Annotated in this window: 47 protein-coding genes (2 of these 47 running past the window's edge); 39 read left to right on the forward strand and 8 right to left on the reverse strand. The window is 56.8% G+C overall.

Translation table 11 applies throughout. The features are described from left to right. The 8 genes from BLV11_RS06170 to BLV11_RS06205 form a co-directional block, all read left to right on the forward strand. A protein-coding gene (locus BLV11_RS06170) for a tol-pal system YbgF family protein (RefSeq protein WP_091812092.1) crosses the window boundary here: on the forward strand, positions 1 to 1,138 show its 3' portion. Its footprint begins 554 nt before the window's first position; the window shows 1,138 of its 1,692 coding nt (coding positions 555-1,692); its start codon lies off the left edge, out of view; it ends in the stop codon at positions 1,136 to 1,138. Beyond that, positions 1,135 to 4,011 (forward strand): outer membrane protein assembly factor BamD, encoded by a 2,877-nt coding sequence (locus BLV11_RS06175; RefSeq protein WP_091812093.1) that lies wholly within the window; start codon positions 1,135 to 1,137, stop codon positions 4,009 to 4,011. Before BLV11_RS06170 ends, BLV11_RS06175 begins: the two co-directional genes overlap by 4 nt. A gap of 142 nt (positions 4,012 to 4,153) precedes the next feature. After that, positions 4,154 to 4,660: a tetratricopeptide repeat protein gene (locus BLV11_RS06180; protein ID WP_175528295.1), complete on the forward strand. Its 507-nt coding sequence runs from the start codon at positions 4,154 to 4,156 to the stop codon at positions 4,658 to 4,660. Between the two features lie 26 nt (positions 4,661 to 4,686). After that, positions 4,687 to 5,037 carry a hypothetical protein gene (locus BLV11_RS06185; RefSeq protein WP_091812095.1) on the forward strand — a complete coding sequence of 117 codons (351 nt, stop codon included), beginning with the start codon at positions 4,687 to 4,689 and terminating at the stop codon, positions 5,035 to 5,037. A gap of 17 nt (positions 5,038 to 5,054) precedes the next feature. Next, complete coding sequence (locus BLV11_RS06190; protein WP_091812096.1) at positions 5,055 to 5,699, forward strand: MotA/TolQ/ExbB proton channel family protein; 645 nt, start codon at positions 5,055 to 5,057, stop codon at positions 5,697 to 5,699. 14 nt (positions 5,700 to 5,713) lie between these two features. Beyond that, positions 5,714 to 6,235, forward strand: a complete 522-nt coding sequence (locus BLV11_RS06195; protein WP_091812097.1) for an ExbD/TolR family protein — start codon at positions 5,714 to 5,716, stop codon at positions 6,233 to 6,235. Then, on the forward strand, positions 6,232 to 6,729 hold the full coding sequence (locus tag BLV11_RS06200; protein WP_091812098.1) for an ExbD/TolR family protein: 498 nt from the start codon (positions 6,232 to 6,234) through the stop codon (positions 6,727 to 6,729). Before BLV11_RS06195 ends, BLV11_RS06200 begins: the two co-directional genes overlap by 4 nt. Beyond that, positions 6,722 to 7,687: an AgmX/PglI C-terminal domain-containing protein gene (locus tag BLV11_RS06205; protein ID WP_245725934.1), complete on the forward strand. Its 966-nt coding sequence runs from the start codon at positions 6,722 to 6,724 to the stop codon at positions 7,685 to 7,687. Before BLV11_RS06200 ends, BLV11_RS06205 begins: the two co-directional genes overlap by 8 nt. A gap of 19 nt (positions 7,688 to 7,706) precedes the next feature. Here BLV11_RS06205 and BLV11_RS06210 read toward each other — a convergent pair whose 3' ends face one another. Beyond that, complete coding sequence (locus BLV11_RS06210) at positions 7,707 to 8,192, reverse strand: MaoC/PaaZ C-terminal domain-containing protein (protein WP_091812099.1); 486 nt, start codon at positions 8,190 to 8,192, stop codon at positions 7,707 to 7,709. A 299-nt stretch (positions 8,193 to 8,491) separates the two neighbouring features. On the opposite strand from BLV11_RS06210, the gene BLV11_RS06215 reads away from it, so the two are divergent. The 3 genes from BLV11_RS06215 to BLV11_RS06225 all read left to right on the forward strand — a co-directional run bounded on the left by BLV11_RS06215 (position 8,492) and on the right by BLV11_RS06225 (position 15,489). After that, the gene (locus BLV11_RS06215; protein WP_091812100.1) at positions 8,492 to 10,165 is read left to right on the forward strand and encodes an AMP-binding protein; all 1,674 of its coding nucleotides are present in this window, start codon (positions 8,492 to 8,494) and stop codon (positions 10,163 to 10,165) included. Positions 10,166 to 10,311: 146 nt separating this feature from the next. Continuing rightward, positions 10,312 to 14,223 carry an ATP-dependent RNA helicase HrpA gene (hrpA, locus tag BLV11_RS06220; protein WP_175528296.1) on the forward strand — a complete coding sequence of 1,304 codons (3,912 nt, stop codon included), beginning with the start codon at positions 10,312 to 10,314 and terminating at the stop codon, positions 14,221 to 14,223. Between the two features lie 144 nt (positions 14,224 to 14,367). After that, positions 14,368 to 15,489, forward strand: coding sequence for a beta-ketoacyl-ACP synthase III (locus BLV11_RS06225; protein ID WP_091812101.1), 1,122 nt, complete (start codon positions 14,368 to 14,370; stop codon positions 15,487 to 15,489). 8 nt (positions 15,490 to 15,497) lie between these two features. Here BLV11_RS06225 and BLV11_RS06230 read toward each other — a convergent pair whose 3' ends face one another. Beyond that, entirely contained in the window at positions 15,498 to 15,905 is a 408-nt protein-coding gene (locus tag BLV11_RS06230; RefSeq protein WP_091812102.1) for an acyl-CoA thioesterase, read from the reverse strand. A 96-nt stretch (positions 15,906 to 16,001) separates the two neighbouring features. Between BLV11_RS06230 and BLV11_RS06235 the strand changes: the two genes are divergently transcribed. The 5 genes from BLV11_RS06235 (at position 16,002) to dinG (ending at position 23,027) form a co-directional block, all read left to right on the forward strand. Next, positions 16,002 to 16,769 carry an MlaA family lipoprotein gene (locus tag BLV11_RS06235; protein WP_091812103.1) on the forward strand — a complete coding sequence of 256 codons (768 nt, stop codon included), beginning with the start codon at positions 16,002 to 16,004 and terminating at the stop codon, positions 16,767 to 16,769. Between the two features lie 40 nt (positions 16,770 to 16,809). Beyond that, on the forward strand, positions 16,810 to 18,297 hold the full coding sequence (locus BLV11_RS06240; protein ID WP_091812104.1) for a DUF3336 domain-containing protein: 1,488 nt from the start codon (positions 16,810 to 16,812) through the stop codon (positions 18,295 to 18,297). Between the two features lie 125 nt (positions 18,298 to 18,422). Then, positions 18,423 to 20,099, forward strand: coding sequence for an ExeA family protein (locus BLV11_RS06245; protein ID WP_091812105.1), 1,677 nt, complete (start codon positions 18,423 to 18,425; stop codon positions 20,097 to 20,099). 1 nt (position 20,100) lies between these two features. Further along, complete coding sequence (locus BLV11_RS06250) at positions 20,101 to 20,877, forward strand: general secretion pathway protein GspB (protein ID WP_091812106.1); 777 nt, start codon at positions 20,101 to 20,103, stop codon at positions 20,875 to 20,877. Further along, the gene (gene dinG / locus BLV11_RS06255) at positions 20,877 to 23,027 is read left to right on the forward strand and encodes an ATP-dependent DNA helicase DinG (protein ID WP_091812107.1); all 2,151 of its coding nucleotides are present in this window, start codon (positions 20,877 to 20,879) and stop codon (positions 23,025 to 23,027) included. The genes BLV11_RS06250 and dinG overlap by 1 nt, the downstream gene beginning before the upstream one ends. 231 nt (positions 23,028 to 23,258) lie before the next feature. On the opposite strand, the gene BLV11_RS06260 is transcribed toward dinG, so the two are convergent. Continuing rightward, positions 23,259 to 25,946, reverse strand: coding sequence for a winged helix-turn-helix domain-containing protein (locus tag BLV11_RS06260; protein ID WP_091812108.1), 2,688 nt, complete (start codon positions 25,944 to 25,946; stop codon positions 23,259 to 23,261). Positions 25,947 to 26,198: 252 nt separating this feature from the next. Here BLV11_RS06260 and cysB point away from each other — a divergent pair, with 252 nt between their 5' ends. Continuing rightward, complete coding sequence (gene cysB / locus BLV11_RS06265; RefSeq protein ID WP_091812109.1) at positions 26,199 to 27,176, forward strand: HTH-type transcriptional regulator CysB; 978 nt, start codon at positions 26,199 to 26,201, stop codon at positions 27,174 to 27,176. A 72-nt stretch (positions 27,177 to 27,248) separates the two neighbouring features. On the opposite strand, the gene BLV11_RS06270 is transcribed toward cysB, so the two are convergent. Further along, on the reverse strand, positions 27,249 to 27,971 hold the full coding sequence (locus BLV11_RS06270) for a phosphoadenylyl-sulfate reductase (protein WP_091812110.1): 723 nt from the start codon (positions 27,969 to 27,971) through the stop codon (positions 27,249 to 27,251). A 182-nt stretch (positions 27,972 to 28,153) separates the two neighbouring features. On the opposite strand from BLV11_RS06270, the gene thrH reads away from it, so the two are divergent. Further along, complete coding sequence (thrH, locus tag BLV11_RS06275) at positions 28,154 to 28,762, forward strand: bifunctional phosphoserine phosphatase/homoserine phosphotransferase ThrH (protein ID WP_091812111.1); 609 nt, start codon at positions 28,154 to 28,156, stop codon at positions 28,760 to 28,762. Positions 28,763 to 28,854: 92 nt separating this feature from the next. Here thrH and pabB read toward each other — a convergent pair whose 3' ends face one another. Further along, entirely contained in the window at positions 28,855 to 30,183 is a 1,329-nt protein-coding gene (gene pabB, locus BLV11_RS06280; RefSeq protein ID WP_091812112.1) for an aminodeoxychorismate synthase component I, read from the reverse strand. 146 nt (positions 30,184 to 30,329) lie between these two features. Between pabB and BLV11_RS06285 the strand changes: the two genes are divergently transcribed. Further along, positions 30,330 to 30,890 (forward strand): hypothetical protein, encoded by a 561-nt coding sequence (locus BLV11_RS06285; RefSeq protein ID WP_139173213.1) that lies wholly within the window; start codon positions 30,330 to 30,332, stop codon positions 30,888 to 30,890. A gap of 193 nt (positions 30,891 to 31,083) precedes the next feature. After that, complete coding sequence (locus tag BLV11_RS18295) at positions 31,084 to 32,022, forward strand: DUF6160 family protein (protein WP_175528297.1); 939 nt, start codon at positions 31,084 to 31,086, stop codon at positions 32,020 to 32,022. Between the two features lie 160 nt (positions 32,023 to 32,182). Here BLV11_RS18295 and BLV11_RS06295 read toward each other — a convergent pair whose 3' ends face one another. Beyond that, positions 32,183 to 32,800: a hypothetical protein gene (locus tag BLV11_RS06295; protein ID WP_091812114.1), complete on the reverse strand. Its 618-nt coding sequence runs from the start codon at positions 32,798 to 32,800 to the stop codon at positions 32,183 to 32,185. A 171-nt stretch (positions 32,801 to 32,971) separates the two neighbouring features. Between BLV11_RS06295 and BLV11_RS06300 the strand changes: the two genes are divergently transcribed. The 10 genes from BLV11_RS06300 to BLV11_RS06345 all read left to right on the forward strand — a co-directional run bounded on the left by BLV11_RS06300 (position 32,972) and on the right by BLV11_RS06345 (position 43,915). After that, positions 32,972 to 33,973 carry a DUF58 domain-containing protein gene (locus BLV11_RS06300; RefSeq protein WP_091812115.1) on the forward strand — a complete coding sequence of 334 codons (1,002 nt, stop codon included), beginning with the start codon at positions 32,972 to 32,974 and terminating at the stop codon, positions 33,971 to 33,973. Beyond that, positions 33,970 to 36,033, forward strand: coding sequence for a transglutaminase TgpA family protein (locus BLV11_RS06305; protein WP_091812116.1), 2,064 nt, complete (start codon positions 33,970 to 33,972; stop codon positions 36,031 to 36,033). The genes BLV11_RS06300 and BLV11_RS06305 overlap by 4 nt, the downstream gene beginning before the upstream one ends. A 28-nt stretch (positions 36,034 to 36,061) precedes the next feature. Next, entirely contained in the window at positions 36,062 to 37,114 is a 1,053-nt protein-coding gene (locus BLV11_RS06310) for a DNA polymerase III subunit delta' (protein WP_245725935.1), read from the forward strand. Positions 37,115 to 37,247: 133 nt separating this feature from the next. Continuing rightward, on the forward strand, positions 37,248 to 37,598 hold the full coding sequence (locus BLV11_RS06315; RefSeq protein WP_091812117.1) for a PilZ domain-containing protein: 351 nt from the start codon (positions 37,248 to 37,250) through the stop codon (positions 37,596 to 37,598). Between the two features lie 56 nt (positions 37,599 to 37,654). After that, positions 37,655 to 38,566: an alpha/beta fold hydrolase gene (locus tag BLV11_RS06320; RefSeq protein ID WP_091812118.1), complete on the forward strand. Its 912-nt coding sequence runs from the start codon at positions 37,655 to 37,657 to the stop codon at positions 38,564 to 38,566. Between the two features lies 1 nt (position 38,567). Beyond that, entirely contained in the window at positions 38,568 to 39,458 is an 891-nt protein-coding gene (locus tag BLV11_RS06325) for a DUF4892 domain-containing protein (RefSeq protein WP_245725936.1), read from the forward strand. 74 nt (positions 39,459 to 39,532) lie between these two features. Continuing rightward, positions 39,533 to 40,624: a patatin-like phospholipase family protein gene (locus tag BLV11_RS06330; protein WP_245725937.1), complete on the forward strand. Its 1,092-nt coding sequence runs from the start codon at positions 39,533 to 39,535 to the stop codon at positions 40,622 to 40,624. 80 nt (positions 40,625 to 40,704) lie between these two features. After that, positions 40,705 to 41,613 carry a 50S ribosomal protein L3 N(5)-glutamine methyltransferase gene (prmB, locus tag BLV11_RS06335; RefSeq protein WP_091812120.1) on the forward strand — a complete coding sequence of 303 codons (909 nt, stop codon included), beginning with the start codon at positions 40,705 to 40,707 and terminating at the stop codon, positions 41,611 to 41,613. Positions 41,614 to 41,646: 33 nt separating this feature from the next. Continuing rightward, positions 41,647 to 42,741: a chorismate synthase gene (gene aroC, locus BLV11_RS06340; RefSeq protein WP_091812121.1), complete on the forward strand. Its 1,095-nt coding sequence runs from the start codon at positions 41,647 to 41,649 to the stop codon at positions 42,739 to 42,741. Next, entirely contained in the window at positions 42,707 to 43,915 is a 1,209-nt protein-coding gene (locus BLV11_RS06345; protein WP_245725938.1) for an MFS transporter, read from the forward strand. The genes aroC and BLV11_RS06345 overlap by 35 nt, the downstream gene beginning before the upstream one ends. Here the strand turns inward: BLV11_RS06345 and BLV11_RS06350 are convergent. Together BLV11_RS06350 and BLV11_RS06355 are read right to left on the reverse strand one after the other, a co-directional pair. Next, positions 43,912 to 45,078: a PilT/PilU family type 4a pilus ATPase gene (locus BLV11_RS06350; RefSeq protein ID WP_091812123.1), complete on the reverse strand. Its 1,167-nt coding sequence runs from the start codon at positions 45,076 to 45,078 to the stop codon at positions 43,912 to 43,914. The two genes, BLV11_RS06345 and BLV11_RS06350, sit on opposite strands and share 4 nt — an antisense overlap. 17 nt (positions 45,079 to 45,095) lie before the next feature. Beyond that, positions 45,096 to 45,998 (reverse strand): LysR family transcriptional regulator, encoded by a 903-nt coding sequence (locus BLV11_RS06355; protein ID WP_091812124.1) that lies wholly within the window; start codon positions 45,996 to 45,998, stop codon positions 45,096 to 45,098. A 167-nt stretch (positions 45,999 to 46,165) separates the two neighbouring features. On the opposite strand from BLV11_RS06355, the gene leuC reads away from it, so the two are divergent. The 9 genes from leuC to trpA all read left to right on the forward strand — a co-directional run. Then, positions 46,166 to 47,584 (forward strand): 3-isopropylmalate dehydratase large subunit, encoded by a 1,419-nt coding sequence (gene leuC / locus BLV11_RS06360; RefSeq protein WP_091812125.1) that lies wholly within the window; start codon positions 46,166 to 46,168, stop codon positions 47,582 to 47,584. A 19-nt stretch (positions 47,585 to 47,603) separates the two neighbouring features. After that, on the forward strand, positions 47,604 to 48,251 hold the full coding sequence (gene leuD, locus BLV11_RS06365; RefSeq protein ID WP_091812126.1) for a 3-isopropylmalate dehydratase small subunit: 648 nt from the start codon (positions 47,604 to 47,606) through the stop codon (positions 48,249 to 48,251). Between the two features lie 14 nt (positions 48,252 to 48,265). After that, on the forward strand, positions 48,266 to 49,339 hold the full coding sequence (gene leuB / locus BLV11_RS06370; RefSeq protein ID WP_091812127.1) for a 3-isopropylmalate dehydrogenase: 1,074 nt from the start codon (positions 48,266 to 48,268) through the stop codon (positions 49,337 to 49,339). Positions 49,340 to 49,466: 127 nt separating this feature from the next. Next, complete coding sequence (asd, locus tag BLV11_RS06375) at positions 49,467 to 50,582, forward strand: aspartate-semialdehyde dehydrogenase (RefSeq protein WP_091812128.1); 1,116 nt, start codon at positions 49,467 to 49,469, stop codon at positions 50,580 to 50,582. Positions 50,583 to 50,983: 401 nt separating this feature from the next. Beyond that, entirely contained in the window at positions 50,984 to 54,271 is a 3,288-nt protein-coding gene (locus BLV11_RS06380) for a FimV/HubP family polar landmark protein (protein WP_091812129.1), read from the forward strand. A gap of 95 nt (positions 54,272 to 54,366) precedes the next feature. Continuing rightward, positions 54,367 to 55,272 carry a tRNA pseudouridine(38-40) synthase TruA gene (truA, locus tag BLV11_RS06385; protein ID WP_091812130.1) on the forward strand — a complete coding sequence of 302 codons (906 nt, stop codon included), beginning with the start codon at positions 54,367 to 54,369 and terminating at the stop codon, positions 55,270 to 55,272. Next, a complete protein-coding gene (locus tag BLV11_RS06390; RefSeq protein ID WP_091812131.1) occupies positions 55,269 to 55,898 on the forward strand; it encodes a phosphoribosylanthranilate isomerase in 630 nt (209 codons plus the stop codon). Before truA ends, BLV11_RS06390 begins: the two co-directional genes overlap by 4 nt. Next, positions 55,879 to 57,099, forward strand: a complete 1,221-nt coding sequence (gene trpB, locus BLV11_RS06395; RefSeq protein ID WP_091812132.1) for a tryptophan synthase subunit beta — start codon at positions 55,879 to 55,881, stop codon at positions 57,097 to 57,099. Before BLV11_RS06390 ends, trpB begins: the two co-directional genes overlap by 20 nt. Positions 57,100 to 57,165: 66 nt before the next feature. Then, positions 57,166 to 57,671 carry the 5' portion of a tryptophan synthase subunit alpha gene (gene trpA, locus BLV11_RS06400; protein WP_091812133.1) on the forward strand. The gene runs 307 nt beyond the window's last position, so 506 of the gene's 813 nt are visible here — the first part of the coding sequence; its start codon is at positions 57,166 to 57,168; the stop codon falls past the right edge of the window.

The raw sequence follows: 57,671 nt of genomic DNA on the forward strand, positions 1-57,671 counted from the left end.
GGATTACGCCCGTATTGACCGTTCTCCGGCACGATCGTTAGTTGCTCTTCGCGTCGCTCTGGCGCTTGCCAGTGAAGATGCCCATGTTGCCAGGGGCGCGTCGCTGAAGTCTGAATTGCTCCTGCAGGCGGGTTATCTGGCCTTGCAGGCAGAAGACTTCTCCAAAGCTGAAGGCTTCCTGAAAGATATAGCTCTCGACAGTTACGTGACTCCCGAAGCGCTGTTTTTCCATGGTCAGGCGCTTGCGGGCCGACAGAATGTCCGTGAAGCGATGCAGTCCTGGCACCGGGCCAAAAAGTTTCCCCTGGCGTTTCCGGGTGCCGTGGAGGCCTGGCTCGGGATGGGGCAGGGTTACGACGAACTTGGGTATCTTGGTCAGGCAGGCGAAGCTTTCCTGGCTGCAAATGCGGCCTTTGACAGCGAGCAGGTTACCCTCAGGTCCCTGGCCGAAGAGGTTCGCCAGCGAGGTGCCTGGAGAGCCATGGTCGAAGCTTCCCGGGCCACCGATCTTGAATGGTTTTTGGCTGATAATCGTGCGTTGGCCCAACCCCGACAAGCGTACCTGTTGCGATTTGCGGAGAGCGCGGATGGGCAGTCTGCGATTGCGCGGGTCGCGACGTTGGCCGAGCTTTTCCGGCAACTGCAATCCCGGAAGAGTGATCTCGAGATTTTTCGGCAGGCCATTGCTTACCGACAGGCTTCCATACCCTCCGTGGGTGAACTCGAAACCAGGCTGGGCCGGGTTGATGGTCGGATTGGCGAACTCGCTGACCGGCTCCGTCGCACCGCGGCCCATGCAGGTACAGGGCAGAGTGAGCAGGTGGATAGTCTCGTGCAAACCCTGATCGACCTCAGAACGGTTTATCACCGCCTCCCGGGAGATCGGCCTGCCGTTGCTCGCAGTCTGAACCAGCACCTGGACCAACTGGCACTGCTCGAGCATCGTTTGGATGGCCTTGTTGAGCGCTTGGTCCGTGCCCGAGAAGAGGCAGAGGCGATGCTGGATAGACAGATGTTGAGCTTTCTCTCGAACGAGGAAGAACGGATCCGTTTTGCCCAGGACAGAGCCGAACAGCAGGTCGTCTATCTCTACGAACACCTGGCTCTGCGTAAGCTTGAGCAGGAGGCACAACCATGATCCGGGCGGGGCGGGGGTGCGGCAAGGGTGTTTGGCGCCTGGTACTGACGGTCAGCGTGTTGCTGGTATCTCCGGTAATGCAGGCTCAGGAGGCGTTTCAGGTCACCCTAAATCAGGATGGCGAGACCATTGCTGACATGCGCCCGGTGTACCTGCAATTCCGGGCGCAGGCGTTACCCGATATCTCACCTCGGGAAGTCGCCCGGCGTTACCAGCGCCTCTTTGAGCAATCCGATGAGCCTGAGGTTCGTATCGACGCGTTGAACCGGCTCTCGAACCTGCAGTCTCTCGCCGAGGAAGACCTCCATTTCTCACCGGATCAGGAGCAGGCGGTCTACCACGAAGCGCTCGGCAGCTATGACGAAATCCTCGCTCGCGGCGCGTTTCAGGGGCGTCTTGACGAGCTGCTTTACCAGATGGCCAAGGCTCATGCGTTCGTGGGACAGGGGCAGCAGTCCACAGCCCGCCTGAAGCAATTGATAGGGCTATATCCGGATTCCCCGCTGATTCCCGAGGCCCGTTTCCGCGTTGCGGAAGCCGCTTTTACCGCGGGACAATTCCACGAGGCCGAGGTGCTGTATCGTGAAGTCCTGAACGAAGCCGTTGTTTCGGCACCCCGTGCTGAACAGACCCTTAATGACAAGGCCCGCTACATGCTGGGGTGGGCACAGTATAAACAGGGGGCCTATCGCCGCGCCGGCGAGAGCTTCCTGTCGGTACTGGATCGTCAGGCACAACAGACCCTGGGCTTTACGGCCATTCCGGCCACGTCCCTTGAAATGATTGACGATACCTTCCGGATCATTGCCATCATGGCGGCGAAGGGAGGTGGGATCCGGATCGTCGATGAATGGCTGGCAGAAGGGGGTGGACGAAGCTATGTGGACCTTCTCTACGATCGGCTTGCTGATTACTACGCAAGCACTGGACATTACCTTGATGCGGTCGCGGTAGCCGGTGGATTTATTGAACGATATCCCAGCCACCCCGGCGTGCCTTCATTTCTCGCCCAGATTGTCGACGTGCACTTGCTGGCGGGCGATGAATTGCGGGCCTTGCAGGCAAGAGAGCACTATGTAACCGCCTATGGGGCTGATCATCTCTACCAGAGGTTGTCTGAGTCTGATCAGCAGCGTTGGCAGGGATTCAGCCGCATGGTCGCTGATCACTACTATAGCGATGCAAGCCGACAGAGCCAGGCCAGCGGGCGTCAGACTGCACCTCAGGTACAACGAGACTATCGCAAAGCGGCGGGCTACTACGCGGCACTTGCCGAGCGGATCGATGCGCCAGGCGAAGTTCTTAGGCTTGCGGGCGATGCGGCGTTGCAAGGCGATGATCGTCCCTCGGCCAACGCCTATTACCAACGTGCAGCTTACCAGTCCGGGCCCTATCAGGCGGCTGCGGATGCTGGCTGGGCGTCATTAACTCTTCAGCGCGAGGGACTGGAAAGCAAAAATGAGGACCGGACTGTCGGGGCCGGAGGTCGTCTGTTTATTACCGACTTGTCAGGGTATGCCGATAGCACTGAAAAATTTGCAGCCGCTTTTCCGCAAGACGAGCGTCTGGCCAAATTGCACGCCGATGTTGCCAACCGGCTGTTCCAGGCCGGGGACTACGGCGAGGCTGACCGGTTCGCTCAGGCGGCGATTGCCCTTGGGCAGGCCGACGTCACTACCCGATACGGTAGTTGGCTGGTTTCGGCTGACGCCCAGTTGGCGTTGCGCCATTATTCAGCCGCGGAGAATGGCTGGCGCCAGGCCCTGACATTGGCCGGGCAGGTCGTGCCTGCGGTTGCTCCCGAAGAACAGCAACGTCTGGTACGGCAACTGGCCGTAAGCATCTACCGGCAGGGCGAAGCGGCGGAGTCTGCTGGTGCTATTGATCAGGCGATAGCCCATTATCAGCGGATAGAGTCGGTGGCTCCGGGATCAGACATCGCGATCAAAGGGCGTTTTGATGCGGCCAATACTCTGTTGCAGAGCCAGCGCTGGCAGAGTGCGATCAATGAACTTCACCGTTTCCGCAACGATTATCCAAACAATACGTTAACGGCCCAGGTCAGCGAAAAGCTGGTCTATGCCTATCAGTCATCGGGGCAGCCTGTTCGGGCTGCAGACGAACTGGTGGGCCGTGCGTCCCTGAACAATCACGTGCGATTACGGGCGGCTGAGCTCTACCATGCCGGTGGCGCTATTGCCCGGCGTAATACTCTTTACCACGCCGTCCTATCAACCTCAGGTCAGGCGTCCACAGCTGCAGACCATATTCAGCAACAACGTATTCGCCATCGTTTACTCCAAAGCGAGGAGGCGAGCGAAACGCTGCGGGCGGATCTGGTGTTGCGCGAGCTCGGCAGTGACTGGCACAGCGCCGAAACACTGGCCTGGGCGGCGGAATCGGCAATGAGTCTGGGCATTGGTGAGGCCGAAAGATTTGAAGCGATCCGGCTAACCCATCCCCTCGCGCGAAGCTTGGCCGAGAAGCAGCACGCCATGGACGCTGCCAAACAATATTTCAATCAAGTGGCGGAACTTACGGATGGTGAGCTTTACTCAGAATCCCTTTTTCGCCGGGCAGAACTCTATCGGGTCATGGCGGCTGACCTGATGGCCTCCAGTCGCCCCGATGGGCTCAGTGACCTTGAGGCCATGCAATACGACATGCTCCTTGAGGAACAGGCGTTTCCGTTTGAGGAGCTGGCCATCGAGCTGCATGAACAAAACCACCGGCAGCTTGAGAGGCAATACTTTGATCGCTGGGTTCAGCGCAGTCTCGATACCCTCGCAGACCTGCACCCCGGGCGATACGCCCGTGATCTTCAGTGGATGAGCTGGGGCCCTGATGATGGGAAGGGAGAAGATGATGCCTGAATTCCGACCATCCTTACTGTCCGCTTCGGTGCGATTGCTATGGCTTTTTTCCGCGGTGGTGATGTTGTTGAGCGGGTGTGCCAGCCAGGTCACCGGTACAGGAGGTCAGGCGACCACCGGGATAGGACCTGAAACTGATGACATGGCGCCGCAAGTTGTGACGCCGGTTCCGCCCCTGACTCCGGAGCAGCAGCAAATGCTTTCCCTGGCCGAAGCGGCCGCTGAGCGTCAGGAATGGGCGATGGCAGCGGATACGCTGAATACATTACTGCAACTGCGCCCGGATCATCCCCGGGCACTGGCCCGCCTTGCCTGGGTCAGGCAACAGCAGGGCGACATACGGGAAGCGGAGGCCTTATACCGTCAGGCCTTGATGCAGGATCCAGCGGATGCCCTGACGGTGAATAATCTTGCGTTGTTGGTTCAGGCAGATGGGTATTTTCAGCAGGCCCAGGCGCTGTTGACCAAGGGGCTTGAATACACCCCGGATGCGCCCGCGCTGCATTTTAATTTGGCGGTAGTGTCCGAACTCTACCTACTGGATCTGCAAACAGCCCTGGCTCATTACCGTCGATATCAGCAGTTGGCGGAAGGGGACAATCCCCAGGTCGCTGGATGGATTGCTGATCTTGAGCGGCGACTAAGGTGACTGAGGTGGATCATGAGGAACGGACGATGAGGCCCGCAAACCTGAAGCGACAGGGAGGGTGGCTGTTCGTGTTGGGCGTGCTTGTCGCGAGTTACGGTGTTGCGGCGTCAGCCGACGCTACCGGTCCGGTACCCGGCGTTGAATCGCTGACAGCGCTGACGGTGGAGGGGCTGTCGTCCGAGCCCGGGGATGATGATCCCCGAATTCTCTACATACTGCCGTGGCAGCCGCCATCCATTCCCCGTCGGCTTCACTCTCACGTCGACAATGAGCGCCCGGATCTGGTGGCACCGATTGACCCGCTGGTGCTTGAGCGCCACCGGAATTTCCGAAAGACCCTGAATCCGGATCTGGATTCGCCCTTCACCCTGAACTGAAAGATTGGAGTTTGAGCATGTTGGAGACAGTTGTACGTTTTTTCCAGGAAGGCGGGCCGTTTATGTATCCGATTGCGTTGGTGCTTTTATTGGGCCTGGCCATCGCCATAGAGCGTTTTATTTACTTGAGTGGGGTCCGTCGCCGTAACCGTGTCGCCTTTGAAAAAGGCATCTTGCCAGCGCTGCAGAAAAAGGATTATCAGCGCGCCATGAAGGCTGCCAACGCTTCCGACAGCGCCATTGCGTCAATTATGGGCGCTGGCATTGGCCGTTTGCTGAATAACCGTCGCCGGGAAGACATCGAATATGCGATGGAAGAGGGATTGATGGAAGTGCTTCCCCGTCTGGAAAAGCGAACCCAATACCTGGCCACCCTGGCTAACGTTTCTACGTTACTGGGGCTGCTGGGAACGATCATCGGACTTATCGCAGCGTTTACAGCGGTGGCAAACGCGGACCCGTCCCAGAAAGCAACCCTGCTGTCAGAAAGTATTTCCGTTGCCATGAACACGACGGCGTTCGGCCTGATGTCGGCCATACCGCTGCTGATGTTCCATGCCCTTTTGCAAACTCGCACCAACGATATCGTTGACAGCTTTGAGATGGCAGGGGTGAAGCTGCTTAACATTATTTCGGACCAGAATCCGCAACAGGCAGCCTGACACGGAAGCTGATCATGAGAAGGAGACACCGCAAACTTATCCAAACGCCAGAACTGGATATCACCGCGTTCATGAACCTGATGATCGTGCTGGTCCCGGTGCTTCTGCTGGGCATGGTGTTTAGCCAGGTGCGCACGATTGAACTCGATTTCCCCGGAATGGCAGCGGGCGAGGCGCCACTGGCTGAAGACTTCAGGCTTTCGGTCTTGCTAATTGCCGGTGGCCTGGAAGTGTCTGACAGCGATCGTGGACTGATTAGCGCGCTGCCGGTGGCCCAGGGGCAGTATGATTTTGACGGGTTGAGGGAGTTGTTGGTGCGCATCAAGCATTCGGTGCCGGAGAAAACCGATGTGGTTCTTGAGGTGGCGCCAGGCATTGATTACCAGACCCTGGTGACCACAATGGACACCTTGCGGTCCTATAAAACGGTGGTCGCGGCAAGCGTGGTTAATGCGGAGCTCTTCCCGGACGTGTCGTTGGCAGACGCGGCAGAAGACCGGGTTCTCGCCGTTGTCACGACAGGAGGCGCGCGATGAAGTCATCACGTCGTGCCAAGCGGATGCAGCGGCACTATCGTCGTATGCATCGTCCAGGTGGGCTGAACCTGGTGTCGCTGATGGACATATTCACCATTCTGGTTTTCTTTCTGATGGTCAACTCCTCTGACGTCAAGGTACTCCGGACCAACAGTGACGTACCCTTGCCAAGCTCCAGTGCTGAACATCAGGCTCGGGACACACTGACGGTTGTCGTGACAGGTCAGGCCATCCTGGTGAACGGACGTGAAGTCGCCCGTTTGCCCGTCACTGATGTTGATACAGCGACAATCAAGGGGCTTGCAGAGGAGTTGAGTTATCTCCGTGATCGCCATCAGTCGATCCCGCAAGCGGGGCTGGAAGTAACCATTCTTGCTGGCAAAGATACCGAATACCGGTTGCTCCGCCGAATTATGCAGACCTGTGTCGATCAGGAGTTCCGCCAGGTGAGGCTGGCGGTGGAAAGCCAACAGCGGGATGTCGACCATGGCTAACCGGTACGGAACCCGTTTACCTTGGTCTGAAGAGCGCGGTGATCGTCTGCGCTTCGGTTGTGTTATCACGGTGCTGGCGGTGATGTTTGTGGTGCCTGCTGTATGGATACCGGGCATTCAACTTACGGAGCCGGATCGAGCCGAGACGGAGGCGTTGCCGCCGCAACTGGCCCGGTTAATGGAGAAACAGCCGGCGCCGGAGTCATCGGTCGACGTTGTACCTGAGCCTGAGCTAATGCCGGAGATTGCGGAGGCCGCCGAGCGGGTCGACGAGGTACCAGAGCCCTCTCTGCCAGAGCCAGAGCCAGCGCCAGCGCCGGAGACGGTTGCCCCGGAGTCTGCGACTGAACCCTCAGAACGCGCGATACAACAGGCGAGGGAAGTTGCCGCAAGATCCGGATTGCTGGCGCTGCAGGATCAGCTGGCGCAAATGCGAGCCCCGGAAACGTCAGCCCCTCGTACCTTGATCGCAAACGCCGGGCCCGCTGAATCGGTCGCTGATTCCGGTGCGCCGTCTGCAAGCGATGCGCTCGCGGGCAGTGGTGGCGTTGTCGCAGAGGTGGGTCCCCGGCGTGAGGTCCAAGTCGCCGGTCATGAGGTACGGCAGGTTGCTGAGCCCCAGCCGCAACAAGTAACGGCTGCCCCCGTTCAACCCATTGCCCCATCATCGCGGCGTGGCATGAATACGATCCGGCAGGTATTCGACGCTCAGAAAACGGTGTTGTACGCGCTTTACCGGCGGGAATTGCGCCAGGACCCGACGCTGGAAGGCAAGGTTCTGCTGGAGTTGGACATCGAACCTGATGGTCGGGTATCCCGGTGCGAAGTGGTTAACTCTGACCTGGGTAACCCGGCTTTGGAAGCCCGTCTTGCAAGCCGAGTACTGCTGTTTGATTTCGGCTCTGATGACGTTGAGCGCAGGACGGTGAGGTTCCCTATCGAATTCCTGCCATCCTGAGCCGTGTCCGCAGCGGGGTTTATCGTTCGATGGTGATGTTGGGCAGGGTGGGGGCGTCGAGCTCGACACTCTCGGTCGGTGCCATCACCTTCGCTTCGCCGCTCACGACTTGCTGGCCTTCCTGATTGCGGACAGCACACTCAATGACCACGCGATTCTTTGGCTGTTTTTCTTTCACGGTCAGCGTCACGGTCAGGGTGTCGCCAAGTTTGACCGGTCGTTTGAACGCAAGGTTTTGTTCGAGGTAGATCGTGCCTGGCCCGGGCAGAGTGGTTGCCAGGGCGGCAGAGATAAGCGATCCACTCCACATACCGTGGGCGATACGTTCCTTGAACAGGGTCGTGGCGGCAAATTCGCTGTCCAGATGCACGGGGTTCACATCTCCGGAAACGGCCGCGAAAAGGACCAGTTCATCTTCCGTAAGCGTCCGGCTAAAGTCAGCGCTGTCGCCAACCGACAGCTCGTCGTAGGTCATGTTTTTGAGAGTCTTGGAGTTCTGTGCCATTGGTTGGTCAGTCCCTTGTTTACTGGGTGGAGGAATTTGGAGAAAACTACCTCATCGCTCACAAAACTGCTATTCTCTCCGCTCTTTTTGGAGGCTGACCAATTGGTCTGGTTGCGTTTTGAGCGGAGAGTGTGCATAAGCGAAGCACGTTGCTTCGTCAGGGTGCAACCGGACGTGCTTGACGGGTCAGTAAATTGCCGAATTATTATTGTTTTGGGTATTGTTCCAATGGCGGAATGGGCAACCCTAAGCAAATCAATAACTACTAATAAGCACAATTGTGAACAGGAGATGGCGTGATGGATTTTGAGACGTTTTACCAGGACAAGTTCCCCGCAGGTACGCCCCGAACGGTGGATCTTGACAAGTATCAGAGTATGGTTGACGTGCTGGAGCAGGCGGTAAAGAAATTTGCTGACCGTCCGGCGTTCAGTGCTGTTGGCGTGACCATCAGTTACCGTGATCTTGATACCCAGAGCCGTAACTTCGCCGCCTGGATCCAGAACAACACCAATCTCAAGCCCGGCGACCGTATTGCCGTGCAAATGCCGAACCTGACCCAATACCCGATCGTAGTCTACGGCGCTATGCGTGCCGGCCTGATTGTGGTTAACACCAACCCGCTCTACACCACCCGCGAAATGGAACACCAGTTCAACGATTCTGGTGCGAAGGCTCTGGTGGTTCTTGCCAACATGGCGGAAAACGCGGAAAAGGTGCTGCCCCACACCGGCATTGAGCACGTCATTGTCACCGAAATCGCCGACATGCATTCACCGCTCAAGCGGAAACTGATGAATGCGGTGGTCAAGCACGTCAAGAAGATGGTTCCGGCCTACAACCTGCCGAAGGCTCACAGCCTGCCGGCGGTATTGAGTGCTGGCAGCAAGGCCAAATTCACTCCGGTTGAGCACAAAAAAGAGGACATCGCAGTTCTCCAGTACACCGGTGGTACTACGGGTGTTGCGAAAGGGGCCATGCTGACCCACGCTAACCTGGTTTCCAACCTGCTTCAGACCCGCCCGATGATGGGTGATCTGATTGATGAAGGGCGCGAAATCGTTATCGCTCCGCTGCCCCTGTACCACATCTATTCCTTTACCCTGAACTGCGGCATCATGCTTGAGGCCGGTGCTCACAACATCCTGATTCCGAACCCCCGTGACTTGCCTGGCTTCGTCAAGGAACTGAAAAAGCATCGCTTTACTGCGTTCCTGGGTCTGAATACTCTGTTTGTGGGCCTTTGCAACAATGAAGAATTCAAGGGTCTGGATTTCAGCTCCCTGAAAATGACCGCCTCTGGTGGTATGGCGCTGACCAGCGACACTGCCAAGCTGTGGAAGCGTGTTACCGGCTGTGAAGTGACCGAAGGGTACGGTATGACCGAAACCTCGCCGGTGGTCACCTTCAACCCGCCGTCCGCTATCCAGATCGGCACCATCGGTCTGCCGATCTGCAACACCGTTATCAAGACCATCGATGATGACGGCAACGAAACCGCTCTGGGAGAGCCAGGCGAGCTGTGCGTGAAGGGCCCGCAGGTGATGCGCGGCTACTGGCAGCGTCCGGAAGACACCCAGAAGTCCTTTACCGACGACGGTTTCCTCCGTACGGGTGACGTTGCCCTGATCCAGGAAGATGGTTACATCCGTATCGTTGACCGTAAGAAGGATATGATCATCGTGTCCGGCTTCAATGTGTTCCCGAATGAGATTGAGGACGTGGTATCCAGCCACCCGAAAGTTGTTGAATGTGCGGCTGTTGGCGTACCCGACAACAAGAGTGGTGAAGCCGTCAAGGTGTTCCTGGTTGCCAATGACAGTGGTCTGACCGAGTCGGAACTGAAAGAGTTCTGTCGCGAGCGACTGACTGCCTACAAGGTGCCCAAGACCTTCGTATTCCGCGAAGAACTGCCAAAGACCAACGTTGGCAAAATTCTTCGTCGGGAACTGCGTGATGAGGTCACCCAGTAACCGTTGAAGTATACCCGGCGCCGGCTGAATCCGGCGCCCGTTAGAGAAAACCCTGCTACGGCAGGGTTTTTTCGTTCAATGGCCACGAGGATAACGGTAGACTTAGCAGCCACTCACCATTTTCAGTTCCACGGATAGTTCCATTCATGGCGCAGCAAGACCCCCTTTCCAGGCCTGATAAGGCAGCGATCGACACTCTGAAAAGCCGGCTGGCCGATTGTAGCCAATGGCATTCTGCCCAGATCCGTCGACGGCTCGACCGTGCCAGGGGGCGTCCGGATGCTCGCGAGCTGAAGCGGCTCGAAGACTTGCTTGAGCGGGGATGCCAACAGGTAAACCAGCGCCGGGCAGGACACCGTGATGCCAGTTTCCCTGCCGGACTGCCGGTCTCCGAGCGGGTCGACGACATCGCCTTGGCACTGGAGAAACATCAGGTTGTGATCATTGCCGGTGAAACCGGGTCCGGTAAAACAACGCAGATCCCGAAAATCTGTATGAACATGGGGCAGGGTGTGCGTGGCCTCATTGGTCATACACAGCCGCGCCGTATCGCCGCCCGAAGCGTTGCTGCCCGTATTGCTGAAGAGCTTGGTGAGGAAACCGGCGCCCAAGTCGGCTATCAGATTCGGTTCACTGACGCCACCAGCGAGGCGTCCCGCCTGAAGGTGATGACCGACGGCATCCTGCTTGCGGAAATCCAGAACGACCGTTATCTCGATCGCTATGACACGCTCATCATCGATGAAGCCCATGAACGTAGCCTGAACATTGACTTCCTGCTGGGCTACCTCAAGCAGTTGCTGCCCAAGCGGCCGGACCTGAAGGTCATAATCACGTCGGCGACCATCGAAGTCGAGCGGTTCAGCGAGTTCTTTGGCGGGGCTCCGGTTATTGAGGTCAGTGGCCGGACGTTCCCGGTGGAAACCCGGTATCGGCCCCTGGTGGGGGATGATGACGATCGTGATCAGGGCTGGAATGATGGCATTCTTTCGGCTCTTGAGGAAATTGAAGCCCATGAGCGGGCTCTGGGGCAGGGGCCTGGCGATGTGTTGGTATTCCTGCCCGGCGAACGAGAAATTCGCCACCTGAGTAAGCAGTTGCGTCATGCGGATCTGCGACATGCCGAGATCCTGCCGCTGTATTCCCGGCTCTCCAATCAGGAGCAGAACCGGGTCTTCCAGGCCCATCGTGGACGCCGCATCGTGTTGTCCACCAACGTGGCGGAAACCTCCCTGACCGTTCCGGGTATCCGTTACGTCATTGACACCGGCGTCGCCCGCATCAGCCGCTACAGCGTGCGCTCAAAGATTCAACGTCTGCCCATCGAGCCGGTATCCCAGGCCAGCGCTAATCAGCGTGCCGGGCGTTGCGGGCGCATTGCGCCGGGGATTTGTTTTCGCCTTTATGACGAATCTGACTTTCTGAACCGTCCGGAATTTACCGATCCCGAGATTCTCCGTACCAACCTGGCTTCCGTCATTCTTCAAATGGCCACCGGCGGCCTCGGTGATATTCGCAAATTTCCGTTTCTGGAAGCCCCGGATAACCGTCTGATCAACGACGGTTATAAACTCCTTGAAGAACTCAACGCCGTTAACGGCGCCCGCAAGGTCACTCGGCTTGGGCAGACCATGGCAAGGCTGCCATTGGATCCTCGGCTGGCGCGAATGCTGGTAGAGGCTGCATCTCAGGGCAGTCTTGCTGAAACACTGGTGATTATCGCCGGGCTCAGTATCCAGGACCCCAGAGATCGCCCTCAGGACAAACAGCAGGCAGCGGATCAGGCTCATGCCCAGTTTGTCGATAAAGACTCAGATTTCATCAGCCTCCTGAATCTGTGGAACTTCTATGAAGAGCAGCGTCAGGAACAGTCCCAGAATCAGCTCAAAAAGCTGTGTAAGAAGCACTTTCTGTCGTGGATGCGAATGCGTGAGTGGCGGGATATCCATCGTCAGCTGACGCTGATCTGCCGGGACCAGAAGCTTGCGATGAATACCCGCGCAGCGGGCTATGCGGATGTTCATCGAGCGATTCTCTCGGGCCTGCTGGGTCAGGTGGCGTTGAAACTGGAAAAGAAGGAATATCTGGCCACTCGTAACCGCAAGGTCACTATTTTCCCGGGTTCAAAGGTCGCCAAGACGGCGCCAAAGTGGATTGTAGCGGCGGAAGTGGTTGAGACCAGCCGCGTCTTTGCCCGCATGGTGGCCAGGATTGAGCCGGAATGGGTCGAGCCCTTGGCGGGCCATGTCGTCAAACGCCACTATTTTGAACCTCATTGGGAGCGCAAGCGTGCCCAGGTGGTCGGCTTTGAAAAGATCTCACTGTATGGGTTGGATATCGTGCCGCGGCGGCGGGTGGTCTACAGCAAGATTGATCCCGTCGAATCCCGAAACATGTTTATCCGGCGAGCTCTGGTAGAGGGGGATTTTGACAGCAAGGCCCCATTCTTAAAGCGCAATCAGAGCCTGCTCGAAGACATTGAGAACCTTGAGAAAAAAATTCGACGCCGCGACCTGGTAGTCGACGACGAGGTTCTGGTTGCATTCTACGATCGCCAGTTGCCAGACACTGTGGTCAGCGGTGCCCATTTTGAGACCTGGTGGAAGTCGCTCGATACCGATGCGTTGAAAGCCATGGAGTTGCGGGAAGACGATGTGCTTCAGCGGCCAATTGACGAAGACGCGGAGCAACAGTATCCGGACATGCTTGAATGGGAGGGTGTCCAGTATCCTCTGAGCTATCAGTTCGAGCCAACGGGTGATGATGACGGTGTCACGGTTAAGGTCCCGTTGATGGCGTTGAAACAGCTTCCAAACCAGCGTCTGGAGTGGTTGGTCCCAGGCTTGGTGAGGGAAAAGTGCATCGCGCTGGTGAAGTCCCTGCCGAAATCCCTGCGCCGCCATTTTGTTCCGGTGCCTGATTTTGTTGATCGGGCACTGGAAAATATGGCGCCCTCCAACGAGCCTCTGGTGCGGGTGCTGGGACATCAGCTTCGGCGGATGACCGGGGTTACGGTGAATGAAGAGGACTGGAACGAAGCCGCGTTACCAAATCACCTCCGTATGAATGTCAAGGTGGTGGGCGACCGCGGTAAGGTTCTCGCCCATGGGCGCGATGCCGACGAATTACAGCATCGCCTTGAGCAGGAGGCGGAGGCGGCGCTGAGTGCGACACCAGCGCCTTCTGGCGCGTCAGACGCTATTCAGGCAGACGAGTGGCAGTTCGGCGACCTGCCGGTCTCCAGTCAGGAGGAAAGGGGAGGGATGCAGGTTACAGTATACCCAGCCCTCGAAGACCTGGGGCGTGAGGTCAGGCTCACCCGTTTTCTTGATCCCGTAGTGGCTGAGGATGCAACCCGTAAGGCAGTGGCGCGGTTGGCGCTGAACCGTCTGGGCAACACCCTCGAAGGGATCGATCGAACGTTGTCCGACTTTAAACCTGCGGCGTTGTTGTTTGCCCCGATCGGTCAGGCCAGGGCTTTGCTGGATGACCTGCTCCTGGCATCGGCAATGGCGCACTTTCTTGCGGATGAGCTACCACGCAGTCGAGAAGCGTTTGAACACTTGTATGACCAGAAAAGGGGCGATTTCATTCCTGCTCTTGAACAGGATTGTCGGCGTCTGTATCTGGCCATGAAGGGGTATCATGGCGTGGTCAAACAACTGAAAGGCAAGATAAACCTGGCGTTGGCGAACAGCATGGCGGATCTCAAGTTCCAGATGGAGCACCTGGTTTATCCCGGGTTTCTGGTAGATACACCGGCGGAATGGCTCGCGGAATTTGGCCGGTATTTTGAAGCTGCAGCCGTTCGTCTTGAAAAAATGCCGCGGGAAATGGGGCGGGAACGGGAGTTCCTGTATGCGATTGAGCCGTTGTGGTCCCGTTATGCCAAGAAGCGTGAGCACCAGCAACGCCAGGGTATTCGTGATCCGGAGTTGGTGCGGTACCGCTGGATGCTGGAGGAATTTCGGGTGTCGTTCTTTGCCCAGCAGCTGGGTACCCTGATGCCAGTGTCGGCCAAACGGCTGGACAAACAATGGGCTTCCGTCAAAAACTGACATTGCTTTGCAGCTATGAATGCAGGCCTGCCAGGGGGCTCCCTGGTTTATTAGACACAGGTATACTCGGGCGCTTAGCCGGGAGTGTGCTACTATTTCGAGCTATCTGCCTACAAATCAACGAACGATGACACGGGGTTACGCGTGATAAAAGCCGTCATTAGCGGTACCGGACTCTATACGCCGCCAGCTACGATTACCAACGATGAACTGGTTGTTGCATTCAATGCCTTCGTAGAGCTCCACAATAGCCGCCACAGCGATGAGATTGCCCGGGGCGAGATGCAGGCTTTGCAGCCCTCTGCATCAGAATTTATTGAGAAGGCCTCGGGCATCAAGCAGCGCCACGTGATTGATCGTGAGGGTATTCTCGATCCAGAGCGGATGTGCCCACACATCCCCGACCGTAGTAACGATGAGCCATCTGTTCAGTGTGAAATGGCCGTGGTGGCCTGTAATGAAGCGTTGGAGCAGGCCGGCAAAACGGCTGCCGACGTCGATGCGGTGATTGTGGCCTGTTCTAACATGCAGCGGCCATATCCTGCGATATCGGTCGAGGTTCAGCAGGCACTGAACATAGAGGGCTTCGCGTACGACATGAACGTGGCCTGCAGTTCTGCGACGTTTGGCCTGCAGGCGGCGGTAAATGCGGTTGAGACCGGCTCCGCCCGCGCAGTTCTGGTCGTCAGTCCGGAAATTTGCTCAGGTCACCTCAACTTCCGTGACCGAGACAGCCATTTTATCTTCGGTGATGCCTGCACGGCGATTCTGGTTGAGCGCGAAGATGCGGTTGCTGATGGCAAGGGCTTCGATATTCTTGGAACCTGTCTGAAGACCAAGTTTTCCAATAATATCCGCAACAACTTCGGGTTCCTTAATCGCGGAGATGATTCCGGCATTGGCAAGCCCGATAAGCTGTTTATCCAGCAGGGCCGCAAGGTGTTTAAGGAAGTGTCGCCGATGGTGGCTGAGACCATTCAGGCTCATCTGTCGAGCTTGTCCCTGGCGCCTGACGACCTCAAGCGGATGTGGCTTCACCAGGCCAACCTGAACATGAATCAGCTGATTGCACGGCGGGTACTTGGCCGTGATGCCACCGAAGAGGAAGCGCCGGTCATTCTCGACGAATATGCCAACACGAGCTCAGCCGGTTCTGTCATTGCGTTCCATAAGCACAAGGATGACCTGGTCAGTGGTGACCTCGGTATCCTGTGCTCATTTGGCGCGGGCTACTCCATTGGTAGCGTTATCATTCGCCGCCGTTAATACGTTGGTTATTCGGCTGCCAGTTCGCGAAGGGCGTCTGGCAGCCGGGTAGACCCTCTCGTTTCCCGATCCATCCATACTATCTTGGCGTAGCCTTCGGCATAGATTTCACTGGACACTCTGTCTTTGAGTTCGTAAAAGGTCTCGAGACTGGAATTTCCGGCTTTTCCCGCGTAGATTTGCACGTCAATGGTAGCGGGATGGCAAAGCTCTTTCAGGAAGGTCGCACCGGTGGTAATAATGACCGCACCGGTTGGCGCGTCAAGATCGCCCAGCGACAGCGAGTTAAGCCATGCCATTCGGGCTTCTTCAAAGAAACGGAAGTACACCGTATTGTTGGCGTGCCCCAAAGCATCCATATCGCCCCAGCGTAACGACATGGTAGTTGAACTAACGAGATTCCCTGATACAGCCATAGCGATTCCTCTGGATAATGGACGAGATACGACACTCTCTCTTCTGGTGGCGAGATTTTGACGATACCTAATGGAATACACAACCTCAGGACTGATATGAATCAGCGCCTTCGCAAACCCTTATTGATTTTAATGGCTTTCTTTATACTGTTGATCCAGGCAACGGTAGTGGCCGCCCAGCCATATTCTCCGGCAGATGAGCCGGCGACCACGGAAGCTGATCCCTATGAAAGCTGGAATCGCAAAGTGTTCGGTTTCAACGAATTCCTCGATGAATGGTTCCTCAGACCGGTGGCTCAGGGATATCGGGCGGTTATGCCGAACTTTGCCGATCGTGCGGTCACTAATTTTTTCAGCAACCTTGGTGAAATCAAAAACCTGGTTAACAGTATTCTCCAGCTCAAGGGCGAGTCCGCGGTCGTTGCCGCCGGACGCTTTACCTACAATTCAGTGTTCGGGCTGGCTGGCTTGATTGACGTTGCAACAGCGTTCGATCTCCCTGAACGCCCGGAAGATTTTGGACAGACTCTGGGGCATTGGGGGGTCAATAGTGGTCCATACTTGATGATGCCGTTGCTGGGGCCGTCCAATCCCCGTGATTTCTCTGGAATGATGACGGATCTTTTTGTGTCACCGTCGCCCTGGAACTATGTGGAAAGTCCCGATAACTACTATGGCCGTATGGTACAGATTGTCGACGTACGGGCAGACCTCATTCCTGCGGAGAGTTTTCTGTCGGGTGACAAATATACCTTTGTCCGCAACGCCTACCTGCAGCGCAGGGAATTCCTGATCAATGACGGGCGCACGGTCGCTGATCCTTTTTCTCAGGATGGCGATGAGTTGATGTTGGACGATTTCTGATCAGTCCCGACGGTTCGGGGCTAAGATAGGGGGTATCTGAATGGTTGATTCCCGAATCCGCAAGTATCGGAAGATGCTGGCGCAGGCACCGAACTATGAGGTCTGGAAAGCCGCTGCGCTGGAACTGGACTATCTTGAAGGGAACGTGGAATGGAAGGAGTGCTTTTCTTCCGACCTGTACCACTACGAGCTGATCTATGATCGCCTCAACAGTTTGCGCCAATACCATCAGCAATCCGACTTTGATCGCCTCAAGCGGGCGCTACGCGAGGGGCTGCATCACGATCTCGGTAACATGGGAAATCCGCTGCTTTATCGGCAGTCCCATGTTGGCACCAAGCATCTGATCGAGGAATACATCAATCAGGTCTGCGAGTCTCTGGAATTTTTCTGTAACAAGTCGATTCCCGGTTTTCCGGCCTTTGAAAAGCTGCAGTTCTTTCGAGATACCCTGAACAGTTTCGGTCGACCCACGTTATTGCTTAGTGGTGGTGCGACCCTCGGAATGTTTCATCTCGGAGTGATCAAGGCCCTATGGGAAAAGGGGCTGTTACCCCAGGTTATTGCCGGATCAAGTGTCGGGGCCATCATTGCGGGCCTGCTCGGTGTACACACCGATGCAGAGATTCCTGGCATGCTGGTTCCTGAAAACCACAGTCTCAAGGCCTGGAAGTGGAAGGGGGTGTTCTCGGCGATTCGAGGGGATGGTCTCATGGATCAGGAACAGTTGAAATCCTGTTTGCGAGAGAACATTGGCGAATACACCTTCGAGGAGGCTTATCAGCGCACTGGGCGCTCTATCAATGTCAGTGTTTCACCAACACAGGGGCATCAGAAGGCGCGTCTTTTAAGTGGCTATACCTCGCCCTATTTGTTGGTTTGGAGTGCGGCACTGGCGAGTGCGGCGGTGCCGGGGGTATTTCCTCCGGTCACGCTGATGAAAAAGGACCTGCACGGAACGGTGCTTCCTTATATGGCCCGGCAGCAGTTTGTGGATGGTTCCGTGGTCAGCGATCTTCCGATTGAGCGTCTGATGCACCTTTACGACGTCAACTTCACCATCGTCAGCCAGACCAATCCTCATGTAGTTCCGTTCCTCAATCGCCGGGGTACGGATGAAAAGCTGAGGCTTCGCCAGCTGCCGATGCACATGCTGAAGGCTGAAATGCAGTTCCACGGCCAGGGGCTGTTCGACTACCTGCGGAAACGGGCTCGTCCTGAGCTTATTCGCCAGACTTCCGGCCACCTTTACGCCATCATGGCCCAACGCTACTTTGGTGATGTCACGATTGCTCCGCATTACACGCTCAGTCACTACCGACGAATGATATCGAATCCCGATCCGGAATTTATCCGTCGCCTGATGCTGGAAGGTGAGCGGGCAACCTGGCCGAAAATCTCGATGATCAGGTCCCATGCCCGAATCTCAAAAACCCTGGAGCGCTGTGTGGCGAGCCTGAAAGGGCAGGTTGCCCGGCAGGAGCGCGAACTGCACTTGGTGCAAGGTGGCAGGCAACCCAGCGCCTGACCGGATTCGTATTTCCCCAGCGATGGCGTGGCTGGTGCAGGAGCGGTATGATACGGCGATAATTTCCGGACCCAGGCTGGCGTGGGTCGGCCTGAGATTCTGGCAAAGCACCTGACTGGACTTCCATGTACTACGATTTTTTTGGCTTCCGGGAACCTCCGTTTTCCATTGCTCCCGATCCTCGTTACCTGTATCTGAGTGACCGCCACAAGGAGGCGCTCGCGCACCTGATGTATGGGGTTAGCGGGCACGGCGGTTTTATCGTGATCACCGGGGAAGTCGGTACTGGCAAGACGACCGTCAGCCGCTGCTTTATCGACAGCGTTCCCGATCACGTAGATATGGCGATCATCCTCAATCCCCGGCTATCGGCCCGGGAATTGTTGTCCAGCATCTGTGATGAGCTGGGGATCGTTCATCCGGCTGGCTCCTCGATTAAGCGGCTGGTTGACCTGATTAATACGGACCTGCTGGAAGCCCACGCTGCAGGCCGTCACAAGGTGCTTCTGATCGACGAAGCCCAGAACCTCTCGTCCGATGTTCTTGAACAACTGCGCTTGCTGACCAACCTGGAAACGGCTGAAAAGAAGCTGCTTCAGATAATCCTGTTGGGGCAACCTGAGCTGATTGATATGCTTGCCCTGCCTGAACTGCGTCAGCTAAATCAGCGGGTAACCGCGCGCTATCACCTTGACTCGCTGAACAGGGAGGAGCTCCCTGCTTACCTTAAATACCGGTTGACCGTGGCCGGCCAGCGGGGCGAACTGTTCACCAATAGCGCCGTCAAGGCCTTGTACCGGCTCAGTGGCGGGGTGCCTCGACTGATTAACCTGATCAGTGATCGGGCCTTGTTGGGAGCATACGCCGAAGGCAAGCATCACATTGACGTTCAACATGTTCGTCAGGCGGCGAAGGAAGTGGTGGGCAAGGCCGGCCGCTCACCGGGTCAGAAAGGATCCTCGCGTTGGGCCCGCATTGCAACCATGGCCGCCGTCCTCGCAGTGATTGCCATCCTGGCGTTTCAATTCAGGCCTGACTGGTTGGCGGACGCCGGGATCGAGGTTCCGGCGTTGGCATCGACGGCCGACCAGAGTGTGGCGCCGGGACGGTCGGCTTCCGAGATTGAGGCAGCGCCTGATAGCACCGATGAAGGGCGCGATCAGGGTACGACCGCCTTTGCTGTCGGTACCGACGCACTCAACCGGCCGCAAGCCTATCAAGCCCTTTTTAGCCTGTGGGGCGAGCGCTACGTCTCACGGGACTATCCGGTAGCGTGTGACTTTGCCCAGGCGCGGGGGTTGCAATGCCTTTATCGGGAAGGCACCCGCAAGAGCCTGGAACAGCTCGACCGCCCGGCAGTGCTGAGGCTTCAGGACGACAAGGGCAATGTCGGTTACGTCACCGTGGCCTCTATAGCAGGTGGTACCGCGCGCCTTGTTCAGCCGGGTGGGGAGACCCTCGAATTGCCGTTCAGTTCCATCGAGGACTACTGGTACGGCGATTTCACCATCCTGTGGCGCTTGCCGCCGTATTTGCGTGCCGGTGGCCCCGACAGAAGCGTCGCGCAAGGGGAAGAACTCTGGCTCAGCTCCCAGCTGATGCAGTTGGTGGAACTTTATGCCAGTGATGATGAAGAGCGTGCTGAGCTGATGAGTATGGAATACCGGGATCAGATCCGCTGGTACCAGCGAAAAAAAGGCCTCGCCATTGACGGGATCGCCGGTGCAATGACCCTGATACAGGTGAACAGTGATCTGAACCCGGGCGTGCCCAGGTTGCTGACAACCGGAGGACTGAACTGACATGTCCTACATTCTGGATGCGTTACGAAAATCCGAATCCGAGCGCCAGCAGGGCAAGGTCCCTGACTTTGGCCAGCAGGTCCAGATGATTCACCAGCCTCGGCGTAAATCGATTCCAGCCGGCGTCTGGGTAGCTCTGATCCTCACCTTCAATACAGTGGTTCTGGCCTATGTGTTCTGGCCTGGGCGAGGCGTGGCGCCGGTTCAACCCGCCGACGCTGTCGTCATGAATACACCAGCTCCTGAGCCGGTGCCTGCGCCGGTGAGTTACGAAGTCGCTACGCCACCGGCGGAGGTAGAACAGCATCAGACCGTAAGGGTGCAGATTGGTGATGCGGTGGCGGAAATACAGGTGCCGCCAGCGGTACTCCTGCAGGAACCGGTTCAGGATGAGCCAGTGAGCCTTGCTGAGGCATCGTCGAACCAGCCTGACAGTGGAGAGCGGCCGACGGTGATTGTACCGTCGGCGAATCGTTACCAACCGTTGGCCGATGCGAACTACCGTGATGAGCCCTACGTTGGGAGCGAGCGCGTGCGCCACCTGGTGGAGCTGCCGATGTCATTTCAGAAAGGCATTCCAGACCTGATTTTCAACAGTCACGTCTATGCCTCCGACCCTGCGGCGCGGAGGGTGATGATTAATGACAATTACCTTCGCATCGGAGACAGCTTCAGCGGTATCCGAGTTGATCGAATTACCGAAGAAGGGGTGATACTGAGTAAAAACGGAACACGATTCCGTGTTGGTGTGGTGCGTGACTGGATAAGCCCGCGCTGATGGCCCTTACTGAAGCTGTAAAACAGGACATTCAGCAAGCCTATCGCGCCATACTCGCCGGCAAAGGCGTAAAGGCGCGTTACGGTCAGCGTTTGATGATCGCTGAAATCGCCCGCTATATGGGGGACATCACCGAGAACGATGGCAAACGAACCTCAGCGCCCGCGACCTGTGTGGTCGAGGCCGGTACCGGTACCGGTAAGACCCTGGCCTATCTCATAGCCGCCATTCCTGTGGCCAAAGCCCTGGGCAAGACCCTGGTCGTGTCGACGGCCACCGTGGCGCTGCAGGATCAGATCGTCAACAAGGATTTACCGGATCTTCGCAAGCACACAGATCTGAAATTCAACTGGACCCTGGCCAAGGGCCGGGGGCGCTATCTGTGTATGTCCCGTCTGGAGGCACGACTGCACGAAGACGGTGTTGGCGACAGTGAGACCATGCCCCTGTTCCTGCTCGACGGGCCGGTCGACGAAGAACCCGGAACTCAGGCCTTTTTCGAAGATATGCTGGCGAGGTACGGGTCCCGTGAATGGGACGGTGACAGGGATCACTGGCCGAGCCAGATTCCTGATGAGACCTGGCGCCAGGTCACCACCGACCACCGCCAGTGCACCAATCGTCATTGCAGCTATTTCGACAGCTGTGCCTTCTTTGATGCCCGCAAAGGCCTCGAAGATGCGGATGTGGTGGTGGCGAACCACGATCTGGTTCTGGCCGATCTGGCGCTTGGGGGCGGAGCGATCTTGCCTGAGCCGGAAAATGCCCTGTTTATTTTCGATGAGGCGCACCATCTCCCGGACAAGGCATTGAACCACTTCGCCGCCTCCGTCCCCCTGAATTCGACCCGACAATGGCTGAAGCAACTGTCACAGGCACTGGCCAAAATGCCGCCGTTTCTTGCGCCTGGTACGCTTGCAGCGAAAACGGTCGACAAGATCAGTGGTGCCGCGCGGGAGGTTGATGGGGTACTTGTCCAGATCTATGACCTTGTCGACGGGCAGACCAACTGGGACATGAACGATGAAAGGCGTTCGGCGCAGTGGCGTTATCCCGAGGGTAACCTCCCTGAAGTCCTGACGGAGGCCGCTGGTAGTGCCCAGGTCGTCACCGCGACCCTGGTCCGGCAGCTGGGCGTTCTGGCTGATGAATTGCAGAAAGCCTTTGACGACAAAAAGGACCACGATGTCGATCGGGCCACGGCGGAAGCCTGGTTCCCGCTTATTGGTTCATTTCACAGCCGTGCCGAGGATCAGTACCGGCTTTGGTCAGCCTGGTGTGAGAAGCATGAGCAGGATGAGGGCCGCTACAAGGTTCCTCCACCGGCTCGCTGGGCGGTGAAACAACGTTGGGATCATGCTGAGGACATTACCCTGTTCAGCAGCCCGGTGTTGGCGGATAACCTGCTATACAGCCGATTGTGGTCGCGGGCTTATGGTGCGGTGTTGACCAGTGCGACCCTGACCGCGCTTGGCCGCTTCGACCGCCTGCAGAGCCGCGCCGGCCTTCCGGAGAACAGCCGGTTCCTGGTTGTGCCCAGTTCCTTCCGATATGCGGAGATGGCAACTGTTGAGGTCCCGGCAATGTCTGCATTGCCAACGGACGACGACTTTACTGAAGCGCTGGTGAAGCGGCTGCCCGATTTGTGGGTAGGGGAGAAGGCAACGCTGGTATTGTTTACCTCACGACGTCAGATGCATGCCGTACGTGACGAGCTGGCTCCGGAGCATCCGGACCTGATCACCACTCAGGACGACATGGCCAAGGGTGAAGTCCTGAAACAGCATTGTGAACGGATTGATGCCGGCAAGCCCAGTGTCTTGTTTGGCGTGGCGAGCTTTGCGGAAGGTATCGATTTGCCCGGCCACTACCTGGGCCATGTGGTGATCACCCGCCTGCCGTTTTCTGTACCGGATGATCCGATTGAGGCGAGTCTGGCGGAGTGGGTCACCGGGCGAGGCGGCAATCCTTTTATGGAAATCACCGTGCCTGATGCGTCGGTAAAGCTGGTGCAGGCGGTTGGACGTCTGTTACGAACCGAGCAGGATACAGGCCGGGTGACGATTCTGGATCGTCGTATCGTCGCCAGGCGTTACGGCCAGCTACTGCTGGATGCACTGCCTCCGTTCCGCAGGCTGATCGAAAGATAAAAAAAGAGCCAATCATGGGATTGGCTCTGTCGGAAAGTTGGTTGCGCTAACAACCTGAGAGTCACAAGTGTGATAGAACCCTGAAGGCCTGAATTTCAGAATCCGTCGGTAGAGGCTTGCCTCACCGTTGAAGCAATATTAGGGCAGTAGGGGGCGTAAGCGGATCGTCCAAAGGGCGTAGCGGGCGTAGTTTCTGTGCACAATGTGTGATCCAGTTCTCATAATGACCGGCTAAAGTAATCCGACCTGGCGGGCCCGGGCCAGCGCTTCGGTGCGACTGCCGACACCGAGCTTGCCGTAGAGGTTGCGAATGTGGGCCTTTACGGTGGTGGCGGCAACCGACATTCTTACTGCAATTTCCTTGTTGGGCAGTCCTTCGTTAATCAGTGCCAGGACCTCGATTTCCCGTTGGCTCAGCGGCTCAACCAATGCGCTGTCATGACCCGTCCGGCCAGACGGGGCTTTGCTACTGCCAATCTCCTGCTCCAGTAGCCCCCGCAACCGGGTGTACCATCTGCCCGGCGTTTGAATGCCGGGTGTCTTCAGCATCAAAGCCTTGAGTGGCGCAGCTTCGTCGATAAAGATCTGGAGAAATCCGCATTCGGCACCATGGGCAAACGCTTGTTCGAGCAGGTGTTGGGCTTCCTCAACCTGGCCCTTGGCTGCCAGAGCGGATGCGTAGACCAACAGTACCTCAATTAGCAGCCGACTATTGCTGCTGGCGTTTGCTTTGCCAACGAGTCTGGACAGGGCTTCACACGCTTGGTCAGGCTGACCCAGCCTGATTTGTATCCGGGCTGCGCTAATGGCATTAAGGTCTTTGTTAAGTGGGCTGGTTGAGGGCGATATCTGCCAGTTATCCAGCCACGCCCGGGCTTTGCCCACGTCATTCGCGGCCAGGTAGCAGCGGGCGAGCAGGGCGCTGCTCGCAGGGGGTTCGAAGACAATATGCTCCCGCCGGCGTCGAGCGACTGCTTCGGCATCTTCCAGCGCGGTCATGGCATTGGCATAGTCACCTTCGCTGAAGGCCAGATGGCCGCGAACTTGCTGGATGATCACGTGCTGGCCGGGTTCGGTCCCGCTTTTGAGGTGATCGAGCAGGGGCAGGAGGTTGGCTTCAGCCAACTCCTTTTCGTTACGTTCCCGGTAGATCTCAACCAGAGTACTGTTCTGCCAGCAGGAAATGAGGCGTGGTTGCTGGGGATCGTAGAAATGATCATCCACCCAGCGGCGTACCTGGGTGCACGTATCCAAAGCCTGGTCGATTTCCCCGCGGTTGTATTGAATCCACGCCAACAGGCCTCCGCTGGACAGGACGGTGCTGGGTTTTCGTTCCAGTTGGCCGTAGCGGACCGATGCATCAAGGGCTTCTTCCGCGGCGTCCAGCTCGCCCTGCCCGAAATAATCCAGACCGAGTCCGTAATAGGTCACCGACTTGAGGGGGATCTGGGTGTGGTCGATTTCCTTAAGAACTTGCTGGGTCAGGTCCGCTGCGCTTTTGTCATCATTCTTCGAGCGGGCGATGTAGGAGCGGACGAGAGATAGTTCATTGTGAAGGGCGAGGGCACCTTCCGCATCAGGATGAGAATCAGCAACCCGTCGGTCGAGGATATCTTCGACCTCACTCAGCAGGGGCTCGATGGGCGACAGCCGATTGGCAAAAAACAGCGCCCAGATCCGAACCATCAGGAGTTGCGGCCGGTTAATCACAATATCGGCCGGCAGGGTTTCGAGCCATTCCAGCACGGGCAGATGAAAGCCGCCCTGGATCAGGTTATTCCCATGCTGCTCAAGAACGGTTGCCAGACGATCCCAGTCCTCCTGGGTAATGATCTGGGCGATGGCCTCCTGAACGTGATTGTGCTCCAGCAACCACGCCACCGCGCGTTGCTCCAGAAGCGTTAACCTTTCCGGGTCTCGAGTGCGCGCTCGTTGCAGCAGGGCGTCCCGGAACAGATCGTGGTAGCGGAACCATTCGTTCTTGGTGTCGAGGGGAATCAGGAACAGATTCTGCTGGATCAGGCGCTCCAGGTAGGTTTGGCTGTCTCTGCTGGCTCGTATCGCATCAGCGAGGGATCCAGACAGTCGCGGTGTGCACGCGGTATCGACGAGGAAGTCGTGGATGTCGGCTGGTTGTCTGTCGAGGATTTCACTGAACACATAACGTGTGATGGGCTGGCCGCCCACCTCCAGAAGCTGGGGCTTAGCGGCGGTTGACGCAGTATCGTGCCCAGAGAGCGCGGTCAGTTGCATGGCAGCTACCCAGCCCTCGGTTTGCTGCCAGATTCTGTGGGCATCATCGTCGCTCAGGGAAATATCCATGTAGTCCCTGAAGAAATAACGGCATTCTGCCTCGGAAAACGCCAGCACCTGCGGTTGGATGTCGCTGATCCACTGCCTTACGCGCCAGCGATCCAGAGGTAATTCGGGCTCGACGCGGGACGTGAGGGTAACCGTTACGTGGGGTGGCAGGTAATCTATAAAATACCCGAGTTGGCGTTGAATGCCGGGGTCCGCGATCAGATGAAGGTCATCAAGCACTAGGCTTATGGGCGCCGTGGACTGCGTCAGGGCATTGATAAGCCCGGCAACCGCGCCGTCCATTTCATGGTCTTCATAGCTGCCGAGACGTTGCGCGACGTCCTCGGTGCCAGGCAGCCCTGCGTCGTTCAGAGCGCCGATTACGTACTGCCAGAACCGCCTGGGGCTGTTGTCATTTTCATCCAGCGAGAGCCAGGCGACGCGCCCGGTCAATCCACCACTCCACTGACTGACCAGCGTGGTTTTGCCATAGCCCGCCGGGGCGACCACCAGGTTGACCCGCTTCTGCGGTGCCGGATCCAGCCGGCGGTGCAGCCGTGTGCGGTTGACGGCACGGGCATCGGTGGCTGGTTTTAAAAATTTGGTGGTCAGCAGCATGGGGCGGTGGATAGCTCATTGTTACGTCAATGAATTGTCTGGTTTGGAGCGGTGAAGTCAAGCATCGCTAGATCATTTTGTTTGAGCATGTCCAAGCGTTGCTTGATATTTGGTCTAAACTGACAGAGCAAAGGGTATGTATTCTTAAAACGCATGAAAAACTATTTCTTTATGCGTATTCTTCGGGGTATGTGGTCAGTGAATAAGACCCACTGGTAATTACCCTGTGCAATTGAAGGAGCGACCGAGTCGATGAAATTACAGCAGCTGCGTTATATATGGGAAGTGGCGCACCATGATCTGAATGTCTCTGCTACGGCTCAAAGTCTGTTTACCTCCCAACCAGGCATCTCGAAACAGATCCGGCTGCTTGAAGACGAACTCGGTATCGAAGTGTTTGCCCGCAGTGGCAAGCACCTTACTCGCATAACGCCAGGTGGTGAGACCATTATCCGGGAGGCAGGAGAGATCCTGCGGCGGGTAGAGGGCATCAAAAAAATTGCCCAGGAATTCAGCAATCAGCGTAAAGGTGATCTGAGTATTGCCACAACTCACACGCAGGCGCGGTATGCCTTGCCCCCGATTATTCATGGGTTTATCGATGCTTACCCGGAAGTTTCCCTGCACATGCATCAGGGAACGCCTATGCAAATCTCCGAAATGGCGGCCAATGGCGCGGTGGATTTTGCCATCGCGACGGAAGCCATGGAGTTATTCAGCGACCTGATCATGATGCCTTGCTACCGCTGGAACCGGAGCGTGATCGTGCCGAAGAATCATCCGTTGGCACAACTGAATGAACTGACGCTGGAGGAGCTGGCGGAATTTCCCCTGGTGACGTATGTCTTTGGGTTTACCGGGCGCTCGAAGCTGGATGAAGCGTTTCAGACGCGTGGACTGACGCCAAAGGTGGTGTTCACGGCGGCGGATGCCGATGTGATCAAGACCTATGTGCGACTGGGTCTTGGTGTCGGCATAGTGGCGTCCATGGCCTACGATGAAAAAGTCGATTCCGATCTGGTGTGTCTGGATGCCAGCAAGCTGTTCCGGCCCAGCGTCACTCGCATCGGTTTCCGTAAGGGAACCTTCCTGCGGGGCTACATGTACGACTTCATTCAGCGCTTTGCGCCGCACCTGACCAAGGATCGGGTCGATGAGGCCGTGGCCCATCAGGGCAACCGGATGGAACTGGAAGGGTTGTTTGATGATGTTGAATTGCCGACCTATTGAGCCGACCGGCTAAGGGGCGAACAGAAAAAGTGCCCGGATGACAGGGCACTTTTATACGTTTGCGCCAGCGGATCAGTCGTGGGCAATGATATTGCCGGCGTGTAGTCCGCATTCCTTCTTGGTGGCTTCTTCCCACCACCAGCGTCCTTCCCGCTCATGCTGTCCTGGAAGCACCGGACGGGTGCAGGGTTGGCAGCCAATGCTGATAAAGCCCTTTTCGTGCAGCTTGTTATAAGGCGCTTCGGTCATTCGAATGTAGTCCCACACTTCCTTGGACGACCAGTTGGCCAGCGGATTGAACTTGATCAGGGTTTTGTCATCGGTAGAGAACGCAGGGTCGACCTGCACAACCGGAACATTATTGCGGGTGCCCGGGCTCTGGTCCTTGCGTTGGCCGGTGATCCAGGCGTCCACGGTCGCCAACTTGCGGCGAAGTGGGCTGACCTTGCGGATGCCGCAGCACTCAGAATGACCATCCTCGAAGAAACTGAACATGCCTTTGCGTCGAACCAGATCCTCGACCTCAGCCGCGTCGGGGAACATGACTTCAATCTCGATACCGTAGTGTTTCCGCACAACGTCAATGAACTCGTAAGTTTCAGGGTGCAGTCGCCCGGTATCGAGGGTAAAGACCCGCAGGTTGTCGGTGAGTTTGTGGGCAAGTTCAATCAGGGCAACGTCTTCGGCACCGCTGAAGGAAATGGCAATGTTGTCGTAGCGGGCAAAGGCCGCTTTCAGGATCGCACGAGGGCTTTGATCCGTGAGTTCCTGCTGGAGCTGGTCGATGTCTGTCATGGCTCGCCAAGATTTATGTAAGTGTGCGGCAAATCTACCATTATGGTGCGCCAGGGCGAAAGAAAATGGCGGTATATCGATATACCGGTGCCAAGGCCGGTGCATTCGTGGACGGATTTTTCTATCATACGCCCTGCATCAGGGCTATCAGGCCCAAAACACAGACAGATTAGGAGACCGCAGTGGAACTCGCTTGCCTTGACCTTGAAGGGGTATTGATCCCAGAGATCTGGATCGCATTTGCCGAGAAAACGGGCATTGAAGAGCTCAAGGCAACAACCCGTGATATTCCGGACTATGACGTGCTGATGACCCAGCGTCTGCGCATTCTGGACGAGCACGGATACGGCCTGAACGAAATCCAGGAAGTGATTAGCACCCTGGAGCCTCTCGAAGGCGCTCGGGAATTTCTGGACTGGCTGCGTGAGCGCTTCCAGGTGGTTATCCTGTCAGACACCTTCTATGAGTTCGCGATGCCGCTGATGGCAAAACTCGGTTTTCCTGCGCTGCTGTGCCACAAGCTGGAAGTGGACGAGAACGGTCGTATTACCAACTACCTGCTGCGTCAGCGTGATCCCAAGCGCCAGTCTGTTCGTGCATTTCAGTTGTTGAACTACCGGGTGATTGCCGCAGGCGATTCCTACAATGACACCACCATGCTGGCTCAGGCGGAAGCGGGTATTCTGTTTCATGCACCGAAAAATGTGATCGAGGAATTCCCACAGTTCCCGGCGGTCCATGACTTCGAAGAGCTGAAAGCAACCTTCCTTCGGTTAAGCAACCGGCATTAAGCCAGCTTGTCAGAAGTCATCATGGCGACTTAACCCGCCATCGAGACACAACAAGGCCGCCCCCGGTATTCCGGTGGGCGGCCTTGTTGCATTCAGGGGCTGGTTTTGGGGCCAAACTGTTTGACCAGTTCTTCCATGAGCGGCCCGACTTTATCCAGTGTTTCCTGGAATTCTGCTGACGGCACAGAATCCGCAACAACGCCGCCGCCTCCATGGCAGAACAGCTCATTGCCACGGGCATACAGCGTCCGAATCGCGATGTTGCTGTATAGATCACCGTGATCATCGAGGGAAAACACCGAGCCGCAATAAGGGCCGCGGGGACTGGTCTCGAGTTCGTGGATGATTTCCATGGCGCGGATTTTCGGGGCTCCGGTGATGGAACCTCCGGGGAATCCACAGGCCAGCGCCCGGACCGGTGGCGTCTTGGGATCCAGTTCACCCGTCACGGTGCTGACGAGGTGATGGACATTGCGGTAGCTCTCCAGAGTCAGCAGCGGCTTGGCAGTGATTGAGCCGGACGTGCAGAACCGTCCAAGATCGTTACGCAGTAAATCCACGATCATGATGTTTTCAGCGCGGTCCTTGATGCTGGCTTCGAGCTCGTTCGCCAGCCGCGAATCTTCCTCCTCCGACTTCCCGCGGGGCCGGGTGCCCTTGATCGGCCGGGTCACAACCTTTCCCTGACTGATTTCCAGAAAACTTTCAGGCGAGATCGACACCACCGGGTCACCGTCAATATTGAGGTAAGCGGCATGGTCTGTGGGGAATCGCCGGACCAGGTGACGGTATGCCTGCCAAAGATCGCCTTCAAAGCGGCTCTGGAAGCGGTGGGACAGGTTAACCTGATAGCAGTCGCCCGCGAGGATGTACTCCAGCACGGTAGCGACCTTTGCTTCATAACTCGCCTGGGGCTGTTCTTGACGGAACGGGTCAATGCGGAGTGTGTTCTGTGCGTGTGCGGCGCGGGATTCCTCGAGGATTTGGTTCAGTTTTTTGCTGACTTCAGGTGGGCAGAGTGCTGATTCGTGTACCTCGATGTTGCGGTCGGACTGATGACAGGGTGACAGAAACCAGTCATAGACTGCGGCTCGAATGGGCGGCTGAGTGGTTCCCGGCGCGAATCGGGTGAGGGCACGTTCAAGCTCATAACCCGCCTCATATTCAAAAACGCCAGCGATTCGCTGGCCTTTGCTGAGCCCGGAACTGATCCGTTCGAGCTCTGTTAGCGTGGCAGCACTGGTCAGTCGGTCATCCGAAAACCGGCGTGACGGCAGGGCCGACAGCCATGGTCTGCGGGCCTGCCTCTGGCGTTCGGGACTGCCAAAACAGACAAAGCCCGAAAGGGAGGCGATCGCAGTGAGAAAACGATCACGGTGTTGCTGTGAATCAAGGTGCAGGATGTAAATGCGTTCGGACATGAGTCGCTCTGGTCGATCGTAACGCTATTTGGAGCGGTAAAAGTTCGCCATTATCTCAGAGAATTGCGCTCGTGAAACGGGGATTCGCCCAATCACGATCACAATCCGCCATAACAACGAAAAATAACGACAAAACAGGAGGACCTGTGAAGAAGTCAGGAAGAGTGTCGGCAGCCCTTGTTGCCACTTTGCTTATGATCCCGTCCATCGGTCTGGCACAGGAAGACGCCCGCCCCCAGCCAACCCCGGAACAGATTGCCCGGGAAGTACAGAACAATTCTGGCTTTATAGCCCGTAATGCCCTTAGCAAAGCGCAATCATTGCTGGAATATTATGACGACTTTGCGCCCTTTGGGTTGGCGCTGTTCCCCAGTGGACAGATCAAATACGTATGGGCCATCAAGCCCGGGGAGAATATCGATAACATCAACGGCCCGTTGGTACTGAACTCTGTAAGAACGGCGCTGGCTTCACAGGCCAGCAACGGCATCATTCTCGGTTCCGCGGTGGTTTACAAGTATCAGTCTTCCGACGAGGGCGCAGATCCGCAGATCAACATCGAGATTGAATACTTTGGTGGTTTTGCCCAGGTACTGGCGACCCATTTCAGCAAAACGGACGAAGGCTATGAATACAGCGAAGGCGTATTCGGAGAGTTTGACTCGATTGTGTTTGCCCCGCAGACCGCCCCTGAAGAAAGCGAGTAAGTGCTAAGTGAGATCTGGTTCTTGTTAAAAAGTGAAACCAGTCTCAATCAAATGTAAGTGGGTGTAAGCGGATAGTTAATTATTGTGCGCCTGATCTCAGATTCCCTCGTCCTGCTCTGCAAAACTGGCCCTGCGTTCAAGGAAATTGAACGCGACAAAAATAATAGAAATATTCCTTCTTAAGGAGAACAAAATGAAAGGCCTGAAAAAAATTGCTCTGGCAACTGCGGTTGCAGCTGTACCTTTCGCCGCCCAGGCGGAACTGAAAGCCATGGACGACGCGACCCTGGGTTCCGTAACTGGTCAGTCCGGTATCACTATCGAGCTGGCAGCTAACGTAAGCGTTGGCGAAGTTGCGTATCAGGACGACGGTTTCCTGGCAATCACTGGCCTGTCCATCGGTGGTGCAACTCCGGGCACCGCTCTTGACGACATCAAGCTGACCATCGACGTTGCTGGTGCTGGCGGAGCTGGCGTTGGCGCTGGCCCGACTGCCGGTCTGATGGGTACCAACTACCTGGCAACGGCCGCTCCTGCTGTTGGCGCTACCTGGGCCGATACCAACCCGAACAACCGCGAAGCTGGCATGCCGACCGTTCAGGACGGTGACCTGGTGATCGGTCTGCGTTCGCTCTCCGGTAACCCGGTTGACTACGGTCTGGGCGTACAGAGCGTAGCTCTGCACAAGAGCACTGGCGGAACCATTGGTGACCTGGCTTCAACTGCCGGTACTACCCTGATCTCCGATCTCTACATTGCTGGTGCTCTGGGTCCGATCGACATCGTTATCCAGGAAGACACCAATGTGATGAACATTGGCGCCTACTTCAACGCTCAGGGCTCCCTGAACGCTAATTTCGTTGGCACCTACCTGGACTTCGCCCTGCACAACAGCCGTGGTGCGGATCAGAACAGCCTGAACGGCGCGGTCAGCTTCGCTTACGCGCAGGTTGATATCGGTCTGGCAACCAACGCTGCTGGTGAAGATGCTCTGGCGTTCAACGTCAACAACTTCTCCGGCGACCTGGACCTGACCAACATCCGCATGGGTAACGCTGCGAACCCATCCATCGGTAACGTTTACATGACTGACGTCGCTGTAAATGCTCAGATGACTGTTTACGGTCACTAAGCTGCCGATCAGCTTCGGCTGAGAGAAAACCACCCTTCGGGGTGGTTTTTTTGTGGGCGGAAATTGACCAACCGCGCTGGCGGGCGCTCGATCAGTCCGGCACAAAAAAGAGAGCCTGTCAGGGGCTCTCTTTTTGGCTTCTACGTTGTCTGCGTATTGCTTACTGGTCGGGAACCTGGATGGAGAGGTCGAAACCACCGCCGGGCCTGGGCACTAGCGTAATTGGGCCTTCATCAATACCCTGGGGCAGGGTGATCTGATCGATACCGGGAGGGTGTCCGATGGACAGGTTCAGGCTACTGCCGTCAAACGCTATACCCAGCTGGTCGTTCATAAACGATTGGGCAAAGGGACCGTCTGGGATTATCAGTTGTTCGCCGAAAATAATCGGAGGAATGTTGGGGATTTCGTAATTGGGTGGCTGGAGTGCAGCGAGCTCGGCCGTTGGCGTGAGCAAGGTGCGTCTTATGAACTCTTCCTCGGCCTCTCTCAGGGATGCGAAGCGTTCTTCTTCCTCGAGAAACTGGACCTCACCGCGGTCGGACTCTGCTTCAGACTCAAGTTGAACTGGCTCACCAGGCGAAATGGTCAGCGAGCGCAGAATCCGGCGTCGGTCGGCTTCTGCTTGTTGCTGTCGCCTGGGGACGACAATAACGGCAGAGTCTTTTACGTAGGTTTCCACCATTTCATCGGAGGTCAGCGAACGTACGCCTGCGGATACCGGCAGACTACCCACGGCGCCGATTATGGCGGTCAATAGGATAGGATGTTGTTTCATGGTCGGCCTCAGGCGGTTGCTCAAACATTGTTCGTTACTTGAAGTATTTGTGTTTGAGAGGCCTAATTCAAGGATAAAATCCCAGGTTTGTGATCGCCTTTCAGGACTCATGGTTTTGTTTCCTGGCAAGGCGGCAGAAGAGCCTGGATATACCGGTAAACGGGGAGTTTGATGGTTTTCAGAGCAGTCGGTAATCAATGGCGAAAACGGTGGTCCCGTTGGGTTGACCGGCGTCTTCCCCGTGCGGACAAACGGGCGTTCGCACAAAGCAATATCTTCATCCTGCCGACCGGCATGGGGTGGATATTTGCCGTATTGCTGGTTGTCATGCTCCTCACGGGGATCAATTATCAGAACAGCCTGATCTTCTTGCTCACTTTTTTCCTGGGCGTGGTGTTTGTCGCGGCCATGCATCAGACCCACAGTAATCTGTCGGGTCTGGAGTTGACCCTGGTTCACGCCGGAGAAGGCCATGCCGGCGAAACGATCCCCTTTCTGCTTCGTGGCAGTTCCGGTCATGCAGCCAACCTCGCGTTGTCCGTGCGAGTGGATGGTGCCAGCGAAGGTAGCGAATTAAGCATGCAACATGTGGATCGCAACACCTCCAGTGACATGAGATTGTTTGTACAGGCGGCGCAACGGGGCTATTTGCGACTTGATCGGGTTCGTGTTGAAACCCGGTTCCCGTTTGGCCTGTTATTGGCGTGGTCCTGGTTGCGCCCGCAGACGGCTGCAATCGTCTATCCCAAGCCACTAACGCCACCGATACCGGTGGCGGTGGGTGTCGATGGTGACGAAACCGGACGTGAGGCGCGAGTGCAGGGACAGGACCACGCCGAAATGCGTCCCTGGCGTCTGGGGGATCTGAGCCAGCGGGTTCAGTGGAAGCGATATGCGCGCTCCGGAGACATGGTGATTGCTGACTGGCAAGGCGAGCAGGGCAGTCCCCATTGGCTCGACTTTGCGTCGTTCCCCGGCGTAGACACCGAGATGCGACTTAGCTATCTCACCGCCATGGTGCTGGAGCGCGCTCAATCTGGGGAGGTCTTCGGTTTGCGCCTTCCTGGTCAGGACATTGACCCTGACACCGGAGCCAAACACACCCAACGGTGTCTGCGCTGTCTCGCCCTGTTCGGTATCGATAAGGAACCGTCGAAGGTGAAGGCGAAATGATGGGTTCAAGAGGGCCGGACAAGAAACCGAACGCCAGGCGCCCTGTGCCGCAGCTACCCGGGCGTGCCTTGTTATGGCTGATTGCGGCGTTTGTTCTGCTGCTCGTGCCTCAGTGGGATCGATTGCCTTTGTGGTTGCCGCTTGCCTGTGTGGGTCTGGCCGGATGGCGTTGGCTGGTGCACCTTGGGCGGCTTCGCTTGCCGGGCCGCTGGTTCCGGGGCGGTATTATGCTCGTGATGATTTCGGCGTATCTGGTGACCATCAACGGCGGATTTACGGTAGATACGGCGGCGTCGTTCTTTGTCATTGCCGTGGGGCTAAAGTGGATAGAAACCCGCACCCCCCGGGACTTTTATGTGTTGTTTTTCATATTGACCTATCTGGCCGCCGTTAACTTCCTGTTTGAGCAGGGCATGATCTGGACACTGCTTAATTTCGCCGGAGTGATGTTCCTGCTGATCGGTCTGCAGATCCTGAACGCGCCGGATGTTCCCAATGCGTTGATGGGCGGCTGGCGACGCCTGCTTGGCATGTTCGTCAAGACGTTGCCTATTGTGGTCCTGCTTTTCCTGTTCTTCCCCCGTCTCGCGCCTTTGTGGAGCGTGCCGTTGGTTTCCGGGTCGGCAAAAACCGGCATGAGCGACAGTATGACCCCCGGCGATATATCCAATCTGGCGCAAAGCAGTGAGCGGGCTTTTCGGGTAGCGTTTGGTGGCACCGTACCCATTCCTCGGGATCGTTATTGGCGGGGCCTGGTTCTGGACCAGCTTGATGGCAACACCTGGCGCCAATCCCGGCCCGAACCCTATCAGCGGCTCGGGCGGGTTATGAACGATGGTGGAGTTGGGGAGCTTGGGCCCTCGGAATACGATGTGTTGATGGAGCCTACCGGTCAGAACTGGGCCTTTGCGCTGAAAGGATCGGCTGCGGCTTCAGCCAACGTATATGAGTCCGGTGATGACTTGTTTCGATTTCGGCGGCCGGCCGATACTCCAGTGCGTTATCGATTATCCTATGGGCATTCAGCCGGCGCTCCCGGAGCGCTAACATCGGCAGAGTTTCGTCAGTTTCTGCAGCTTCCTTCCGGAGGCAATCCACGGACACGGGCGCTAGCTGACCGGCTCCGCCGGGAAAATCCTGACGCTGCGGGCTTCATCGACCAGCTTTTGACTCGATTTCGTGAAGAACCCTATTTCTATACCCTTCGGCCCCCGAAGATGACGGGAGACAGTATTGATCAGCTGCTGTTTGATGCACGGCGTGGGTTCTGTGCCCACTATGCGGGGGCGACCACCTTTTTGCTGCGGGCCGCAGGTATTCCCGCCAGAATCGTAACTGGCTATCAGGGGGGCGAAGCCGGGGCTGGGGGAGACTACCTGATTATCCGCCAGTACGATGCCCATGCCTGGGTCGAGGCGTGGCTGCCGGGGCAGGGGTGGTTGCGCATAGACCCGACCGCGGCCATTGCTCCGGACCGGATTGAGATGGGTTTGCAGCAAGCGGTAGCCGACGAGGGCTCATTCCTCGAGAATAGCTGGACGTCGCCCCAGCGCTATGGCGATGTTGCGTTGATTCGATGGGCCTCGCTGCAACTCGATAAGATCAACTACCAATGGCAGCGTTGGGTGGTGGGCTATCAGGGCCAGACCCAGTTGGATCTGTTGTCCCGTTTGCCGGGGCACTGGGGATTGAAGGAGCTCGGATATTTCAGTGCGGGCCTGGTGGCAGCTGGCCTTCTGCTTGCGGGGGTACTATCTGCGCTTCGCCAGCGCGCCCTGGTCATCAAGGATCCCTTTGCCCGGATCACCGAGCAATGGCATCAGCTGTTGTTGCGTCATGGAATCGAGGTAATGGAAGGGGAGACCCCTCGGGAAACGGCGGAACGTGTGGCCAGAGCAGTGCCAGCGGCGGCTGCTCCGGCCCGATCCTTTGCCCGGGCCCTGTACAATCATTACTATGTCGGCTCTGGCGGTGGCGAGTCGGGCGACCAGGCGAAAGAACGTGACCGGCTCAAAAGACTCCTGCGAGCCACCCGTAAACAATTGAACACCAAGAACTGAAGTTCACACAGAGGTAATCACTTTAGCCATGACCGCCAGTGAAATGAGTTGGCATAACGATGCCTGGCGATTTGTTGACGGCAGCCTGCGTGCAGGCCGGCTTTCCCATGCCCTATTGGTTACCGGAGAGCGTGGCGTCGGCAAATCCTCGTTTTCGGCAGACGTGGCAGCGCTGCTGGTTTGCGACCGGCCGACGCTGTCAACTCCAGGCGAGGGGACGCTGGAACGACTGATGCCTTGTGGCCAATGCAAGCAATGTGAGCTGGTCAACGCTCAATCCCATCCGGATATACGACGGTTCGCTCCGGAGAAATCTAAAATGATCCGGGTTGACCAGATTCGAGCGTTGTCTGCGTTTGCCATGGCCTCGCCTCAGGTAGCACGCCGTAAGGTGATTCTGGTTGAGCGGGCCGATCAGCTCAATATCAATGCCGCCAATGCTTTGCTGAAAACCCTGGAGGAGCCGCCGGCGGATCTGGTGCTGGTGCTGCTTCAGGAAAGCGGTCGCCCGGTGTTGCCAACCTTGCGCTCGCGGTGCCAGACGGTAACGCTGCCGACACCGGATATGGCGACCGCATTGGTCTGGCTGACGGCAAATGTTCCGCTCAATAACGCGGACGGAGAAGGCGAAGCCCCGGGGGCTGAGCAGTTTGAGCAAGCCTTGCGGCTGGCCGGTAATGCACCGCGTTTGGCGTTGGAATACCTGGACGGTGACTTTATCAGCCAGCGTCAAGCGGCACTGGACAGCTTTCGCAAGTTCCTCAAAAACGAACTGGCGTTGCCTCAGGCAGTCAAGGTGTTCAAGGATCTGGGACTTGATGGCATGCTTTGGTTGCTGGAGGGCTGGGCGGCCGATCTTGCCCGCCTGGGGTGTGGCGGAACGGCTCGTGATAGCGAGGCCGCCGACATGCTTCGGTTTCTCGCGGCGAATAATCCGCCATGGTGTGCCCATGACTTGCTGGACGCGTGCCGGGAAACCCGATCCGCGGGAATCTACAACGCCAGTATCGAGCTGGAAGTTGAACGACTACTGATAAAATGGCAGGCGTTGATGCCATCACGAAAGCGCAAAGCAGGTTAAGCTGGGCCTGAGAAACTTCTGGGCGCACCTGATAATCGCCTGCTATGATTGTGAAATACAATAAGTTTTGTGGCCGGGTGGGAGTGAAAATTTCCCACTACGGTAGGCCGGATTGCAATAGGGGAAGTGACACATGGGGCCAGGATTTGGCGCGCGTAGCGGTATTCTGACACTGACGATTAAGGACAAGGCCGTACTGTATGCGGCCTATATGCCTTATATCCGTCAGGGCGGTCTGTTTATTCCGACCCAGAAACAGTATCAGTTGGGGGATGAAGTTTTTCTTCTGCTTAATCTGATGGATGAGCCGGAGAAGATCCCGGTAGCAGGGAAGGTCGTCTGGATTACCCCCAAGGGGGCTCAGGGCAACCGGGCCGCAGGTATCGGTGTCCAGTTCAGTGGTGAGGATGAATCCGCTCGCACCAAGATTGAATCCTATCTGGCCGGGGCACTCAACTCCGATCGTCCTACTCACACCATGTAAGTCCACAGCCTTGCTGTGGGTTCGGCTGACAGGTCTGACTGTCCATCGGGGTTTCCATGAATGATCGAGTCTTAGGGGCGACTGTGCAGACGCAAGGCGGTGCGCACCGGGAAATTCGTTGGCCGTTAAGGCACATGGTGCTGGCGGGGGCGCATTGGCCATCGTCAGATTCCGCCACTGCCGGGGCCCCGGTGGTTATGATTCATGGCTGGCTGGATAATTGCCTGACGTTTTCCCGGTTAGCGCCAATGCTGACCCAGCTTGGTGATGTGTATGCCATAGACATGGCTGGCCACGGTCACTCCGATCACCGTCCTCCGGGGCAATCCTACCTGCTTGTTGACTACGTTGCCGATCTGGCAGAACTCCTGGATACGCATTTTGATGGGCCAGTGCGCCTCGTGGGGCATTCCCTCGGTGGCATCGTCGCGATGATCTATACTGCAGCCTTTCCTGAAAAGGTCGAATGCCTGACCGCTATTGATAGCTTCGGGCCGGTCAGCCGGCCTGCGAGTCAGGTCATTCCGCAACTGCGAAGTGCCTTGTTAAAGCGTCAGGACGGCTCTGGTCTCGGCCCGTTATACGCCAGTATTGAAGACGCGGCTCGTGCCCGAGCGGGAGGCTTAAGTCCACTTTCGAATGAGGCTGCACACTTGCTGGTACCCCGAAACCTGCGTCAGGAGGAGGATGGTTATCGCTGGCGCAGTGATCCAAGGCTGCGGCACCCGTCTATGATCATGCTGGATGAGGAGCAGGTGATGGCGGTGGTGGCCTCGTTGACAACCCGGATGCTGCTGCTCGTAGCCGAAGGCGGTATTCTTGCTAAAAGCGATCGCTTGAAAGCCCGTACCGGGGCGGTGAAGGCGTTGCAGGTGTTGACGGTTCCCGGCAGTCATCATTGCCATCTGGACGGTGAGGTTACCCCCGTAGCGGATTCAATACGGGACTTTATACAAGGTGGGGCGTGACTTGAGTATTTACCTGAAAGCCGGATTGCTGTTTGTGGGGTTGGTGGTGGCATCGCTGCCGGTTAGGGCGATGGGGGCCCTTGCGCCCTTTCCCCTGGCGACGGTTGAGGTCGAGACCCAAATTGAATCCCCCGCCCACCGTGTGCTGCTCAGCCCGGTTCGTGAGGTGAATGACGAAATCCGTTCGGAAACGGTTGTCCGGGTGCCCGTACGGGGGACCGGGGCGCTTCTCAGAATCGCGGAGGATTCCAGCAGGGTGGAGGCCCGGGCTTACTACCGCCAACAGCTTCAGCTGCTAGGTGCCAGAGAGCTGTACGAATGTGAGGGGCGCAACTGTGGCCGGAGTAATGTCTGGGCCAACCAGATTTTCGGCCAGGCGACACTCTACGGGCGCGATGCCGAGCAGGATTACCTGGCGGCGGTCGTTGACCAGGACGACCGCAGGCTGCTGGTCCTGGTGTATACGGTCACACGTGGTAATCTCCGTGAATACGTTTGGGTCGAACAGCTGGTGCTTGGTGAAGGCGCGAGTTTGCCCGCGGTGTCCAACGGAGGAGGGCGTATTCGCGGGCCAATCGTGGTGCCCTGGAGTGGCGGTGTCACCGTCAGATTCGACTGGAGCTCAACCGACCGTCGTCACCTTAACAACTGGGCTGCAGAGGAGGGCGCCACCGTTCTGTTGACCAGTCGCACGGCCCTCAGGTCTGATGAAACACTTCAGCAGTCTTTGGAACGGTCCGGTCAGGCATTAACTTCCATGGCATCCTTGTTGGCGAAGAGCGGGATCAGGGAGGACCGGCAAACACAGATCAACATTGGGCCAGCGGTTCAGTCACTGGATCCTGCTGGGAATACCGATCGTATCGAAATTCTGGTGATTCTTGCGCCATGAACGAATCAAATCCCGAATCTACTCCAGCCACCTCTCCAAGTACGCCTGCAACGCCCGGAACGGCTTCCAGCCCCATGACGCAATCCGCCCAAGGTAATAAAGGCCGGAAAACGGTCGCGTTAACATTGGGAAGTGGCGGTGCCAGGGGCTACGCCCACATTGGGGCTATCGAGGTTCTGGAAGAACGCGGTTACGACATCATCGCCATTTCCGGTTGCTCAATGGGCGCGCTGATTGGCGGCGTGTATGCCGCGGGTAAGATGAAGGACTACAAGGATTGGGTCACTGGGCTGGGCCAGTTTGATGTGCTGAAACTGCTGGACGTCACGTTTAATTCCGCCGGAGCCATTCGCGGTGAAAAGGTGTTTTCGGTGGTGCGGGAAATGCTCGGTGATACCCGTATTGAAGACCTGTCTATTCCCTATACTGCGGTGGCAACGGATCTCCTGTCCCACAAGGAGATCTGGTTCCAGGAAGGTCCGGTCGACCAGGCCATCCGTGCCTCAATCGCCATTCCTGGCCTGATTACACCGATGGTGTTGCAGGGGCGTGTCCTGGTTGACGGCGCTCTGCTTAATCCGTTGCCGATCATTCCGACCATTTCCTCCCATGCCGATCTGATTGTCGCGATCAACCTGGCCGGAGAGGATGACCAGAGCCAGACGGTTCAGGATGCGATGTTTGGTGGCGAGATCGAAGGGCTTGGAGAAGGCGAGGAGTGGGTGCAGAAAGTGCGTGACAAGGCCTCTCGCTGGTTTGACTGGGATATTCTGAAGGCCTTTACCGGTAAGCGGGACGGTAGCGATTCCGCTGACACCGAGGCTCGGATTAACAAGGCGATGGAAGAAAAACGCTCGGCGGATGCTCAGAAAGACGCTGAGGGCGGCGGCCTGTTGTCGGAACTCGATGCCCTCGACTGGGACAAACTCGGCATTGGCCGTTTCGATGTGATGAACCTCGCCATCGAGTCCATGCAAAGCGCTCTGGTGCAGTACAAGATTGCTGGCTATCCACCGGACCTGCTGGTGAATGTCCCTAAAAACGTCTGCCGGACCTATGACTACCATAAGGCGCCGGAACTGATCCAGATTGGCCGTGAACGAATGATCCAGGCGCTCAATCGCTTTGAAAAAGGCCGCAACAGTTCCGGGCCGCTGTCGATCTGAATCATCCAGGACTGCCTTCACCACGCGAAAGCGCGTATAATTTGCGGCCAGCCCAGCCGCATCAGAAGGAAGCTTGACCAGTGACATTGCCCATAGACGACCTCCATACCGTACGGGATTACCTGAGGTATGTTTCTTCTCAATTTGCGGCATCTCCGCTGTTCTTTGGGCACGGTACCGATAATGTCTGGGACGAGTCAGTCCAACTGGTCATGCGAAGCCTCCATCTACCGCTTGAGAACAACAAGCTGTTTCTCGATGCCCGCCTGACCCGGGAAGAACGGGGCCTGATCCTGGATCGGATGGAAAAGCGGATTACCCAGCGCGTGCCACTGGCTTATCTCCTTGGGGAAGCCTGGTTCATGGGGATGCCGTTCCATGTCGATGAGCGGGTATTGGTGCCTCGTTCGCCGATCGGCGAGCTTCTCCAGTCAGAGCTTCAGCCCTGGCTGGGTGACAGGCACGTTACCCGAGTGCTTGATCTTTGCACTGGGAGTGGTTGTATTGGTATCGCCGCTGCCACCGTTTTTGAAGATGCGGAAGTCGATCTTTCCGATATTTCGGCGGATGCCCTTGCGGTCGCAGACAGTAACATCGACTACCATCAGGTTGGCGACCGGGTGCGGACTGTGCAGTCCGACGTGTTTGACAATATTCAGGGCCGGTATGACGTGATTGTCAGTAACCCGCCCTACGTGGATGCCGGGGATATGGCTTCCATGCCGGAAGAATTCCGCCACGAACCGGTGTTGGGTCTGGCTGCCGGCGATGACGGGCTCGATATTGCTCACCGCATCCTGGCGAAGGCTGCTGACCATCTGACACCGGGTGGCCTGTTGATTGTCGAGGTTGGCAACAGCTGGGTAGCGCTTGACGAAGCCTATCCCGACCTTCCGTTTACCTGGCTGGAATTTGATCAGGGTGGTGATGGCGTCTTCCTCCTGCAGGCAGAAGATCTGCAGCAGTGGTGCGAGAATAAAGCTCAGTAACTACTTCATATAAACTATACAAGATACTGAATTATGTCTGGAAATACCTTTGGTAAGTTGTTTGCGGTCACCACATTTGGTGAAAGTCACGGACCGGCACTTGGCTGCATCATTGATGGTTGTCCTCCCGGCATCGAGCTGACCGAAGCCGACTTGCAGAAGGACCTTGACCTTCGTAAACCCGGAACGTCACGTCATACGACACAGCGCCGTGAACCGGATGAAGTCCGTATTCTCTCTGGCGTGTTTGAAGGCAGGACCACAGGAACACCGATTGGTCTGCTGATCGAGAATACCGATCAGCGTTCCAAGGACTACTCCAAGATTTCAGAACAGTTCCGGCCGGCCCACGCTGATTACACCTATACCCACAAATACGGCTTTCGCGATTACCGTGGTGGCGGCCGGTCATCGGCCCGCGAAACCGCGATGCGCGTTGCCGCAGGCGCTGTAGCGAGAAAGTTCCTCGAGCAACGTCTGGGCATCCGGATTCGGGGTTATCTGGCGCAACTGGGGCCGATCGCCATTGATAAGCTGGACTGGGACCAGGTTCACCAGAATCCCTTTTTCTGCCCGGATTCCGATAAGGTGCCTGAGCTTGAAAGCTACATGGATGCCCTGAGAAAAGAGGGAGACTCCATCGGAGCCCGTATCAATGTTGTCGCTGAAGGCGTGCCGCCAGGCTTGGGAGAACCGATCTTTGACAGGCTCGATGCCGATTTGGCCCATGCCCTGATGAGCATTAATGCGGTCAAAGGGGTGGAAATTGGGGCCGGCTTTGGCTGTGTTACCCAGAAAGGCACCGAGCACCGCGACGAAATGACCCCGGACGGCTTTCTGTCGAATCAGGCTGGCGGTGTGCTTGGCGGAATTTCTTCCGGCCAGCCCATTCTCGCCAGCATTGCGTTAAAGCCTACATCCAGCTTGCGTCTTCCAGGACGCAGCATCGATATCCATGGCAATCCTGTGGAAGTGATCACCACCGGCCGTCATGATCCCTGCGTCGGTATTCGCGCCACGCCGATTGCCGAGGCCATGATGGCGATCGTACTGATGGATCACTATCTGCGGCATCGCGCTCAGAATGGCGACGTTGTCGTTGAAACCCCGGATATCGAGAAGCGCTGAGGGCGGGGCTATTTACTGGCGTCTGTCCAACCTCTACTTTTGGTTTTTTGCACTTCTTGGTGCATTGCTCCCTTACTGGTCCCTCTACCTGCAAGGTAGGGGGTTCAGCTACCTCGAAATCGCCTCGCTGATGGCGACCATCCAGATCACCAAGGTTGTTGCTCCCAGTCTCTGGGGCTGGCTCGGGGACCGCACCGGTCAGCGTGTCAGGCTGGTTCGTCTGGGGGCTGTAGTTGGCGCAATCAGCTTCCTGGGTGTCTTTCTTGAGCCGGCATTCTTTGGGCTCATGCTGGTGATGCTTGTTTTCACCTTTTTCTGGAACGCCATCCTTCCATTGTATGAAGTGATCACCCTGCGTGGCCTGGGGAGTGACAAGTCGCGTTATGGCCGGGTACGGCTGTGGGGTTCCGTGGGTTTTATTGCAACGGTGGCGGCGGTCGGTGCAGTGCTGGACCGGGTTTCCGTTGCGCAGCTTCCCTGGCTGGTATTGCCGGTGTTTCTCGGAATCGTCGTGTCTGCATTCCTGATTCCTTCGGATCAGGGTGTGGTGCGAAAAGAAGAGGGAGCCGGGAGCTTGCGGGGAATCCTGGTAGAGCCTGCGGTCATCGCATTTTTTCTGATGAATTTCCTGCTTCAGATCTCCCACGGTGCCTACTACACCTTCTTCAGTATCCACCTTGAGCAGTATGGATACAGCAAGGCTGCAATCGGGCTATTGTGGTCCCTGGGCGTGCTGGCAGAAATTGGCCTGTTCATTGTAATGCATGGCCTGTTTGCCCGGTTCAGCTATCGTCAGATTGCATTGTGCGCGCTCGCCCTTACCCTGCTGCGCTGGGTGTTGATTGCCGAGGCCTCCGACTGGCTTTGGGTATTGTTGTTTTCGCAGTTGTTGCATGCAGCTTCCTATGGCGCGATGCACGCACTATCGGTGCAGTACATTCATGGCTATTTTGGGCGTGGGCATCATGGCCAGGGGCAGGCGCTATACAGTGGTCTGACCTTTGGCGCCGGCGGGGCCATTGGGGCCTGGGCGTCGGGATTTCTGGTGGAGGGGTATGGTACAGATTTGGCGTTCTGGGGTAGCGCAATTGCCATCGCCTTTGCGCTGATTGTGACCTGGCGATGGCTGAGGCCGCCGCCAGGTCAGGGCAGTATTGTACAATCCGCCGATTAAAGCGGATTGTCGGAGTCTTCCTCATCCTCTTCGGTAGATTCAAGGCTGAGGGTGAAGCCTCCACCCGCTGCACCGGCTGCCGCTTCTCCGCCAGCGCCTGAATCATTGCCATGCAGTTTGATCTTCAGTCGCAGGTTGTTCGCAGAGTCCGCATTCTTGAGAGCCTCATCTTCGGTAATCTTGCCATCCTTCCAAAGGTTGAACAGCGCCAGATCGAACGTCTGCATGCCGATGTTGGTGGACTTCTCCATGATCTCCTTGATGCCATCAATCTCACCACGCAGAATCAGCTCGCTGATGGTAGGCGTACCCAGCAGAATTTCGATCGCCGCGCAGCGTTTTTTATCGACTGTGGGAATCAGGCGCTGGGACACAAAGGCGCGGAGGTTCATCGCCAGATCCATCAGCAACTGAGGGCGGCGTTCTTCAGGGAAGAAGTTGATGATCCGGTCGAGGGCCTGGTTGGCGTTGTTGGCATGCAGTGTTGAGATACACAGATGTCCGGTCTCGGCGAAGGCCAGCGCATGCTCCATGGTTTCCCGGTCTCGGATTTCGCCAATCAGGATAACGTCGGGCGCCTGACGCAGGGTGTTCTTCAGCGCCTTATGGAAACTGCGGGTATCAACCCCAACTTCCCGCTGGTTGATAATGCTCTTCTTGTGCCGGTGGATGTATTCCACCGGATCCTCGATCGTGATGATGTGACCACTGGAATTGGTGTTGCGGTGATCAATCAGGGCCGCCAGCGAGGTGGATTTACCTGAACCGGTGGCTCCGACAAAGAGCACAAGCCCGCGCTTTGACATGACCACGTCTTTGAGGATGGTCGGCAGGCCGAGTTTATCGGCGTTCGGAATCTCGGTGACGATGTTACGGGCAACGATTGAGATTTCATTGCGCTGACGGAAAATGTTGATGCGGAACCGGCCGACTTTGGGAATGCTGTAGGCAAGGTTCATTTCCAGTTCCTGCTCGAACTCTTCGATCTGTTCGGGATCCATTACCTGGTAAGCGATGTCCTTGATGGCGCCGGGGGCCATGGGGGTCCGGTCGATGGGCTTGAGTGTGCCCTGAAACTTGGCGCAGGGGGGGGCGCCGGTGCTCAGGTACAAATCTGAGCCATCCTTCATGGCAAGAATTTTCAGGTAATCATCAAAGCCCATGGTGTCTCCTGTTACGGTTACTTGGTGTCTGTTCGTCCCTGCGTCAGGAGTGCCTGCTCCTGTTCCCGGACAATTCGTTTGAAGCCTGTTGCCGCTGCGCTCAGTTCCCGGCCATTCAATCCGATGGCGCCTAGCATTCGCGATACCGGCTGGTTGACGGCAATCCGAACCACCGACTCGTCAATCATGCCCTGAGGCAACACGCTCCACCCCAGCCCTACGCTGGTCATCATCTTGATGGTTTCCAGGTAGTTCGTGGGCATTTGTGAGTTCAGATTCAGGCTGTGCTCCAGAAACAGCCGGCTGACCACTCGATAAGTCGCTGTGGACGCGTCCGGCAGCACGGCCGGGTAGCGACCAAGGTCTGCGAGCGTTGCCCGCTCCATCGCCGCTAGAGGGTGATCGGGGCCGGCAACAAACGCCATTGGATCTAACCATTGTTCGTATACCATGAAATCATTTCCCATACTGTCACTGAGTGTGACGAAGGCTAACTCTGCGTTACGTTTACGCATTTGGGCGTAGGCCGCGTCGGACTCCATAAACTGCAGATTGACCCGTACCTGGGGGTACTCGCGGCTGAACCGACGCAGCCAGTTCGGCAGGTGATGCAGGCCAATGTGGTGGCTGGTGATAATGTCCAGTTCACCGCCAACCTCATCGTTGTCGTCCGAAAGCGCCACCCGGGCGTTATGCAGTTCGTCGAGGATGCGTCGTGCATGGGGGAGAAGGCGAGTCCCCGAATCGGTCAGGCTCAGCTGGCGTTGGCTGCGGTCAATAAGCTGGTGGCCCAGCAGATTTTCCAGGGCGGCGAGACGCTTACTGATCGCGGGCTGGGTCAGGTGCAGTATCTCAGCCGCCTCCGAGAAGGAGCCGGTATCCACAATGGTCACAAACGCTTTCAGGCTGTTGCTATCCAGGTTCAGGTCCTCCGCTTAATTATTCCAGTTGGGAATCATCTATATAAAAAACATGAATTGTAGTTATTCAATCCAAGGGTATACCATATTGCCCATAAGAGAATAGATAGAGGAGCTGCCAGTTGCGGGCTCCCTGGTAAATCACCGAGAGAGTTGAGGAGCCTTCCATGGCCGGTAAAACCTTGTACGACAAATTATGGGATGATCACCTGATCAAACAGCGGGATGACGGTTCTGCGCTGATCTATATTGATCGCCAGCTCCTGCATGAAGTGACCTCACCGCAGGCCTTTGAAGGTCTTCGTCTGGCGGGCCGCAAACCCTGGCGGCTGAGCGCCAACCTCGCGACTCCGGACCATAACGTTCCGACCACTGATCGTGAAAAGGGCATTGACGGTATTGTTGATCCGGTATCACGCACCCAGGTCGAAACCCTTGATCGCAACTGCGATGAATTCGGCATTCTGGAGTTCAAGATCAAAGACCAGCGTCAGGGTATCGTGCATGTGATCGGGCCAGAGCAGGGGGCGACGCTGCCGGGTATGACCATTGTCTGTGGCGATTCTCACACCTCCACCCACGGGGCGTTTGGTACTCTCGCTCATGGTATTGGTACGTCAGAGGTCGAGCACGTGCTTGCGACCCAGTGCCTGGTTCAGAAGAAAATGAAGAACATGCTGGTGAAGGTCAACGGTCGCCTTGGCGCCGGAGTCACTGGAAAAGATGTGGTGCTGGCAATCATTGGCAAGATCGGCACGGCTGGAGGTACCGGCTACGCCATGGAATTCGGCGGCGAAGCCATTCGTCAGCTGTCCATGGAGGCTCGCATGACCATCTGTAACATGTCCATTGAGGCAGGAGCCCGTGTCGGTATGGTCGCGGTAGACGACATTACCATTGACTACGTCAAGGGGCGTCCGTTTGCACCTAATGGCGAACAGTGGGATGCCGCTGTGGCTCACTGGCGCACTCTGCACAGTGACGACGATGCGGTTTTCGACAAGGTGGTGGAGTTGGAAGGCGCTGACATCAAGCCCCAGGTAACCTGGGGAACGTCCCCGGAAATGGTGACCGGTGTTGATGGCCTGGTACCTGACCCAGCGAACGAAGCGGACCCGATCAAGCGTGAAGGCATCGTTCGTGCCCTGAAATACATGGGGCTTGAGGCCAATATGCCGATCACAGATATTCAGCTGGATCGTGTGTTTATCGGCTCCTGCACCAACTCAAGGATTGAAGACCTGAGGGAAGCTGCGGCCGTCGTCAAGGGGCGCAAGGTTGCTCCGACCCTCAAGCAGGCGCTGGTGGTTCCGGGTTCTGGTTTGGTCAAGGCTCAGGCGGAAAAAGAAGGTCTCGACAAGATCTTCATGGAAGCTGGCCTGGAATGGCGTGATCCTGGCTGCTCTATGTGTCTGGCAATGAATGCTGACAAGCTGGGGCAGGGGGAGCATTGTGCTTCAACCTCGAACCGCAACTTTGAAGGCCGTCAGGGCTTCGGTGGTCGTACTCACCTGGTTAGTCCGGCCATGGCGGCGGCGGCAGCGGTTACCGGCCATTTTGTTGATGTTCGAGAATTGACCCACTGATCCACTGACGGAGAAAACCATGCGCGCATTTACGCAACACCAGGGCATTGTTGCCCCTATGGACCGTTCCAATGTGGATACGGACATGATCATTCCCAAGCAATTTCTCAAGTCCATCAAGCGGACCGGGTTTGGCCCGAACCTGTTTGATGAACTGCGTTACCTGGATGAAGGCAAGCCGGATCAGGATTGCTCTCAGCGTCCGTTGAATCCTGATTTTATTCTCAATCAGGAACGCTACAAGAGCGCCAGCGTGCTGCTCGCTCGGGACAACTTTGGCTGCGGTTCCAGTCGCGAGCATGCCCCCTGGGCGCTGGATGATTTCGGGTTCCGCGTCATCATTGCCCCCAGCTTTGCCGATATTTTCTACAACAACTGCTTTAAGAACGGTTTATTACCAATTGTTCTTGAAGAGAAAATTGTTGATCAACTGTTCCAGGAAGCGGAACAGGCGGAGGGGTACCAGCTGACAGTCGACCTGGCGGCCAAAACGGTTACTACCCCGGGCGGTCAGTCCTTCGGATTTGATGTTGATGACTTCCGCCGCCATTGCCTGCTGAACGGATTGGATGACATCGGCGTCACCCTTGAGGATGCTGAGCTGATCAAAGACTTTGAAGCGAACCGCCGGGAATCCGCCCCCTGGCTGTTTAACGTCGCAAACTGAGACAAGGATTGGAAATGAGCAAATCTGTACTGTTGTTGCCAGGTGATGGCATTGGCCCCGAAATTGTCGCCGAAGCCGAGAAGGTTCTGCGCAAGGTCAACGAGCAGTTTGGCCTGGAGCTGACGTTTGACTCCGCCCTGGTGGGTGGCTCCGCCATCGACGCAACCGGTGTGCCGCTGCCGGAGGAAACCCTGTCCAGCGCTCGCGCTGCTGATGCTATCCTGCTGGGTGCGGTCGGCGGACCTAAATGGGACGACCTCGAAATGGCGCGTCGTCCGGAAAAGGGGCTTCTTGGTCTGCGCTCTAATCTGGAGCTGTTTGCCAATTTGCGTCCGGCCATTCTCTATCCGCAGTTGGCGTCGGCGTCTTCGCTCAAGCCGGAAGTGGTTTCTGGCCTGGATATTGTCATTGTGCGGGAGCTTACCGGCGGCATCTATTTCGGTCAGCCTCGCGGCATTCGTGAGCTGGAGAACGGTGAACGCCAGGGTTATAACACCTACGTATACAGCGAATCTGAAATTCGCCGGATCGGTCGCGTTGCCTTTGAAACGGCCCAGCAGCGGAACAAGAAGCTGTGCTCGGTCGACAAACACAACGTGCTGGAAGTTACTGTGCTGTGGCGCGAAATCATGGACGAGCTGTCAAAAGACTATCCGGATGTTGAGCTCAGTCACATGTATGTCGATAACGCCGCGATGCAGCTGGTTCGCGCTCCGAAGCAGTTTGATGTGATTGTGACCGGCAACATGTTTGGTGATATTCTGTCCGATGAAGCAGCTATGCTCACTGGATCAATCGGAATGCTGCCCTCGGCATCAATGAATGCTGCCAAGCAGGGTATGTATGAGCCATGCCATGGCTCGGCGCCGGATATTGCTGGCCAGGGAATTGCCAACCCGCTTGCCACAATCCTGTCTGCCGCCATGATGTTGCGCTACAGCCTCGACGCTGAAGAGGCGGCGAAGGCCATTGAGGCTGCAGTGAGCAAGGTGCTTGATCAGGGGCTGCGGACCGCTGACATTATGTCGGAGGGAAATACCCGGGTGTCGACTGCTGAGATGGGTGAAGCCGTCCTGGCGGCGCTCTGATTACCGGGCGTTGTAACTGATCCATGAGACCCGACGGCGACGAGATGCGTTTGCCGCGGGGGTATTCATCCTGTCCTTGCCAGCGAAAGGGGTAAGGGCGGGCATAAAATGAGGTTCAAATTCGCACATGAAGCGAGTCGGACTTGTTGGCTGGCGGGGCATGGTTGGTTCTGTGCTCATGCAGCGAATGCGTGAAGAAAATGATTTTGCCGACATCGAACCGGTGTTTTTCACCACGTCCCAGGCCGGAAAGCCTGCGCCGGATGTTGGCAAAGACGGAGTGCCTGCGCTGCAGGATGCTTATGACATTGATGTTCTCAAGAGCATGGATGTCATCGTCACCTGTCAGGGTGGCGACTACACCACCGCAGTGTTCCAGAAGTTAAGGGATGCGGGCTGGGATGGCTACTGGATTGATGCCGCCTCAACGCTGAGGATGGCAGATCATTCAGTGATTGTGCTGGACCCCGTTAACCGCCGGGTCATTGATGAGGCCCTGGCCAAAGGCGTCAAGGACTACATCGGTGGTAACTGCACCGTGAGCCTGATGATGCTGGCCCTTGGTGGCCTGCTGGAAAAAGACCTGGTTGAGTGGATAGCGCCCATGACCTATCAGGCAGCGTCTGGTGCAGGTGCGCAGAACATGCGTGAGCTGCTCAGTCAGATGGGCGTTCTGCGCGATGGGGTCAGCGAGTTGCTGGCAGATCCGTCTTCGGCGATTCTGGATATTGATCGTGCCGTGACCGACACCATGCGTTCAGAGACTTTCCCGACGGACAACTTCGGGGTGCCGCTGGCGGGTAGTCTGATTCCGTTCATCGATAAGCAGCTGGAGAACGGCCAGAGCAAGGAAGAATGGAAGGCTCAGAGCGAGACCAACAAGATCCTGGGTCGCTCCGAGCAGCCAATTCCGATCGATGGTCTCTGCGTTCGAATTGGTGCCATGCGTTCTCACAGCCAGGCACTCACCATCAAGCTTCGCAAGGACCTGCCGCTCGATGAGATTGAAGCGCTGCTGGCGCAGGGTAACGACTGGGTGAAGGTCATCCCTAACGATCGCGACGCTACGATGCAGGAGCTTACGCCGGCGAAGGTGACAGGCACTCTGAGTGTGCCCATCGGCCGTATCCGCAAGCTGGCCATGGGGCCGGAGTATATCTCCGCGTTTACCGTCGGCGACCAGTTGCTGTGGGGTGCTGCCGAGCCACTACGTCGTATGCTGCGCATCCTTCAGGAGCGTTGATCGAAATAGGGTAGCGCGGTTGTGTAATGCCAACTGCGTCCGGTTTCGGTGATCAAAACAGGGGCGGAGGCTGATTTCAGCCTCCGCCCCTGTTATTTTCAGCGGTTGTCGGTTCACGTCATCGGGTTCGTGGGCTATGCTTGCACGGGCTGCCTCTGCCTGCACGGGCAAGTGGTAACAGCAGGTTCCACGGCATAGCTGAAGAATTAGTGGAACGAATCCGGCTGATTGATTGATAAAACACAATTTATCAACAATACTTGGCCCATTAGCCAAACGTTGATTTACAAAATAATTAGAACGTTTTGCAGGCGATTGATTTTAGTCAAAAGTGATCCAACCTCGTCCGATTCTGTTTGTAAAAAGCAGTAAAGAATAACGGAGACTGGAAAGGAATTAGCATGAAGGTACGCAAGCTTGCGGTTGCCCTGGCACTGGCTGGTGGGCTCGGCTCTGGAGTCGCACAGGCATTGGGACTTGGGGAGATTGAGCTCCAGTCCTATCTGAATGAACCGCTCGAAGCGGATATCGGCCTGACTAGAAGTGGCGGCGTGAGTCCGTCTGACGTGTTTGTTAATCTTGCGTCCGAGGGGGCATACCGGCAGGTTGGTATCGACCGGAGTTACTTCCTTAACAAGCTCAAGTTTGATGTCACTACCGCAGCTGACGGTAATCTCGTTGTCAATGTATCGACAACCGAACCGGTCAGGGAGCCGTATCTCAATTTCCTGCTCGAAGTGACCTGGCCCAGTGGGCGGCTGATGCGTGAATACGCAGTATTGATCGATCCCCCGGTCTATGCCGAGGATTCCGGACTGACCCAGCAGGTCCAGGCGCCTGTGGTTGCTCCGACGCCGGCCCCGGCCCCAGCCCCGGCTCCCCGCCAGACGGTGTCTGCTGCACCGCGTGTTGAAGCTGCTCCAGCTTCATCATCCGGCACTGGCTCGCCGGCGACCTTCGGACCGACCGGCCCTGCGGATACCCTCTGGGCGATTGCGTCGGCCGTCAAACCGAATAGCAGTGTCTCCAACCAGCAGGTCATGCTGGCCATACAGGACCTCAATCCGGATGCCTTCATCGGTGGCAATATTAACCGGTTGAAGCGTGGTCAGGTATTGCGTATTCCCACCCTTGAACAGGTTCAGCAACGTAGCCGGGCCCAGGCGACTCAGGAAGTCAGTCTCCAGAACGAGGCCTTGGCCGCACCCGTCGCCCGTACCGTTGATGCGCGCGAGGAAACTCCCGAAGTAGCGGCTGAGCAGACGGCTCCCCAGGTGGCAGCGGCTGTCGAAACCGGGGGCGACGAGCTTAAGCTGATGGTTGCTGATACCACTATGGACCCGGCCGAGAACGATTCAGGTTCGGCTGGTGGTGAGAGCACCATGTCCGGCGGTGTCGACTCCGGTTCTTCGGTCGTAATGGAAGAATTAGACAGCACCCGTCGCGAGAACGAAGAGCTGTCGGGTCGCGTTGAAGATCTGCAGGCTCAGGTCGAGACTCTGCAGCGTCTGCTGGAGTTGAAGAATACCCAGCTTGCTGAATTTGAACAGTCGATTGAAGAGCGCGCACAGGCAGGGCTCCCTTCCAGCGCTGACGCCGACGTACTGGCCGACGAAGCCGGTGAAATGACCGCTGGCGGTGAAGAGGCTGCTGTTGGTGCAGATGCGGCTGCTGATGAAGGCGCCTTGGCTGAAGATCAGTCGGGTGTCGTTGAGGCAATAACCGAAGAGGGGATTGCCGATGGTGGTACGGACGAGGGCGTGGCCCCGTCTGACGGTGAGCCCGAGCTGGGCCAGTCTGCTGGCATGGAGCCTGATGTAGTAGCTCAGGACACGATGGCTGACGGCGGATTGCCCGCTGAGACAGGGGTAATGCCGGACATGGCTGAAGATCCGGAGCCGGCAGCAGAGGCCGTCGCGCCTGTTGCGGAAAGCAAGCCAGAGCCGGTGGCGAGTCCTCCAGTACAGCCAGAAACGGCTGGCAAAGGTTTCCCTCAGAATATTATTGATGCCATCGTCAATAATCCGCTGTACCAGATCGCCCTGGGCGGCGGGTTAGTTCTGTTCCTGCTGTTGATGCTGTTGGTTGCCCGCCGTAATGCCAGCAAGGAGAAGGCGTTCTACGACGAGCTCAATAAAGAGTCGGAAGGTGAAGACGATACCCTGGTTCTCGCCACTGACGAATCGGCAGAGCAAACCGATGAAGGTGATAACCCACTGGAAGAGGTTGACGTCTACATTGCCTACGGCCGGCTCGATCAGGCTGCTCATGCGCTGGAAGCCGCAATTTCAAAGGAACCCAGCCGGACCGATCTGCGTCTCAAACTGCTCGGTGTGTATGCGGATTCCGAAGACCGCAACTCCTTTGAAAAGCAGTTTGGCGAACTTGAGGCGCTGGAAGATGACGAAGCGATCGCTGCAGCTGAGGCTCTGCGCTCGCGGCTCGAAGAGGCTGAGGCTGCACCTAGCATTGATGAGCTCGAATCACAGCTGATGTCTGAATCCTTCGCCGCTCCGACAGAGCAACAGGAGCCTGCCGCAGAAGAAGCTGAACCTGAGCATTCTGAAGCGTCTGAACTGGAGTTTGGCGACATCGACTTTGAATCCCTGGATGAAGACGTTAAGCCGTCGGCTTCGGAGCAAGCTGAGACTGCTGAAGAAGAGGGGCTGACTCTGGCCATGGAAGAGCCTGTCGCAGAGGCGACTCCTGAGATTCAGTCCGAAACAGCGCGTGATGCTGAAGCGCCGATCGAATTTGATCTGTCTGAAGAGGCGCTGCCTGATCTTGAGGATTTGCCTGATATCGAAGATCAGGTTGAGTCGGTAGCCGACTTGAACGACGACAACCTGGATCTTGAGTTCGATATTGATACCGCAACCGACGAAGAGGCTGCTGGCGTCGATCTTGAATTGGGTGAACTTGACGACTCTCTTGGGTTCGATCAAGAATTGTCCACGGAAGATGAAGGCGCAGCCGATCTCGAGGAGGAATTTGCATCCCTGGAGCTTGGCGAAGAAAGTCTAGAAGATCTCGGCGGTCTGGCAGAAGAAGAGCCGGCAGCGTCGGGCGAGGGCGAAACTCTGGCCGATCTGGGTAGTAGCGAAGAGCTTGGGGTTGCTGAGGAGTTGTCTGAAGAGCACGCTCTGGATGAGTCATTCCTTGACGACTTGGATGCGGAACTGGACAAGGTGGCCGGAGAAGAAAGCGAAGAGCTGCAGGTAGCCGAGGATACGCTTGAAGGACTGGAGCTGGATGTCAGTGATGAAGATCTCGCGCTGATGGGTGAGGTGGCTGGTGATGGGGCAGCGGACCTTGAGGGGCCTGCTCTGGACGAGGAACTTGGTCTCGAAGATGCACTGGGAGAGTCTGCAGAGTCTGAAATGGACGTGCCCGTTGCAGGTGAGGCAGTAGCCGAAGAAGAGTCCGAGGCATTGCAGTCGCAGGGCGAAGCCGGGCAGGCGCCAACCGTTTCGGGTGTGCCCGAAATCGACGAGGCGGCCCTGGGTGAGGATGACGACTTTGATTTCCTTGCCGGAACTGACGAGGCCGCGACCAAGTTGGATCTTGCCCGAGCTTACATCGAGATGGGCGACGCTGATGGCGCTCGCGATATTCTTGAAGAGGTGGCCATCGAAGGAAGTGATGAGCAGAAGGTTGAAGCGCAGGATCTTCTTAAATCTCTGTCCTGATTCGTTATAATGTGAAAATCAGGTGTAAAGCGCCGGCTGACGGTTACCGTCAGACCGGCGTTTTGCGTTGTTGAGCCAGGTTATGGTGGTCCCTTTTGTTTATCCGTCCCCCCGAACTGACAACTGAAGTTGCCGTTGGCAACGGTCGTGTGGCCATGGTATTTGAATACGATGGAGAACACTTTCACGGTTGGCAGTACCAGAAGTCCGGCGTTCGTTCAATAGAAGGCGAGTTGGTCAAGGCGATCGAGAAAGTCGCTGCCCATCCGGTGGAGCTTGTTTGCGCCGGTCGTACCGATGCCGGAGTCCATGCCAGCTATCAGGTTGTCCATTTCGAGACGTCAGCTGTGCGCAGCATCCGTTCCTGGGTCATGGGGGTTAATACAGCGCTTCCAGACGCGATTGCGGTTCATTGGGCGGGTAACGTCGCTGAAGACTTTCACGCCCGCTTTTCTGCCATCTACCGTCGTTATCGCTATATCATTTACAACGGCCGAGTCCGTCCGGGTATTATGCGTGGCCAGGTCAGCTGGAATTTCCGCGTGCTGGATGCGGAGGCCATGCATCGGGCGGCTCAGGCTCTGGTCGGCGAGCATGACTTTTCGTCGTTCCGTGCTGCGGGGTGCCAGTCCCGATCGCCAAACCGTTTTATGGAGGCGATTTCAGTCAGCAGGAAAGGGGATTACGTCGTTATTGATGTACAGGCGAATGCTTTCCTGCATCACATGGTGCGCAATATTGCCGGAGCGTTGATGGCGGTTGGTTGCGGCAACAAGTCTGAGTCGTGGGTTGGTGAAGTGCTTGAGAAGCGCGACCGTAAGCTCGCCGGCGTTACTGCGCCGCCCTTTGGTTTGTACCTGGTTGATGTTGGCTATCCAGACAGCTCCGGTATCCCGTTAGGGCTAAGCGGCCCCGGGTTTGCCCGGCCCTGGTTTGATGATGCAGACAATCGTCCCATAACAATGTCGAAGGTGCGAATTAACAAGGTGCCTGTATCATGAAGACTCGCGTCAAGATTTGTGGCATATCGAGACCCGAAGACGCTCGCGTTGCGGCGTACGAAGGGGTAGACGCAATCGGGTTAGTGTTTTATGAGCCGAGCCCGCGAGCGATTTCGTTGTCAGCTGCCGCCAAGGTTGTTGCTGCCATTCCCGCCTTTGTGTCGGTCGTTGGATTGTTTGTAAACCCTGATGCAGCCTTTGTTGAAGAGGTGCTTGATCGGGTGCCACTTGATTTGCTGCAATTCCATGGTGATGAATCACCAGAATTTTGCGATCAGTTTAACCGCCGTTGGCTGAAGGCCATTCGCGTTCAGCAGGCAGAGGACATCCAAGAAGCGTTTCGGCGCTACCATCGCGCCAGTGGATTGCTGGTGGATGCCTATGATCCTCAGCAGTATGGTGGAACTGGTCAGTGCTTTGACTGGTCAATGATTCCTGAGGACCGGCCGTTACCGTTGATATTGGCCGGTGGACTCAACTCTGATAACGTAGCTCGCGCTGTCGAGCAGGTTCGGCCCTGGGCGGTGGACGTCAGCGGAGGCGTTGAAGTCCGTAAGGGCGTCAAAGACCAGAAACGAATGACTGAATTCCTTAAAGAGGTCCAACGTGTCAACAAAACTCACTAAAGAACTGCTCGATACCCTTCCGGATGCTCGCGGACATTTTGGCGACTTTGGTGGACGTTTCGTTTCTGAAACGCTGATGGATTCGCTGATGATTCTGGAGCGGGAATACCTGCGTCTGAAGTCAGACCCGGAATTTCAGGCCATGTTCGACAAGGACCTGGCTCACTATGTTGGTCGGCCCAGTCCCCTGTATTTTGCCGAACGTTTGACCAGGGAAGCGGGCGGAGCCCAGATCTGGCTCAAGCGGGAAGATTTGAATCACACCGGCGCCCATAAGGTGAACAACACCATTGGTCAGGCATTGCTGGCGAGTTTTCTGGGTAAGAAGCGGGTCATCGCGGAAACCGGAGCTGGTCAGCACGGTGTTGCGACAGCAACCGTTTGTGCGCGTCTGGGTCTTGAGTGCCATGTGTTCATGGGGGCAGAAGACATTCAGCGACAGACGCTCAATGTCTATCGCATGAAGCTGCTTGGTGCTCAGGTTCACTCCGTAGAGAGTGGTACCCGGACGCTGAAGGATGCGATGAACGAAGCCATGCGGGACTGGGTGACCAACGTCGACGAGACCTTCTACATCATTGGTACAGTTGCCGGTCCCCATCCGTATCCTATGTTGGTGCGGGATTTCCAGTCAGTCATTGGTCGGGAAGCGAGGGCGCAGAGCCTTGAGCAGGCCGGAAAGTTGCCAGACGCTCTGGTAGCCTGTGTGGGTGGTGGTTCCAATGCGATCGGTCTGTTCTACCCGTTCCTAACAGACGAGTCGGTCGCCATGTATGGCGTTGAGGCTGGAGGTTTCGGGTTGGAGAGTGGTCAGCATGCCGCGCCCCTGTGTGCCGGGCGTCCAGGTGTTCTCCACGGTAACCGGACTTACCTGATGGAAGATGATAATGGCCAGATCTCAGCCACCCATTCAGTCAGTGCGGGACTTGATTATCCCGGTGTTGGTCCGGAGCACAGCTGGCTGAAAGACATCGGTCGCGCCAACTATGTGTCGGTGACCGATGAAGAAGCGTTGGCTGGCTTTCGCACCCTGACCCGAGTTGAAGGCATTATGCCGGCGCTTGAGTCCTCCCATGCCGTCGCCTACGGCGTCAAGCTGGCTGCGACTATGGATAAGGATCAGATGATCATCATCAACGTTTCTGGCCGCGGCGACAAAGACATCCACACCATCGCCGGTATTGATGGCATTGAAATCTGAATTACTGAATCCTGAACTTTCATCGGGTGCCGGAGCGCCGGCAGAAACCATTTAACAGGAGCATCCATGAGCCGCATTGAAGGGGTGTTGAAAAACCTCAAAGGGGAGGGGCGTAAGGCCCTGATTCCCTTTATTACCGCAGGTGATCCAAACCCTGCGCAGACTGTCGAGCTGATGCATACGCTGGTCGGCGCAGGAGCTGACATTATTGAGCTTGGTGTGCCGTTTTCCGATCCCATGGCCGACGGCCCGGTGATCCAGCTGGCCTGTGAGCGATCCCTTGCCCACGGGACTTCTCTGCGCCAGGTGCTTGACATGGTTCGTCAGTTTCGTGAAACCGACGGTGCCACACCCGTTGTGCTCATGGGTTACCTTAATCCGATGGAAGCGATGGGGTACGAAGCCTTTGCCGACCTCGCTGCCGCCGCGGGTGTTGATGGCGTGCTGACGGTTGACCTGCCGCCGGAAGAGGCCGTGGACGTGGCACCATTGTTTGCTGCCCGGAATCTGGATCCGATATTCCTGCTGGCGCCGACTACGACTGATGAGCGTATCCGAGCCATCAGCGAGCA

The sequence above is a fragment of the Marinobacter mobilis genome, from assembly GCF_900106945.1.
Lineage (GTDB): Bacteria > Pseudomonadota > Gammaproteobacteria > Pseudomonadales > Oleiphilaceae > Marinobacter > Marinobacter mobilis.

Excerpts from the sequence above, each read along its gene's own strand:
- BLV11_RS06175 (WP_091812093.1), top strand. The coding sequence starts at position 1,135 with ATGATCCGGGCGGGGCGGGGGTGCGGCAAGGGTGTTTGGCGCCTGGTA.
- BLV11_RS06180 (WP_175528295.1), top strand. The coding sequence starts at position 4,154 with ATGGCGCCGCAAGTTGTGACGCCGGTTCCGCCCCTGACTCCGGAGCAG.
- BLV11_RS06185 (WP_091812095.1), top strand. The coding sequence starts at position 4,687 with ATGAGGCCCGCAAACCTGAAGCGACAGGGAGGGTGGCTGTTCGTGTTG.
- BLV11_RS06190 (WP_091812096.1), top strand. The coding sequence starts at position 5,055 with ATGTTGGAGACAGTTGTACGTTTTTTCCAGGAAGGCGGGCCGTTTATG.
- BLV11_RS06195 (WP_091812097.1), top strand. The coding sequence starts at position 5,714 with ATGAGAAGGAGACACCGCAAACTTATCCAAACGCCAGAACTGGATATC.
- BLV11_RS06200 (WP_091812098.1), top strand. The coding sequence starts at position 6,232 with ATGAAGTCATCACGTCGTGCCAAGCGGATGCAGCGGCACTATCGTCGT.
- BLV11_RS06205 (WP_245725934.1), top strand. The coding sequence starts at position 6,722 with ATGGCTAACCGGTACGGAACCCGTTTACCTTGGTCTGAAGAGCGCGGT.
- BLV11_RS06210 (WP_091812099.1), bottom strand. The coding sequence starts at position 8,192 with ATGGCACAGAACTCCAAGACTCTCAAAAACATGACCTACGACGAGCTG.
- BLV11_RS06215 (WP_091812100.1), top strand. The coding sequence starts at position 8,492 with ATGGATTTTGAGACGTTTTACCAGGACAAGTTCCCCGCAGGTACGCCC.
- hrpA (WP_175528296.1), top strand. The coding sequence starts at position 10,312 with ATGGCGCAGCAAGACCCCCTTTCCAGGCCTGATAAGGCAGCGATCGAC.
- BLV11_RS06230 (WP_091812102.1), bottom strand. The coding sequence starts at position 15,905 with ATGGCTGTATCAGGGAATCTCGTTAGTTCAACTACCATGTCGTTACGC.
- BLV11_RS06235 (WP_091812103.1), top strand. The coding sequence starts at position 16,002 with ATGAATCAGCGCCTTCGCAAACCCTTATTGATTTTAATGGCTTTCTTT.
- BLV11_RS06240 (WP_091812104.1), top strand. The coding sequence starts at position 16,810 with ATGGTTGATTCCCGAATCCGCAAGTATCGGAAGATGCTGGCGCAGGCA.
- BLV11_RS06245 (WP_091812105.1), top strand. The coding sequence starts at position 18,423 with ATGTACTACGATTTTTTTGGCTTCCGGGAACCTCCGTTTTCCATTGCT.
- BLV11_RS06250 (WP_091812106.1), top strand. The coding sequence starts at position 20,101 with ATGTCCTACATTCTGGATGCGTTACGAAAATCCGAATCCGAGCGCCAG.
- dinG (WP_091812107.1), top strand. The coding sequence starts at position 20,877 with ATGGCCCTTACTGAAGCTGTAAAACAGGACATTCAGCAAGCCTATCGC.
- BLV11_RS06260 (WP_091812108.1), bottom strand. The coding sequence starts at position 25,946 with ATGCTGCTGACCACCAAATTTTTAAAACCAGCCACCGATGCCCGTGCC.
- cysB (WP_091812109.1), top strand. The coding sequence starts at position 26,199 with ATGAAATTACAGCAGCTGCGTTATATATGGGAAGTGGCGCACCATGAT.
- BLV11_RS06270 (WP_091812110.1), bottom strand. The coding sequence starts at position 27,971 with ATGACAGACATCGACCAGCTCCAGCAGGAACTCACGGATCAAAGCCCT.
- pabB (WP_091812112.1), bottom strand. The coding sequence starts at position 30,183 with ATGTCCGAACGCATTTACATCCTGCACCTTGATTCACAGCAACACCGT.
- BLV11_RS18295 (WP_175528297.1), top strand. The coding sequence starts at position 31,084 with ATGAAAGGCCTGAAAAAAATTGCTCTGGCAACTGCGGTTGCAGCTGTA.
- BLV11_RS06295 (WP_091812114.1), bottom strand. The coding sequence starts at position 32,800 with ATGAAACAACATCCTATCCTATTGACCGCCATAATCGGCGCCGTGGGT.
- BLV11_RS06300 (WP_091812115.1), top strand. The coding sequence starts at position 32,972 with ATGGTTTTCAGAGCAGTCGGTAATCAATGGCGAAAACGGTGGTCCCGT.
- BLV11_RS06305 (WP_091812116.1), top strand. The coding sequence starts at position 33,970 with ATGATGGGTTCAAGAGGGCCGGACAAGAAACCGAACGCCAGGCGCCCT.
- BLV11_RS06310 (WP_245725935.1), top strand. The coding sequence starts at position 36,062 with ATGACCGCCAGTGAAATGAGTTGGCATAACGATGCCTGGCGATTTGTT.
- BLV11_RS06315 (WP_091812117.1), top strand. The coding sequence starts at position 37,248 with ATGGGGCCAGGATTTGGCGCGCGTAGCGGTATTCTGACACTGACGATT.
- BLV11_RS06320 (WP_091812118.1), top strand. The coding sequence starts at position 37,655 with ATGAATGATCGAGTCTTAGGGGCGACTGTGCAGACGCAAGGCGGTGCG.
- BLV11_RS06330 (WP_245725937.1), top strand. The coding sequence starts at position 39,533 with ATGACGCAATCCGCCCAAGGTAATAAAGGCCGGAAAACGGTCGCGTTA.
- aroC (WP_091812121.1), top strand. The coding sequence starts at position 41,647 with ATGTCTGGAAATACCTTTGGTAAGTTGTTTGCGGTCACCACATTTGGT.
- BLV11_RS06350 (WP_091812123.1), bottom strand. The coding sequence starts at position 45,078 with ATGGGCTTTGATGATTACCTGAAAATTCTTGCCATGAAGGATGGCTCA.
- leuC (WP_091812125.1), top strand. The coding sequence starts at position 46,166 with ATGGCCGGTAAAACCTTGTACGACAAATTATGGGATGATCACCTGATC.
- leuD (WP_091812126.1), top strand. The coding sequence starts at position 47,604 with ATGCGCGCATTTACGCAACACCAGGGCATTGTTGCCCCTATGGACCGT.
- leuB (WP_091812127.1), top strand. The coding sequence starts at position 48,266 with ATGAGCAAATCTGTACTGTTGTTGCCAGGTGATGGCATTGGCCCCGAA.
- asd (WP_091812128.1), top strand. The coding sequence starts at position 49,467 with ATGAAGCGAGTCGGACTTGTTGGCTGGCGGGGCATGGTTGGTTCTGTG.
- BLV11_RS06380 (WP_091812129.1), top strand. The coding sequence starts at position 50,984 with ATGAAGGTACGCAAGCTTGCGGTTGCCCTGGCACTGGCTGGTGGGCTC.
- BLV11_RS06390 (WP_091812131.1), top strand. The coding sequence starts at position 55,269 with ATGAAGACTCGCGTCAAGATTTGTGGCATATCGAGACCCGAAGACGCT.